At 32.4% G+C, this 57671-nt stretch carries 50 protein-coding genes and 1 other annotated feature (2 of these 51 running past the window's edge); of the genes, 7 read left to right on the forward strand and 43 right to left on the reverse strand.

Annotated features, from left to right (window positions below; genetic code table 11):
• On the forward strand, nucleotides 1-474 hold the final stretch of the coding sequence (locus tag LN736_RS02235; protein ID WP_179978136.1) for an MGDG synthase family glycosyltransferase. The gene continues 768 nt to the left of window position 1, outside the view; the window shows 474 of its 1242 coding nt (coding positions 769-1242); the start codon falls outside the window, past its left edge; its stop codon occupies nucleotides 472-474.
• A gap of 144 nt (nucleotides 475-618) precedes the next feature.
• Here the strand turns inward: LN736_RS02235 and spoIIR are convergent, their stop codons facing one another.
• The 11 genes from spoIIR to LN736_RS02285 form a co-directional block, all read right to left on the reverse strand.
• Nucleotides 619-1260: a stage II sporulation protein R gene (gene spoIIR / locus LN736_RS02240; RefSeq protein WP_179978137.1), complete on the reverse strand. Its 642-nt coding sequence runs from the start codon at nucleotides 1258-1260 to the stop codon at nucleotides 619-621.
• Nucleotides 1261-1349: 89 nt separating this feature from the next.
• Nucleotides 1350-3605, reverse strand: a complete 2256-nt coding sequence (locus LN736_RS02245) for a Ger(x)C family spore germination protein (protein ID WP_229980688.1) — start codon at nucleotides 3603-3605, stop codon at nucleotides 1350-1352.
• 34 nt (nucleotides 3606-3639) lie between these two features.
• Nucleotides 3640-5097, reverse strand: coding sequence for a spore germination protein (locus LN736_RS02250; RefSeq protein WP_229980689.1), 1458 nt, complete (start codon nucleotides 5095-5097; stop codon nucleotides 3640-3642).
• Nucleotides 5098-5112: 15 nt separating this feature from the next.
• Complete coding sequence (locus LN736_RS19085; RefSeq protein ID WP_150356167.1) at nucleotides 5113-5307, reverse strand: CLC_0170 family protein; 195 nt, start codon at nucleotides 5305-5307, stop codon at nucleotides 5113-5115.
• Between the two features lie 171 nt (nucleotides 5308-5478).
• Complete coding sequence (gene ispE / locus LN736_RS02255) at nucleotides 5479-6324, reverse strand: 4-(cytidine 5'-diphospho)-2-C-methyl-D-erythritol kinase (protein WP_229980691.1); 846 nt, start codon at nucleotides 6322-6324, stop codon at nucleotides 5479-5481.
• Nucleotides 6325-6476: 152 nt separating this feature from the next.
• Complete coding sequence (gene cphA / locus LN736_RS02260) at nucleotides 6477-9101, reverse strand: cyanophycin synthetase (protein WP_229980693.1); 2625 nt, start codon at nucleotides 9099-9101, stop codon at nucleotides 6477-6479.
• Nucleotides 9102-9376: 275 nt separating this feature from the next.
• Nucleotides 9377-10183, reverse strand: a complete 807-nt coding sequence (locus LN736_RS02265; protein WP_150356175.1) for a cyanophycinase — start codon at nucleotides 10181-10183, stop codon at nucleotides 9377-9379.
• Between the two features lie 191 nt (nucleotides 10184-10374).
• On the reverse strand, nucleotides 10375-11928 hold the full coding sequence (locus LN736_RS02270) for a DUF3794 and LysM peptidoglycan-binding domain-containing protein (RefSeq protein WP_150356164.1): 1554 nt from the start codon (nucleotides 11926-11928) through the stop codon (nucleotides 10375-10377).
• 365 nt (nucleotides 11929-12293) lie between these two features.
• Entirely contained in the window at nucleotides 12294-12530 is a 237-nt protein-coding gene (locus LN736_RS02275) for a Veg family protein (protein WP_150356163.1), read from the reverse strand.
• A 207-nt stretch (nucleotides 12531-12737) separates the two neighbouring features.
• Nucleotides 12738-13625 (reverse strand): sporulation peptidase YabG, encoded by an 888-nt coding sequence (gene yabG, locus LN736_RS02280; protein ID WP_150356162.1) that lies wholly within the window; start codon nucleotides 13623-13625, stop codon nucleotides 12738-12740.
• A 127-nt stretch (nucleotides 13626-13752) separates the two neighbouring features.
• On the reverse strand, nucleotides 13753-14754 hold the full coding sequence (locus LN736_RS02285) for a CotS family spore coat protein (RefSeq protein WP_150356161.1): 1002 nt from the start codon (nucleotides 14752-14754) through the stop codon (nucleotides 13753-13755).
• Nucleotides 14755-14867: 113 nt separating this feature from the next.
• Between LN736_RS02285 and LN736_RS02290 the strand changes: the two genes are divergently transcribed.
• Complete coding sequence (locus tag LN736_RS02290) at nucleotides 14868-16004, forward strand: glycosyltransferase family 4 protein (protein ID WP_150356160.1); 1137 nt, start codon at nucleotides 14868-14870, stop codon at nucleotides 16002-16004.
• An 82-nt stretch (nucleotides 16005-16086) separates the two neighbouring features.
• On the opposite strand, the gene LN736_RS02295 is transcribed toward LN736_RS02290, so the two are convergent.
• From LN736_RS02295 to LN736_RS02310, 4 genes are read right to left on the reverse strand one after another with little or no spacing between them, the layout of a single operon-like run.
• Nucleotides 16087-17112 (reverse strand): CotS family spore coat protein, encoded by a 1026-nt coding sequence (locus LN736_RS02295; RefSeq protein ID WP_268253722.1) that lies wholly within the window; start codon nucleotides 17110-17112, stop codon nucleotides 16087-16089.
• Nucleotides 17113-17142: 30 nt separating this feature from the next.
• Complete coding sequence (locus LN736_RS02300) at nucleotides 17143-17910, reverse strand: spore coat protein (RefSeq protein ID WP_150356158.1); 768 nt, start codon at nucleotides 17908-17910, stop codon at nucleotides 17143-17145.
• Between the two features lie 37 nt (nucleotides 17911-17947).
• The gene (locus LN736_RS02305) at nucleotides 17948-18145 is read right to left on the reverse strand and encodes a hypothetical protein (RefSeq protein ID WP_150356157.1); all 198 of its coding nucleotides are present in this window, start codon (nucleotides 18143-18145) and stop codon (nucleotides 17948-17950) included.
• A 23-nt stretch (nucleotides 18146-18168) separates the two neighbouring features.
• Nucleotides 18169-19173, reverse strand: a complete 1005-nt coding sequence (locus tag LN736_RS02310) for a CotS family spore coat protein (RefSeq protein WP_229980695.1) — start codon at nucleotides 19171-19173, stop codon at nucleotides 18169-18171.
• Nucleotides 19174-19357: 184 nt separating this feature from the next.
• Between LN736_RS02310 and LN736_RS02315 the strand changes: the two genes are divergently transcribed.
• Complete coding sequence (locus LN736_RS02315) at nucleotides 19358-20476, forward strand: glycosyltransferase family 4 protein (protein WP_150356155.1); 1119 nt, start codon at nucleotides 19358-19360, stop codon at nucleotides 20474-20476.
• A 173-nt stretch (nucleotides 20477-20649) separates the two neighbouring features.
• Here LN736_RS02315 and LN736_RS02320 read toward each other — a convergent pair whose 3' ends face one another.
• From LN736_RS02320 to larC, 3 genes are all read right to left on the reverse strand, one after another.
• Nucleotides 20650-21927, reverse strand: a complete 1278-nt coding sequence (locus tag LN736_RS02320) for an ABC transporter substrate-binding protein (protein WP_229980697.1) — start codon at nucleotides 21925-21927, stop codon at nucleotides 20650-20652.
• Nucleotides 21928-22086: 159 nt separating this feature from the next.
• The gene (locus tag LN736_RS02325) at nucleotides 22087-23469 is read right to left on the reverse strand and encodes a radical SAM protein (protein ID WP_229980699.1); all 1383 of its coding nucleotides are present in this window, start codon (nucleotides 23467-23469) and stop codon (nucleotides 22087-22089) included.
• Between the two features lie 241 nt (nucleotides 23470-23710).
• The gene (larC, locus tag LN736_RS02330; protein ID WP_268253723.1) at nucleotides 23711-24997 is read right to left on the reverse strand and encodes a nickel pincer cofactor biosynthesis protein LarC; all 1287 of its coding nucleotides are present in this window, start codon (nucleotides 24995-24997) and stop codon (nucleotides 23711-23713) included.
• A gap of 188 nt (nucleotides 24998-25185) precedes the next feature.
• On the opposite strand from larC, the gene LN736_RS02335 reads away from it, so the two are divergent.
• Together LN736_RS02335 and LN736_RS02340 are read left to right on the forward strand one after the other, a co-directional pair.
• Nucleotides 25186-25797 (forward strand): DNA-3-methyladenine glycosylase, encoded by a 612-nt coding sequence (locus LN736_RS02335; protein WP_229980701.1) that lies wholly within the window; start codon nucleotides 25186-25188, stop codon nucleotides 25795-25797.
• 24 nt (nucleotides 25798-25821) lie between these two features.
• Nucleotides 25822-26103, forward strand: a complete 282-nt coding sequence (locus LN736_RS02340) for a GIY-YIG nuclease family protein (protein ID WP_150356150.1) — start codon at nucleotides 25822-25824, stop codon at nucleotides 26101-26103.
• A 96-nt stretch (nucleotides 26104-26199) separates the two neighbouring features.
• On the opposite strand, the gene LN736_RS02345 is transcribed toward LN736_RS02340, so the two are convergent.
• The 17 genes from LN736_RS02345 to LN736_RS02420 all read right to left on the reverse strand — a co-directional run bounded on the left by LN736_RS02345 (nucleotide 26200) and on the right by LN736_RS02420 (nucleotide 49390).
• Entirely contained in the window at nucleotides 26200-27267 is a 1068-nt protein-coding gene (locus tag LN736_RS02345; protein WP_150356149.1) for a mannose-1-phosphate guanylyltransferase, read from the reverse strand.
• A gap of 83 nt (nucleotides 27268-27350) precedes the next feature.
• On the reverse strand, nucleotides 27351-28235 hold the full coding sequence (locus LN736_RS02350) for a sulfite exporter TauE/SafE family protein (RefSeq protein WP_150356148.1): 885 nt from the start codon (nucleotides 28233-28235) through the stop codon (nucleotides 27351-27353).
• Nucleotides 28236-28473: 238 nt separating this feature from the next.
• Entirely contained in the window at nucleotides 28474-29355 is an 882-nt protein-coding gene (locus tag LN736_RS02355; protein ID WP_150356147.1) for a sulfite exporter TauE/SafE family protein, read from the reverse strand.
• An 83-nt stretch (nucleotides 29356-29438) separates the two neighbouring features.
• Nucleotides 29439-30446, reverse strand: a complete 1008-nt coding sequence (locus tag LN736_RS02360; protein ID WP_229980703.1) for a proline racemase — start codon at nucleotides 30444-30446, stop codon at nucleotides 29439-29441.
• Between the two features lie 2 nt (nucleotides 30447-30448).
• Nucleotides 30449-30919 carry a glycine/sarcosine/betaine reductase component B subunit gene (locus LN736_RS18900; RefSeq protein ID WP_150356145.1) on the reverse strand — a complete coding sequence of 157 codons (471 nt, stop codon included), beginning with the start codon at nucleotides 30917-30919 and terminating at the stop codon, nucleotides 30449-30451.
• Between the two features lie 11 nt (nucleotides 30920-30930).
• A complete protein-coding gene (gene prdD, locus LN736_RS18905; RefSeq protein WP_150356144.1) occupies nucleotides 30931-31692 on the reverse strand; it encodes a proline reductase cluster protein PrdD in 762 nt (253 codons plus the stop codon).
• A 118-nt stretch (nucleotides 31693-31810) separates the two neighbouring features.
• Complete coding sequence (prdB, locus tag LN736_RS02370) at nucleotides 31811-32536, reverse strand: D-proline reductase (dithiol) protein PrdB (RefSeq protein ID WP_150356143.1); 726 nt, start codon at nucleotides 32534-32536, stop codon at nucleotides 31811-31813.
• The gene (locus LN736_RS02375) at nucleotides 32536-32796 is read right to left on the reverse strand and encodes a CBO2463/CBO2479 domain-containing protein (protein ID WP_150356142.1); all 261 of its coding nucleotides are present in this window, start codon (nucleotides 32794-32796) and stop codon (nucleotides 32536-32538) included. Before LN736_RS02375 ends, prdB begins: the two co-directional genes overlap by 1 nt.
• Nucleotides 32797-32814: 18 nt before the next feature.
• Entirely contained in the window at nucleotides 32815-34620 is a 1806-nt protein-coding gene (gene prdA, locus LN736_RS02380; RefSeq protein ID WP_229980705.1) for a D-proline reductase (dithiol) proprotein PrdA, read from the reverse strand.
• A gap of 101 nt (nucleotides 34621-34721) precedes the next feature.
• Nucleotides 34722-35159, reverse strand: coding sequence for a sugar transporter (locus tag LN736_RS02385; RefSeq protein ID WP_229980707.1), 438 nt, complete (start codon nucleotides 35157-35159; stop codon nucleotides 34722-34724).
• A gap of 29 nt (nucleotides 35160-35188) precedes the next feature.
• The gene (gene prdC / locus LN736_RS02390) at nucleotides 35189-36496 is read right to left on the reverse strand and encodes a proline reductase-associated electron transfer protein PrdC (protein WP_229980709.1); all 1308 of its coding nucleotides are present in this window, start codon (nucleotides 36494-36496) and stop codon (nucleotides 35189-35191) included.
• Between the two features lie 375 nt (nucleotides 36497-36871).
• Entirely contained in the window at nucleotides 36872-38620 is a 1749-nt protein-coding gene (prdR, locus tag LN736_RS02395) for a sigma-54 dependent transcriptional regulator PrdR (protein WP_229980711.1), read from the reverse strand.
• A 179-nt stretch (nucleotides 38621-38799) separates the two neighbouring features.
• Entirely contained in the window at nucleotides 38800-42882 is a 4083-nt protein-coding gene (locus LN736_RS02400; RefSeq protein ID WP_229980713.1) for an AAA domain-containing protein, read from the reverse strand.
• Nucleotides 42883-43053: 171 nt separating this feature from the next.
• Entirely contained in the window at nucleotides 43054-43653 is a 600-nt protein-coding gene (locus LN736_RS02405) for a DedA family protein (protein ID WP_150356137.1), read from the reverse strand.
• Nucleotides 43654-43726: 73 nt separating this feature from the next.
• The gene (locus LN736_RS02410; protein WP_229980715.1) at nucleotides 43727-44725 is read right to left on the reverse strand and encodes a LacI family DNA-binding transcriptional regulator; all 999 of its coding nucleotides are present in this window, start codon (nucleotides 44723-44725) and stop codon (nucleotides 43727-43729) included.
• A gap of 180 nt (nucleotides 44726-44905) precedes the next feature.
• On the reverse strand, nucleotides 44906-48010 hold the full coding sequence (gene ileS / locus LN736_RS02415; protein ID WP_229980717.1) for an isoleucine--tRNA ligase: 3105 nt from the start codon (nucleotides 48008-48010) through the stop codon (nucleotides 44906-44908).
• Between the two features lie 111 nt (nucleotides 48011-48121).
• Nucleotides 48122-48346 (reverse strand) — a binding site (T-box leader).
• A gap of 66 nt (nucleotides 48347-48412) precedes the next feature.
• Nucleotides 48413-49390, reverse strand: a complete 978-nt coding sequence (locus tag LN736_RS02420; RefSeq protein WP_229980719.1) for an N-acetylmuramoyl-L-alanine amidase — start codon at nucleotides 49388-49390, stop codon at nucleotides 48413-48415.
• A 178-nt stretch (nucleotides 49391-49568) separates the two neighbouring features.
• Here LN736_RS02420 and LN736_RS02425 point away from each other — a divergent pair, with 178 nt between their 5' ends.
• Nucleotides 49569-50201, forward strand: coding sequence for an MBL fold metallo-hydrolase (locus LN736_RS02425; RefSeq protein WP_150357493.1), 633 nt, complete (start codon nucleotides 49569-49571; stop codon nucleotides 50199-50201).
• Nucleotides 50202-50239: 38 nt separating this feature from the next.
• Here the strand turns inward: LN736_RS02425 and LN736_RS02430 are convergent, their stop codons facing one another.
• The 3 genes from LN736_RS02430 to LN736_RS02440 all read right to left on the reverse strand — a co-directional run bounded on the left by LN736_RS02430 (nucleotide 50240) and on the right by LN736_RS02440 (nucleotide 53326).
• Complete coding sequence (locus tag LN736_RS02430; protein ID WP_150357491.1) at nucleotides 50240-50605, reverse strand: ArsR/SmtB family transcription factor; 366 nt, start codon at nucleotides 50603-50605, stop codon at nucleotides 50240-50242.
• Between the two features lie 76 nt (nucleotides 50606-50681).
• Nucleotides 50682-51194, reverse strand: coding sequence for an anaerobic ribonucleoside-triphosphate reductase activating protein (nrdG, locus tag LN736_RS02435; protein ID WP_150357490.1), 513 nt, complete (start codon nucleotides 51192-51194; stop codon nucleotides 50682-50684).
• A gap of 26 nt (nucleotides 51195-51220) precedes the next feature.
• Entirely contained in the window at nucleotides 51221-53326 is a 2106-nt protein-coding gene (locus LN736_RS02440; protein ID WP_229980721.1) for an anaerobic ribonucleoside triphosphate reductase, read from the reverse strand.
• Nucleotides 53327-53474: 148 nt separating this feature from the next.
• Between LN736_RS02440 and LN736_RS02445 the strand changes: the two genes are divergently transcribed.
• Entirely contained in the window at nucleotides 53475-53666 is a 192-nt protein-coding gene (locus tag LN736_RS02445; protein WP_150357486.1) for a hypothetical protein, read from the forward strand.
• 105 nt (nucleotides 53667-53771) lie between these two features.
• Here LN736_RS02445 and LN736_RS02450 read toward each other — a convergent pair whose 3' ends face one another.
• The 5 genes from LN736_RS02450 to LN736_RS02470 form a co-directional block, all read right to left on the reverse strand.
• The gene (locus tag LN736_RS02450) at nucleotides 53772-53960 is read right to left on the reverse strand and encodes a ferredoxin (protein ID WP_150357484.1); all 189 of its coding nucleotides are present in this window, start codon (nucleotides 53958-53960) and stop codon (nucleotides 53772-53774) included.
• A gap of 125 nt (nucleotides 53961-54085) precedes the next feature.
• On the reverse strand, nucleotides 54086-54931 hold the full coding sequence (locus tag LN736_RS02455) for an Mrp/NBP35 family ATP-binding protein (RefSeq protein WP_150357482.1): 846 nt from the start codon (nucleotides 54929-54931) through the stop codon (nucleotides 54086-54088).
• Between the two features lie 17 nt (nucleotides 54932-54948).
• On the reverse strand, nucleotides 54949-55740 hold the full coding sequence (locus tag LN736_RS02460) for a hypothetical protein (protein WP_179978349.1): 792 nt from the start codon (nucleotides 55738-55740) through the stop codon (nucleotides 54949-54951).
• 221 nt (nucleotides 55741-55961) lie between these two features.
• On the reverse strand, nucleotides 55962-56546 hold the full coding sequence (locus LN736_RS02465; RefSeq protein ID WP_150357478.1) for a PsbP-related protein: 585 nt from the start codon (nucleotides 56544-56546) through the stop codon (nucleotides 55962-55964).
• 15 nt (nucleotides 56547-56561) lie between these two features.
• Nucleotides 56562-57671, reverse strand: partial view of a DUF7922 domain-containing protein gene (locus tag LN736_RS02470; RefSeq protein ID WP_150357476.1) — the 3' portion only. It continues 198 nt past the right edge of the window; 1110 of the gene's 1308 nt are visible here — the last part of the coding sequence; the start codon falls outside the window, past its right edge; its stop codon occupies nucleotides 56562-56564.

Consider the following 57671-nt stretch of genomic DNA (forward strand, 5'->3'; position numbering starts at 1 on the left):
AAGGAAACCCGAATAATAGGCTTTACCGACCAGGTAAACAAATACATGCAGGCCAGTGATCTTCTTCTGACCAAGCCCGGAGGGCTTACTATTTCTGAGGCATTAATATGCAAAATACCTCTGGGGTTATTTTCTCCTATACCCGGTCAGGAGGAAAAAAATGCTCAATTTTTATTGAGAAATAATTTAGCAGTAAATTTAACCGATATAAGCAGATGTAAAGAAAATATCGAAAAACTTCTCAACTCCAAAGAAAAATTGAAAATTATAAGTGAAAACTGTAATAAATTTGCCAGACCTTATGCTGTAAATGACATATTTAACTTAATCAATTGGCTTATAGAAAAAAATTTAGCTAAAAAAACCTTAACTGGGAACGAAAAAATAAACAATAGAGATACTCTTAAGACATTTTTTAAATGTGCTGAAGAACACTTTGTCAAGACTGCCCAAAAACTATTTGCAGGAAATTAACTAATATAAACTCAAATTCCAATATACAAGTGATGGCTAATCAGGACACGGATTCCTTACATATTTGTTGTTAACTAGAATTTAATATCTGTAAAGCCCACTTGTATGTATTTTCACAATACTGTCCATTGTATTTAATGGTCCTTATACTCCTATGCTTTTCAGTATTTCTAATATCTTAAATTTGAATTTTATGTTTCTTTTATTTAATCCCAATGATGCATTATCCACCATCTTATATTCTTCCGGTGTCAAAACTTTTTTCATCTCATTTTCCGTTTTCTCATAAGATACTTGTCCCTTTGTAATATCAACAAAGCATAATGGAGGGAACATAACACACCACCAGTTTTGCCCCTGCCCGCTGCCTATAATTATTCTATAAGCTTCATATTTCCCCTGGGGAAGAGTTATATTCCCATAAGTTTTTATAGGAAAATTTACTTTGGATAAAGTACTATCGACTTTATAATCATAACCTTCTTTTCTTATTTCACTGCTAGCTATTTTTAACATTTCTCCATTGTTTTCTCTTAAAATTTTTCTGGATTCTTCTATATTTTTTGAATTCTTCAATTTAGGAGCTATATATCCCAGTATTTTATCCCTCACTCTTAATTTAAGAGCTTGATCACTTTTTGAATCACTGTTTGCTATAACATGAAATCTTATTATCTTAGACGCCATGTCATGCTGCATGTTATTATTTCTCACTTCAGCCAAAAGAGAGTTTGCAGTAAATACACTTAAAATACCTATTATAAATATCAATAAAACCTTCTTCACGATTTCATCCCCACTTTTCTATGATTATTTATATATACCTCACTAGTAATTATTGACATATATTCAAGTTATATTCACTGCATACTATATTATCTTGTCACTCCAATTCTCCTTATCTTTGTATTTACATCTATGTTTACAACTGCATTTTTATAAACATCATCCCAGTCATTTCCTATTTGTTTCCATATAATTGGATGATATTTTTCTACATATTCTCCAAAACCTATGGGATCCACCTGAAGCTCTCTTTGAGTAGACCTTACCACACTTTCACATTCTTTTCTTATAGCTTCATTGAAATCCTGTTGAATTTGATCCAACTTATTCACAGATAATGCCTCATTTCCAGTATAATAATTTTTTATCTGGCCTTCTATATCCAGGTCTATATTAAATATCAATTTTCCGTCTTTCTGAGACATCCTCATCTTTCTATCAGCATTGTCAATTCTTATATCTACAGGATGGCCATCTAAATATATCATTTTCTTTCCGCCTCTCAAGATACCCTTTAGCAGTTCTATATTTGAGGTTTGAACTGAATTCAAAATTCCCTTTTGTGTAAAGTTTTTTATTACAAAAGTGCCCGAAATCTTTATGGTATTCCCGTTCTCATCAATAACAATTCTGGGAACTATGCTATTTCCATTTTCACTCATTTGAATTAAAAAATCATTTAAAGTTATTGGAACAACTGCACTATTTTTAAAATCACTTTCAACCATACCCAATATATAATTCTCTACACTCATTTCTATTGGATTGTTAAATGTCACATACTTCTCTGCATTTCCATCTGACATAACTATATACATATTTCTATTTAAAGAAGGCTCTCTTTGAAGGTAATCAATAGCTTCCTTTACTGCATCGGGATATTTCATTAAATTTTCTCCTAACACCAACACTTTAGCATGGCTAAATCTTATGGATCTGCTGCTCTTAGCTATTGCATTACTTACTGCATCCTGAATTGAATATCCATCTACATCTAAATATCTATCTCGAGATATTCCTCCTTTACCTGGTTCCAGTTTACTTAAATCCGGTATACCAAAAGTAACATGAAACTTTTTTAAATCTATAGACGTCAGTGGATCTGTCGGTTTTATATTCTTTGATTCTTTTCTCTTCCCTATATCTACTCCTGCATCTACTCCCATTATAGACACTAAGTCAGTTCTCTCTATTTCAACTTTGTCCCAGCACCCAGTCAGTATAATACAAATTAAAAGCAGAGATATAACTTTACCCCTATTACCTACATGTCTAGCCTTGCCAAACAAAAGTATCACGATGGGCAGTACAACTAGACTATATATAAAAAGCGGAGGTATAAATCTATTGCTCATATCATAAAGCTGTGCTATATTCTGAGGATACAAAGCTATTATATATATTACTGGTGCTATCAAAGCCGACGAAAGTTTTACATCATCTAATTTAAATACATCCTTTACTATATCAGATGACAAATAATATATATTTGAAAAAGTAGTAAAGTAAAACATAACCCATAGGGCCATAACTACTCCTTCCCATCTCTCTATAAAAGCTCCATTTATATTTATGGAGTTTATCATAGTTATAGTAGGCCACAATAAAATTTTAGTCTGTTCTTTGGAGAAAATAGCCAGTGAAAAAACAATTATCATTGCATAAAAAAGCGTTATAAATGCAATGCTCTTTATTGCTGTTTTTTTTATATTAAATTTATCTTTTATAAATGGTCCCATCAAATATATTATTTCTATTCCAGCAAAACTGTAGATTGCACTTTTAAGTGCCATTAAGTAGGTATAAGGTGTATTGGTAAACATAGGCAGTACATTGGTAAAATCCGTTTTATTTAAAGTAAACAGAAGTATCATATCCAGTGATATAAACATTATCCAGAAAGAAACTTCATTAAATTTTATTAAATTTTGTAATTTACTTCTTACAAGATAAATTCCTGAAAATATAGTTACGACTATCAGAAATTCCGTAGGTGTTTTTTCAAGAAGATACATTTTTATAACTTCTACAAATATTCTCATGCCAATTGATATGGTAAATATATTATATAGCACAAATCCAACAGCTAAAATTCCACCTAATATTTTTCCAAAATTATTTTCAAGTATTGTGCTGAATTTATTATATCCATTGGATTTAAAAGTTTTACAGGCCATATAAATTAAGAAATAAGTAATAAACCCTGCCATTATAACCACAGCCCATCCATCAGTGCCTGCAGCACTTACTAACTCTCTTGGCAAGGAAAATATTCCTACACCTATAACAGTCACTATTATAGTGGTAAATACTCCAAATCCAGTTATGAAACTTCTGCCTGTCATATAATCACCTTCTTGAAAAAACTAATTTACCCAATTATTTTTGTCTAACCTTATCCTTGGTATTCATATATTTGGGCCTTTTTTTGAAAAAATCAATAGGCGCTCTAAAGTACATATCTTTAAAATCACTGACATTTTCATTTACTGTAGGTGATAGATAAGATATTCCAAAACTCTTGAGCCTTACAAGATGTATCAGAGTAATTATAAGTCCAATCATGATACCATATAATCCTGCCACAGCCGCTGCACCTATAAGTAAAAATCTAATTAGCCTAAATGCAGAGGTCATCTCATAATTAGGAGTAGTAAAATTTGTTATGGCAGTAACGGATACTATTATTATCATTATAGGACTCACTATTCCAGCTTGAACTGCAGCTTGACCTATAATTAGACCTCCCACTATTCCAGTTGTAGCTCCTATGGACTTTGGGAGTCTAGCTACAGATTCTAAAAGAAGGGCAAAACTCAATTCCATGATTATAGCTTCCATAAAAGCTGGGAAAGGCACTCCTTCCCTTGAAGCGGCAATAAAATATGCCAGTCTGGTGGGTATTATTCCAGTGTGAAAAGAAGTAACTGCAACGTAAAGAGCAGGCATTATCAATGTAATCATTATGGATATAAACCTTATTATTCTTATTGTTGAACTATATATCCATCTTTGATAGTAATCATCCGGTGACTGAAATAGATTTGCCATAGTAGTAGGCACTATAATTGCAAAAGGAGAATTATCCACTACTATTGCAATTCTTCCTTCATACAATGCTGAGGCCACTACATCAGGCCTTTCAGTACTCTGAATCTGTGGGAAAAAGGACCATTTATTGTCTTCTATAAGCTGCTCTACATACCCACTGTCTAAAATGGCATCTATCTTTATGTTATCCAGTCTCTTCATAAGTTCTTTTAATGCTTTTTCATTTACTATATCATCTATGTACACCACTACTACATCGGTTTTAGATCTCACTCCCAAGGGCTTTGGCACAATTTTAAGCCTAGTATCCCTTATTCTTCTTCTTATCAAGGCCGTATTAAACCGTAAAGTTTCCGTAAATCCATCCCTAGATCCTCTTAAAACCGTTTCTCCTGAAGGTTCAGTTATCCCTCTTACAGGCCAGGCTCTAGTGGCAAGTACATAAAAACTTTTTAGCCCCTCCAGAAGCATTAACGTTTCACCAGATAAAATCAAGTCAACTCCTTTTCTCAAGTCAACAAGTTCTTTCATGTCAGATACAGTTATCAATCTTTCCTTTATGAGGCTTACATTTTTTATATATCTGTACCTAGTCATAAGACCTCTTAACAAATCATTTAAGAGCATCTTATCTCCCATTCCATCTATATACACTATTGCGGCTTTAACTTCTCCTATATAAAATTCTCTAAACACTACATCTGAATTATCTTCAAACAGTTCCTTTAAATATTTTACATTTTCATCGACTTTAGGGGATACAAAATCTCTTACTTCTTCTTTCATGTACTTCACCTCCTATCAGAAAGAGTAAATTGAAAGGGCATACAACAGGATTGAAAATATAAAAAAAAATATACCAATTATTTTAGATTTTAAAACAGTTTTTTTTAAATTGTCTTTTTTAAAGTTTTTAGGATCAATAAATGTTAAAAAAAATCCCTGGATTATCATAAGTATAAAAAAATATTTATTAAATAAGTGAATGATATCCACATGTTCTCCCTCTTTCTTTTTTCCACTCAATTCAAAATAACTCTAAATTATTTTCTACCTATTTCAAGCTATTTATTCATAAATTATAAGCCTGATTTCTTCAATCAAATAAAAAGGTTACCCCAAAGTTTATTTTGAGGCAGCCTTTTCAACTACATGTTAACTATTCTCTTATATAGTTCTCGTAATAAAAGTTTCTCTATATTTAATTTTCATCCTATCATAACACATTTGTGCCTCCAACATATCATCAAAAAAAGCAAATATACTTGGACCGCTTCCGCTCATCAATGTTCCTAAAGCTCCAGCTCTAATTAATTGTCCCTTTATTTGCCGCAGCATAAAATGTCTCTTTAAAGTCACATTTTCAAGAACATTTCTCATATTTCTGCTCAACATCTCCAGGTTACCTTCATGAATAGCATCTATAAGCAAATTAGTATCAGGATGTTTCATTATCTTATTTATGTCTAAATTTTTATATACCTCCTTAGTACTAACCCCAAAAGATGGCTTAATCAATATCAATATATGATCCTTAAAAGGAGTAAGAGGAGTAACTATTTCACCTATTCCCTCACATAATGCAGTACCCCCTATTATACAATAGGGAACATCTGCACCTATATTCAATCCCAATTTAATTAATTCACTGTCATATACTTCAGGTACGTACATATCTCTCATAGTTTTTAATACTACTGCAGCATCTGCACTTCCTCCCGCAAGTCCCGCTGCTGTAGGTATGTTTTTAACTATATTTATATTTATTCCATCTTTTATATTATATTTATGTATAAATAACTCCGCTGCTCTATAGACCAGATTTCTATTGTCACAAGGTATATAATTTTTATTACAGGTTATATGTATACCACTTTTAGCTTTATACATTTCTAAAACATCATATAAATCTATAGTTTGCATTATCATTTTTAAAAGATGATATCCATCTTCCCTTTTCCCAATCACATCCAATGAAAGATTTATTTTGGCATAGGCTTTTAATAATGGCATTTCAATTCTCACTACCTTTAAAAATATTGTAAAACTGATTATAACATAAATCAAAAGAAAAGGCGATTCATCACACCACCTATAGAAGTGGGCGACTTCTCGCCGATTGCGTTAAATTGATAATCCTACTTGCTTACCTTATAACTCTGTTCCTACACCATAGCTATATTCCCTATTCTCTTATTTCCATCTTTTAATTTTTCACTTATCAATTCTACTAATGGGTTCATCTTCTCAAAGAATATTATTATCAAATCCCCCTGTTTTCCTGCATCTATTGCTCTCTCAAGTGCAGCCTTTTCATCCAATATAGTTTCTATTTTCTTTAAGTCAAAATCAGTCTTCATTATACCCCTTCTAAGAATTGATGCTATTTCTCCAGGCTTCCTGCCTCTTCTGTCCTTATCTTCTTTAACATATATATAGTCAAAGTTCCTTCCTGCAATCCGCCCTATTTTTTCAACACTAGTGTCAGTTCTGTCTCCAGGTATACCAATAATTCCAACCAATCTCTTATAATTTAACTTTTTAGCGCCTTTTATAACCGCTTTATATCCTTCTATATTATGACCATAGTCCAACACCACATTTATTCCATTTAAATTATAAATATTGAACCGTCCTGGATTAAATGAAGCATCTCCATAAAAGCTTTTTAAACCATCCTTTATAACAGAATAGGCTATATTCAACCCAATTGCAGCCCCACAGGCAGCCATGGCATTTTCTATGTTATAAATAAGTTTCCCTTCCAGCGATATCCTTATATCCTGCATCTTTACTATTGGGACTACAACACCCTGCCTTTCAAAATACATAATCTGATCATCTATATATATTCCATATCCGCCTCTATCTATATTGTCCCTGAGAATTGTATTATTTTTATACTTTGAAAACATAATTATTGAGCCCTTTAACCTATTGATTATAGTTGAACTTACCAGATCATCCGCATTTAAAACCACATATCCATTTTTCTTAACAGCTTCTCCAACCAACGCCTTTACATAAGCTAGATCCTCCATTGTATTTATTCCATCTATGCCAAGATGATCTTCAGTTATATTCGTTATCACCGCCACATCTGCCAAATCATAGGCAAGACCTTTTTTTATTATTCCTCCTCTAGCAGTTTCCAACACCGCTGCATCTACATTTTTGTTGCTCAAAATGGTCTTAGCACTATAATATCCTGTAGTATCACCTTTACATATACATTTATTATCTATGTATATTCCTCCTGTAACAGTCATACCCACCTTATAGCCAGATTTGCCTAATATATGTGCAATGAGTCTAGTAGTTGTGGTTTTCCCATTTGTTCCAGTTACTGAAACTATAGGAATGGATCGGGATCTATAAAATAGCATATTTATTATGGCTCTTGCCACATTTCTTTTTTTGCCTACACAGGGATACTGGTGCATTCTAATACCCGGTGCTGCATTTATTTCTATTATAGCTCCACCGGTTTTAAGTATGGATTCACTTATATCTTTACAGCATATATCTATGCCACAGATATCCAGTCCAATCGTATCAGCTGCCCTTTCACAGATATTTATATTTTCTTTGCAAATTAAATCAGTGCAATCTACAGCTGTTCCTCCTGTAGATAAATTTCCATTTTCTCTTATGAGCAATTTTTTATTCTTAGGCAAGATACTATCCAATTTATAATCACTCTTAAGTATGCAGGCTTTCAATTCATCATCTATTTTTATTTTAGTTAGAGGCTTTTCGTGTCCCTCTCCTCTCATGCTGTCCCTGTTTACATCTTCTATCAATTGAATTATGCTTTTTATTCCATCTCCCACAACATAAGGCGGTATTCTTTCAGCAGCAGCTACTACTTTTCCATTCACCACACATACCCTAAAGTCTTTTCCAGTTATACATTTCTCTAAAATTATACTATCAAACTTCTGTGCTAATATCTTGTAAGCTTTTACTGCTTCTGTCTTATTTTTTATATTTACAAATACCCCTTTGCCCTGATTTCCAAAACAAGGTTTTAAAACTATGGGGTATCCTATCTCAGCAGTGAGATCTGATAATTCCTCCAGGCTTTTCACCTCACCACCCTCTGCCACAGGTAAACACTGATTTCTCAGCATCTCTTTAGTTAGCATTTTGTTACAAGCTATATCTACAGCCGCAGCCGATGTATTGCATGATATAGTGGCTTCTATAATCTTGCTGTATTTTCCGTATCCCAATTGAAATACACTGTTATTTCCAATCCTTGTTACAGGTATTCCTCTCCTCTTGGCCTCTGATATTATGGACAGCGTACTGGGGCCAACTTGCTCTGCTTTTAAAATATCCTTTAATTTTGTGACGTCCTCCTCAAGTTTATAATTTATTCCTTTTATCAAAGAGTTGATCATATTCACAGCTATTTTGCCAATTTCCAGCGCTGTATTTTTATAAAGATATTCATATACTATATAATATTTATCTTCCTTTATTTCCCTTGCCTTCCCATAACTAACATCAATGCCCAGATCATTTTGCATAGCAAGTATAATATGTTCACACACATGGGCAAGATAAGTTCCTTCTCTCAATCTCTTTTCAAAGCCATGTTCTTCATTTATTCCACATCTATGCTGCCTCAAATCAGGCATGATCGTCAGCAGTTTTTCATTAAATCCATTTATATCCTTAGTTGGTATTTCACTATACCCCTCTAAATCCACAGACATTTTTATACATTTTCTATGAGCAAATATATTTCTTCCTTCAAAAACTCTAAAATCATCTATCCTCATTTTTGTGTATACTGCCCGTTACATAAACACTTATTTACACTTAAGTAAAAGTTTGTTTATTTCCCCATTCATAGTATCTGATTTTGCTATTTGTGCTACTTTCATTCGGCCTGATACTCCAGGGGCTTGAAATCCCGTCTAACTAACGGTATATCAGCATATAATTCATATTTATTTGCTGATTTAACGGTTTTTACGACTCCTCCCTTACATCTATTTGACCCTTTCTCGGATTTTTAATCAATTTGATTTACAAATCATCAAATCAAATTTTCTCAATTATTATAAGGCTTTTTATTTATAAAATTAAATTTATTTCCATATTTAAGTACATGTAATTTCACTCCAAATATAGACAATATCTCCTCAGGATACTGTTCTGACACATTAGTATAGGTTATGCCAGAGCCATCTATCACATAAACTGCTCCTGAACCCATTACCGTGAATTCATCATTGTCTTTAACCATAATTGCTGTATCTTCATCTATTCCAATACCTAAGCTCTGTGGGTTTTCAGCTATTCCAACAAGTAGTCTTCCTATTCTACCCCTCTGTGCAAAATGCTGATCAATAATCACACCTTTTATGAGACCCAACCCAGGCGCCATTTTTAAAGTACACTTTTTAGGTGATTCTTCATCGGGTCCTGTTATTATCATGGTATCACTCATAACAGAAGCCCCTGCGGAAGTTCCCACAAAAGTACACCCTCCTTCATATAATTCTTGAATCTTCGAATACAGTGGAGTACCTCCTACAAGGCTTGTTATCCTAAGCTGATCTCCTCCTGTAAAAAACATCAATGCAATATTTTCTATGAGCTCTAGATTGTTCACGTCAAAGGCATCTTTTCTGCTTCTTATAGTCAGTATCCTTATATTCTTTATTCCCAATTCTTGAAATATCTTTTTATATTCATCTCCTAATTCCTCCGGTATCTCAGATGCAATAGTTGCAATAACAAGAATATCTTCTTGTTTATCCAATCTACTGCAGACTTCCTTTAATATTTTTTTTTCACCGGTCTTATCTTCCGCTCCTCCTATTATTATTAAATTTTTTTCTGATTTTTTTTTCAAAGTCATGCACCCTCTCCTGCGGATATTCTATATTTTTTCCATTTTCTCAATTATTATGCGTAAAACAAAAACTTCAGCAATTTATTGCCGAAGTTTAATCGAAGATTTGGGCTCCCTTTTATGAAACTCCACCTCCTTTCGGTCCGGCGGAGTAAGCGACTCGCACCAAATCGAAGATTTGGGCTCCCTGCTTATATTACAGCTCTTCCAGGTATAATGAGTTTTTCTCCCACTTTTATAACTTCCGGATCTTCTATATCATTTAATTTTACTAAATCCTCCACAGTAGTATAATACTTTTTAGCTATTTTCCACAGAGTATCATCTTGCTGGATCACATATATGGTTAAACTGGCCTTCTTAGCTGGGAATTCCCCTTCTGAAGAATCTATATTCACCAAAAACTCTTTATGAGTAATATAATTTACTCTTGCATAAACTTCAGCTACTGCCTTTATAGCTATGGTGTCTATTTCTACCTCTCCCTGTATACTCTCTAAAGCCACCTTTGCTATACACTGCATGTCAATTTTACTTTCAGGTATATCTACACTGCAACTAAAAGGTATCTCGTCACTAGCCTTATTTATTTCATCTTCTAAATCCTTATATAAAGCCTTAACACTTAAAACTCCATCTACAACTACCTTGTCTTCCACTATTTTTTTGTCTGTTATGCACACTTCTCCATAACACATAATTACCTCTTTAGGCCTGGAGTTACCTTCTAATTCTATATTTGATTTAATCATACTTTGGGTGGTATTCTGGCCATGCATTACATTCAATTCATAATCTTTTTTATCCATCTGCATAAGTGAGGAAGGAGAATAAGCATCTTCTATTATATCCATATCTTCTTTATACATCACTTTTGTATTGGATTTTACCAACACTTCCATATCAATTATTCTGCTCTCACCCAAATCATCTTCTCTTATACTCTTTTCAATCTCATCTACACAAAAGTCGGTATAGCTGTCCATAGATGAGTTCACTCCATCTACAGGAATTTCTTTACTTACATAAACATCATCCTCTATATATTCTATGTCCCTTGTGTCCTTTCCCCTATAAAGTACACCTATAAGCACATATGCCTCTATAGAGATATTCCCATCTAAAACCTTTATATTTTTCTTATGCACATTTACGTTACATTCTAATATATTCCCTATTTGAGGCCTATCCACAGGTATTTGAATCTCAGCTTTTGCCACTAAATCTCCTGAGACTGTTCCAACTATTTTATCTATAGTATCAGGATTTTTCAACATCTGTATATCTCCAGAACTTTCTACATCTTTTATAACTTCAAATTCATATTTTTTATATACTTCTGCTTTTAATTTTATAATTCCTTCAATAGATACCTTTCTTTCATTAGCTATATTGCAGTTCATATGTTCTACATAGCAATCTGCATCACAGAGCATATCATGTTGGGACCCCGGTATTTCAATATAATTTGAAAAATCGCCAGTATAATTTACGCTGTAGATGCCCATTGCTTCATCTTCTTTAGCTAAATAAAGTATAGTATATTCCACTTTTCCCTCAACAAATACCTTATCCTGCATTACTTCCTTACTAGTTATAATGGGCTTTGCATTGAGAATTAAAATATGGTTAACATCTGGATTTGTATCCGGTATTATATATTCTGCTTTTATTACAGTATCAGAAAAATTTTCAGCCATGAGCTGTTCACATTCTATATTTTCTTTAACAAAATCTATACTCATATTTATTACCCCCCATATAAAAACCTACTATTTATTTATATAAATTAAAGGTAAAAAATATGCTAACGTTTTTGATAATTTTCAATAATGTCTCTTAATATTGACATTTACAAAATTTTGACGTAATATTAAATTGGTTGTTAACCATATAACCTCTCATAAATTCTCAATACCCTTTTATACCATAGTTGAAAGATGGAAGCTTACCATCTTTCTTCTTACCCTGTAAATTGACAACAAAAAATAGCACATAAAATATAATTAGTATTTTATATACTATTTTAAAAATGTTACGTTTATATACTTTTATAAAATAGGTTAACAAACATATGAGATAATTGATAACTAAGTGAACTAAACACTGTTTAAACTGAAAAAACCAACTGAACTGTTTTTGTTAAAACATCCGAATAGCTATAAGTCACTTTCCTTTGGGTGTCATTTTCTAATCTAATCACAAATATGCTAGGATAAGCTTTTTCTATTATTCCTTTATTCACAAAAACTTTCCTTCTACCGCCATTTGCCTTTAAAGTTACTTTGTCTCCTACATGATCTTCAATGTTCTTTCTTATAGAAGCTAACACATTCATTCCTTCCATTCTCTAAACACCCTCTCTCTACATCTTATATTATACATCGTAAGGTTAATTATGTCAACTAAACCATTTAGTATATCAGTTAATAATTTATTTTGTCAATATTAAATTTTTGTAAACACGGCCCACATAGTTTTATTTATATTATAATATATTGCCATTTCTTCAAGTCACTCATATATACAATATTATTTACAACTTTTATAATCTTTATACATATGGTGATTTTGGAAAACCCTCCCTGTATTTTCCTCTAGTCTGCAGCCCTCCAATCCCATTAGTCCTAGTTATAGTGTTTCTTATGGCCTCTTGAATGGATACTACTTTTTCTATATTCGTATAAGCTATTTTTTCACATAAAAATACAGGATCTAAACAATGTATAAGTACTCTACTGGGTGAACTTGCAAAATTAGCTCCTGAATCCAAAATTTTTTCATAACAGGACTGACAGGCTCCTGCAAATATTACCAGATCATCATAATTTGATTCATAATTTCTAAGTTCTGACACAGCTTCCACAAAATATTTGGAATTTTTATAATTATCCAAATTCATGAAATCAGTAGTACCCTTTGCCACAGAATCATGCCCTGTAATTACAATTATATCTGGTTTTATTTCTTTTACTAACTCTACCACTTTTGACGGCTGATCCTTTTCAGCTATATTCCTGCCAACTACATCTAACAAAAGTTGTTTATACACTTTAATACATACATCTAGATATTCCGAATCACCATCTACATGCAGTATTTTACCAGGCCTTCCAAAAGCAAGTTCGTTCTTGGAATCATGTGATGCAAATTTTGTTATGTTATATTCTTGTGCAGTTCCTCCACTATACCTAAAGCCCCCTCTGCTAATTAGAATGTCCCGAATTGAACTGTTAATTTGTTTATTAAATATAATTTCCTTTTTTGTAAGAGATTCATTCTCTACGATCTCCAAATCCTCAATGGTGGAATCTGCAATCAGCCTCAAATCTATCCCTTTTAGAATATAAATATTCCCGCTTTTTTCTTCTTTTACATCTATTATTTTAAAAGTTATATCTTTACCATAGGATTTTCTCACTACTATATCACCTATTTTCATAATCTAACATCCCCATATAAAAAGTCATGATATATATTATGAGTTTATTCTTTTTTAAGTGCAAAAAATAAGGCCTATGCCGGGTTCATTTTAACATTATCCACATAGGCCTATTCCCAACTTAAATCTATTTTTGGTTATAGATACTTTTAAATTCTTCAATAAAACGAACATACTTTTCCTGTTCTGAAATCAATTCCTCCAGTTTATTATTAAAGGTATTTAACTGCCAATTAACCTCATTATAATAATATCTATTTGCCAATCTCCAGAAACGTTGAGGAAATAATAAGAAGGCAAATATTACCCTGTATTCCTCCTCCTCAAGCGGGCTTACCTCATTATAGGAGTCAAATATAAGCTTGGCATTTTCTATATTCCAATCTGATCTTTTTAAAACCTTAATCATAAAAGATGATATATCATAAGCTCTTATTTCTCTTTTACAGTAATCAAAATCTATTACATTTACATTGTTGTCATCATCTATCACTATATTATGATATGTAAAATCATGATGACAAAATCCTTTTTCCTCTTTTGTTATATTGCAAAGTTCATCATATTTGGAGTCTTTTAGTACTTCTATAGCTTTTCTGCCAAAATCTTTATAAAACTGAATAGCCTTCATATAATTTAAATCAAAACTTTCCTTATTGCTTTTTTTTCTGCCCATATCTTTCATTTTATCAAGAGCTCTAACCCTTTTTTCCATTAAATGATGCCACCTTCCAAGATCCGTCTTAAGTTTGCTGTTTTCAGGAGGCTCATATCCTTTAGAAGCTATGTGCATATTTGCCAAACATTTAGAAGCATTTATGACATCTTCTTTATTTTTAAAATCACATTCCCTACCATTAATCCATTCTGAAAGGGTATAAATATCTTCATTTACAAGAGCATAGGGATTCCCATCTATATTAACACAATATTTATCTACATATGGAAATCCATTATTTATTAAATGTTCTTTTGCACCATATACAAATAAAAGTTTTTGAGTTCCATAATTTATTCTCTTTAAACATTTCATTCCTTTATCCGTTTTTAAAAGATATACCCCTCTATTTGGTCTTATATTTTCAATTTTTACATTAAATTGTCTTTCTATTTCAAATTCTCGCATCATGTTAATCACCCCTATATATCTATATGAACGGCTAAGTTATTTTAGAAGAATATTAACATTTTTAACTGGATTTTAATATAATGAAATATACCAATTTAGAGAGGAATAATTCTATGAAAATAGGAATTGATGGTCGTGCTGCAAAATGGTATAGAGGTACCGGTATAGGCACTTATACTTATCAGCTCATAAGTTGCTTAAATAATATTGATAATATAAATAACTATTTACTTTTCATGCCGAAAAGTTTTAGAAATGATATATGCTTAAAAAAAAATTTTGCTCTAAATACTATTCCTCCACAGAATAAAACCAGTTTTTGGGAGGAAATAAATATACCTAATAAAATAAAACACAATAAAATAGAATTGTACCACGTTCCACAAAACGGTGTAGGGCTTCCTGTAGATAAAAATTGTAAATTTGCTATAACACTTCACGATGTAATTCCCTATAAAATGCCTGAAACTGTAAGTGACAGATATTTAAAAATTTTTTCCGACTATATCCCTGAAATAATACCTAAATGTGATGGAATTATTACAGTTTCAAATTTCTCCAAGAATGATATAATGAAGGCTTTTAATTTCCCCGAGAATAAAATATACGTTACTCATTTGGCCAGCGAGGATATATATAAACCTTTGGATAAAAATATAAGTAAATATATAGCTAAAAGATATTATTCCATAGATGAAGATTATATACTTTATGTGGGGGGATTCAGCCCTAGAAAAAATATATTGGGTTTAATTGAAAGTTTCAATAAATTTATATCGCTGTATAAAAAACCCATAAAGCTTGTAATAGCAGGTACAAAGGGGAAATCATACAGTACTTACAGAAAACGTACTGAAATATTAAATATATCTGACAAAGTTATATTTCCCGGTTTTATATCCATGGATCATCTTCCCTATATATATAATGCCGCTAAACTATTCGTATATCCCTCTTTTTATGAGGGATTTGGTTTGCCACCAATAGAGGCTATGGCCTGTGGAATTCCAGTAATAACCTCAAATACTACTTCTCTACCTGAAGTTGTTGGAGATGGAGCTCTTCTCGTAAATCCCAAAGATCAAGATGATTTATGTCAAGCTATGCTAAATATACTGTCCGATGATAATCTCAAAAAAAAACTTACCTCTCTGGGAATTCAGAGAGCTTCTCAACTAAATTGGAAAAAAACAGCTAGTGATACCATAACCATATACAATAAAATCATAGGTAAAAAAATTAATTATTAAAATACACACACCCTTTAAATAAATATACTGCTTATTTCAAGGGTGTGTGTATAATATGTCAAAACATTTTTTAAATACACCATTAGCTATTTAAAATTGTATCCTCAAACTCTGCTAAAAATTCCATTCTATCATCTTTATATCTTATCTTCCTCTTTAATCTATCCAAAAACACTTCTTCTTCCCAATCTTTTCGTTTAGTATAATAATCTTTTGATATAGTATAAAAATCATTTGGAAAATTCAGCATAGCAAATAATACCTCAAGCTCTCTATCGCTTAAACTATTTTCTGCACAGTAACCATTCATTATCAGTTTTGTTTTTTCCATATCAAAAGCAAAATTTTTTATAACCTTATTTATAAAATTACATAAATCATGTACTTTAAGATCTATAATGGCATAATCAAAATCTACAAAATAGGCTTTGTTATCATTTATCAGTATATTGTGGTAGGCTAAATCATGATGGCATACTGCTATTTTATCCTCTTCACTGCAGAGCTTATAATAACAGGATTTTTCCAGCAGTTTTTCACTTTTCTTTATTTCTTTTATATAATGCCTTGAATTATCTATAAATATTTCATCAAATTCTGTTTTTTTTTCATGTACATTTGCTATATTCCTAAAAAACTCCATTTCCTGGACTCTTCTTTTAAAAACATCAATGAGCCTTCCATTATTGTATTTGCTGTTCATATTGCTTTTGAATCCTTCAGAAGCAAGATGAAATTCTCCCAATCCTTTAGATGCAATATCTAAATCCACAGGATTACTAAAATTGCATTCTTTCCCCTGAACCATATCCATTATGCAGTACATATCACCTTCCCAAATTGTATATATATGACCTTTTTTATCTTTTACGAAATTAACCACTCTGGGAAATTTGTTTCTTATATAAGTTAAAACCTCATGGATAAACTTCAATTCATTTAAAGTATATTCTACTTTTTTTAATATCTTCTCTCCTTTATCTGTAGAAACCATATACACATTCCTTACAGGTACTATATCATCTATTTTTAGATCAAATCTATCAAAAAGCTCTATACATAAATCGTATTTAGCTAAATATTTTTTTTCCCCATATCTATCTATCAATTCAAAACCTCCTTTATTACCTGATATAATTTAAATCAGACTATCTCCATCTTCATCAATAGATTTATTTAACTTCATTAAATATTCCTCTTCACCCCAATCTTTAGTATGGTATTTATATCTGCTGTAGCATCTCATAAATTCACGTGGATAAGACACCATGGACAATATAAATTGCACGCTGTTGTCATTTAAAGTTTCATATTTACAAAACTTTGAAGTAATACGGTTAAAATCAATGTCTTTGTTTTTTCTTTTTAACTTACTCAAAAAATAAATAGCATCCATTTCTACCATATTGTAGCAGCATCCTTTTATATCTATTATTTCTATATTTTTATTTTCATTTTTTCTCAAATTATCAAAATAGGTATTTCTAAGGCACATTTCAACTCTATTCATACTTCTTATTATTAAATCCATATAGTGGCTTTGATATATATTATCCAAACATTTCTCCGCTCTTGTCAGATATTTTTCTCCTATTTCATTTATTTTTTTTTGAAAATCAGTCTTATCTTTTAATTTCTCTATTTCAACTATATCTTTTTTAAATCTCCTGGTATAGATCTTATACTGTTCTACAACTTTGCCTATGTTATTATCCAGTCGTCTGTTCATAACGCCTGTATACCCTAAAGTTTTCTCATGAAATTCACCCATTGTACATATTTGGCTTTTTATTTTATCTAGAGTTAAGTCCTCATATTTAATCTTGTTCTTAAATTCTTTTACCACAAATATTTTCTTTGATTCTAGATATTTTATAAAATATGACTCGATATTGTCACAATACACTTTTAAATCACCCCGTAATTTTACTTTTGTCTTGGTTCTATCTGTGAGCTTTTTTCATTTCTTTTAATATATGTCGTTTCTTTTTTTCAAGTTTCATAACTTCTTTTTTCTTCTTATGCATCTTTTCTAATTGTTTGACAGTTTTTTTCAAACTCTCTGCCTTGTTTTCATAATATCCTAAATCATTATTTTCAATTTCTTCCATCTTTCGAGAGTGTGATTTTTTATGTGACATAAACTTACTCCTCCTTGTATCAACTATATTTTTTTATTTTGAAACTCTTCTATAAACTCCAGTCTATCCTGCCTATCTCTAAATATCTTATTTAATTTCTTAATAAAATGCTCCTCTCCCCAAGGTTGTTCTTCCCAATAGTACTGTATTCCTATTTGCCAATAATTCTGTGGAAACTCCATAAAAGCAGCCATAATAGGTATATCTTCCTGTCTTACGTTATTTATTGCACTATATGCATCTATAATAAAAGTCGCATTGTCAAGTCTCCATTTCCCATTTTTCATCACCCTTATAATCAAACTAGCCAAATCATGAAGATAAGTATCCATCATACAGTAATCAAAATCTATAATATTTATCTCCCCTTGATCATCTATTAGGACATTATGGTTTGCATAGTCATGATGACAAAATCCACCGTCTTTTATCTGCCTTTTCATACTATTTATATAATCAGAAGCTTTCAAATGCTCTATCGAACTCTCTGCCATACGGATTTCTTCTTTCATAGCCTCCAAATACAATACATCAAACTCCTCTTTATGTGGTTTATTCATTATTCTTCTTTTAAAATCCAATATCTCATTTCTTCTAGTCATAAAATTCTCTATCCATTTAAACCATCCTATTCTTGGATTCATTTTATCCGTAACTTGAAAATTATGACTTTTTCTGTGAAGCTCCGCTAACTTCGAAGTAGCCACTAAAATATCTAACGGATTGTTATAATCACATTGTCTGGAATTAATCCATTTGCACAAATAAGCATAGGAATCACCTATTTTTATATAATTCTTTTTATTTTTGGTGTTAATTATTTCAGGTATGTTTCTAAACTTTTCATTTTGGAGATGCTTTATAGCGGAAATTATAAATAGAAAATGTCCGAAATCATAATTTATTACTTTCAAACAATATTGGTGGTATTTGGTATGGATTTTATATATGCTCTTTATCTTCTCTATAAATTCAATATGGAGATCATAGGCATCTTCAACATATTTTCGTACTTTCAATATATCCAAAAGCTTCTTCCTCCAAAAATTATTATATACGTAGTATATGTCTAATCTCACGTGTATGTGATAGATATAAATTCATTTAGCTTCAGATTTAAAAGTTGCTTTCACCTTTTTATATAGGTGTTAATAATATATATTAGAACGCTTCAATCAGTTTAGTGTTACTAGAGTGTGGAGGTAGAGAACAATGAAAATTGCCGTTGATGCAAGAGGAATCAATTGGTATAGGGGAACCGGCATAGGCACTTATACAGAAAAAATACTAAAATATATGATCAAAAATCACGAGGAAAATTTTTACAATATATATTGGTCAGGTAATAAATATGAAAGTTTTAGGCAAAAGAATACTAAAATAATAATGTCTTCTAAAAGACAACATAGATTTTTTGAACAATATTTTTTTCCCGAAAATTTAAAAAGGGAAGCTGTAGATATATATCATATTCCTCAAAACGGTATCGGCATATCTGAAAATATAAACTGCAAAAAAGTTGTCACTATACATGATTTAATACCTTATGTACTTCCTGAAACTGTTGGAAAGGGATACTTAGAAAAATTTTTAAAGCAAATGCCAAATGTTATCGACTTAGCTGATGGAATAATAACCGTATCCAATCATTCCAAAAATGATATCTTAAAGTTCTTTCCAATGGATAAAAATAAAATATTTGTAACTCCTTTGGCCGCAGATGAAAAATATAAGCCCTTAGAAAAAGACAAATGTAAATATAGTATAAAAATCAACTACAATATAAATAATCCTTTTATTCTCTATATAGGAGGCTTTAGTCCCAGGAAAAACGTATCCTCATTAATAACCTCCTTTTCTAAAATTCACAAAAATTTAGATAAGAATTATGACTTAATTATAATAGGCTCAAATAAGGACGACTTAGATATACTAAAAAATTTAAGTATAGATTTAAATATAAAAGATAATGTTAAATTTACGGGATTTGTGGAGGAAAAAATGCTACCTATTTTTTACAATGCTTGTGATGCTTTCATATATCCATCCTCATATGAAGGATTTGGCCTTCCGCCATTAGAAGCCATGAGCTGCGGTACTCCTGTAATAACTTCAGATACATCATCCATTCCAGAAGTGGTGGGAGATGGTGGTATCCTTATAAATCCATCTGATATAAAAAGCCTTATGTATTCTATAGAGGCCTTACTCAACGATGAAAGTATAAGGAAGGAACTGAGCTTAAAAGCTTTAAATCAGGCGTCTAAATTCTCCTGGGAGAAAACTTCGGAAAATACTATCAGAGCCTATAAAAAAATTTTAGATATGTAAAATTGCTATAAAAAAAAGCAAAAACCTTTTAGCTGCTCTCGCTCCCAGTTAAAAGGTCTTGCTTATATGTTAAAAGATCCCTAAGATTAATTCCCCATATTTTTATTATACACTAATTTAAAAATTTAGTAAACGTTTTTATAACTCAAATTAAAATTTTAAGGAATAGCATTTTATTTTTTTAAATTACTTTTAAGAGACATTTCTATATTTTCCATTATAGTCTTAAAATCTTTATTTTCTACATTGGTTGCAGTTAAAATTTTCTTTACCTTTTCTCTTACTCGTGGAAAATCTTTAGTATAGTTTATATTAAAACTTCCCTGTTCTACTTCAGCAAATAAATTCCATATCCTATTGTCAAAATAAGAAACTTGTTTATTAAAATCTACAAGATTATATATATTTATATTTGCCGGAAATCTTCCATATTTATTCAATAAATCCATCTGCAGTTTGTCGTCCGTAAGGGCAAAGTTTATAAAAGTCTGTGCCAGTTTAGCTTGCTTAGTATTTTTATTTATAATTAAATTGGTACCTCCAACGGAGACATCTCTATTTCCACCTGCTTCAAAAGAGGGAAATTTCATTATGCCCCATTTATAACTATCTTTAGAATAAGTATTCATCAATGATTTAGCATAAGTTGGATCCCCAATAAATGACACTATTTTATCTCCCTTTAATCCATTTATCAAATTACTTTTAGAACTAAAATCTTTTATCAAATTTTCTCTATAAAGAATTTTAGCTATATCCATAACTTTAGACCACTTCTGAGACTGAAATCCCAATTTGCCACTTTCATTAAAGTAACTTGTTCCCAGTTGATTTGCAAGCAATAAAAAAATATCACTATTATAATTAGAAACATCTGCCATAAACACTTTCCCAGTATCTTTTTTTATCTTTTTTCCCGCTTCTATATAATCATTCCAGGTTTTTATATTATTTTCATCAATACCCTCTTTGGCAAATATATCTTTTCTATATATTAAAGTTTCAGGACATGTATCCCAAGGTAATGCATAAATTGATCCCTTTATAGTATCATTGTTTACCTTATTGCTTAATAAAATATTCTTATATAAACTCACCGAATCTGTTATTTTTAAAATTTTGTCTGAATACGCAGATAGAATATGCTTCACATAGCTGTCATTCACTGTCAATATATCTGCTTGATACTTAGAATTATCCAATATGGACTTAATATTATCATCCGTACCTTTTACTGTTATGACATCTACAGTAACTTTTTTATATGTCTCACTAAATCTATTTGCCGCAAACTTTAACTGTGGCCCATGTTCCATATCAGTCACAATTTTAATATTTCCCTGAAGCAATTCTTTACTGTCTTTTTTACCTTGAGGTCCATTACAAGAAACAGTAGAAATTAAAATTATCACTAGTACTAAAAATAATACCCTCTTTACACATCTGTTCATAAAAACTCCCCTACATTTTTATTAATTATAACTTAGCATACACATTTTATACTAATCTTAACAAATAAAAATACATCTTTCAACTTTATACTGCATCTAAGAAATCTTAAAAAATTAAAACATCCGGAGAAGTCATTCTTCTTCGGATGTTTTAAAGATTTAACCTTTAGACATTTTATAATTTCCATTACAGCTAAAATCTTCTTTCCATGCACTTTCTGCATAAGGTTTAAAATCTGCTGACAATTTATCCAATTTTTTCTGAAATTCAGGATCTTCCAGCATCCTCCTAGCACCTTCATCTGTAGGTTTCGCTCCAGTTTTCCTTGCAATTTCTCTAATCTGCTCTGTATTGTCAATCATCATACAAGGCAGCAATAAGTTATCATTATAAGGTTGTCTGTGCCTCAGTTCATTGAAAAAATCTGACTTGAATACATCCACAAGTTTTTTGCCCTTCAAATTGTCCACTGCAAAATGGGCAAATATACAAGGCTCTACCTGCTCTTCTGAATTTATATGACAGTAAAATTTACCTGCTATGCATCCTCCAACATAAGGAGCATCGTTAAAAAAGTCAATGGCAAAATACGGTTTTGTAGTTCTTATCTTTCTAACCCTTTCTCCAAGATGTATTCTTTGTTCGGGGGTAAGCATCAGATCCACATCAGGTTCTTTACCCACAGGCATATATATAAAATACCAGCTCATTTTAGCGCCTTTTTCCACCAGCATATCTATGAATTCATCTGATGTAACTGTATCTATATTATACCTGCTAACTGCTGTAGAAACTCCAAATAAAACTCCCCTCTCCCTCAGAAGCTCCATTGCATGCATAACTTTCTTAAATATCCCCTTGCCTCTTCTTTCATCTGTTTCCTTTTCAAATCCCTCCAATGAAAACATGGGAAGTACATTGCCAAGTTTTTGTATTCTATCTGCCAGTTTTTCATCGAATAAAGTTCCGTTAGAAAATGGAGTAAACATACAATCATTATATTTTTCATATATATCAAGCATATAGCTATTTATAAAAGGCTCCCCGCCAAGAATTACAAAATAGTAAATTCCAAGATCTCTGGCCTCACCAATTATTCTATCTACCTCTTCTTTAGGAATATCATCTTCCTTGCTGTAGCTTGAAGCGTAGCATCCAGTGCACCTTAAATTACATCTCATAGATGGACTCATCAAAATAGTAAAAGGAGTTTTTGTTCCTGTTTCTCGAAAAAATTTTTCTCTCTTTGGTATCCCATACCAAGCTGAATTTGCAAAAAAATTAGTAAAAAATTTATCTATGCATTTTTTATTGGAATCTTTAACAATGCTTATAGCTAGTTTGTGAATTGCAGGATTTGTTTTATACAATTCCTCAACTCTAAGCACTTTAGCTAAATTGTCCTCATCATTTTTTACCGTCCTTTTTATTAGTGCAAATATTTTATCAAGATTTTGTTCCGGATCCCTGTCAAGTAACTCTACACCAGCTTTAACCAATGCATCCTTAGCTGTCTTTTCCAATATTGCAGTTACCTTCATACGGCATTCCTCCTAAATAATAATAATATAAGAAACGAATGCTTCAAAACATCCATTTCTCTTTTAAATACATAGGATATAAAAACAATAAAAACATTATCATATAATATATGTTATTTATATACCAATATAATATAGCTTTTAACATATATTTGTCAATATTCAATTCAAACAACTACAGTCTATGATTTATAATTTTCATATAAACCACTCTAATATACTAAAATTGGTCCTTAAACCTTCATTGTTTTAACAACTTAGCCATAGTTTCTCTATATACTTCCTGTATACCCACTTTATTTTTCAGCGCAAGTTTTTTACAATCCTCATACTCAATTTTACTCTTTATCTTCTTTCCTTTATAATAGGCATTTTTTACATTGACCTCTCCATATTTGGTAATTACTTTTGTAAAATCCCTATTCAAAATATTTCTTTGCATTTTATACTTTCTAAAACCTATAGTTGTGGTTTGTGTCAGAATAATTTCTCTCATTTTTTCCTCTATTTCAGATTTATATAACACAGTAAGCTTTACTGCAGGTCTCTCTTTTTTCATGATTATAGGCGTCAAATATACATCTGACGCCCCATTTTCCAGTAAAGCATCCATTGTACATTGATACATTTCGGGGTTCATATCATCTATATTGCACTCTATAACCTGTATATCCTCTACCTTATAATCTTTATTATTAAAATCATGTTCACCTAGTTTTTCCCTATTAATTGATATATATTCAATTTTATGATTTTTATTCTCACTAAAATTTTTCCGTTTACCATCGTTTTCTGCAGGAATAGTTTCTCCTAAAAAGACCCTCAGTACATCTGGAATGCCATCATTATCTCTATTGCCTATGCCATAGCCTATTTTAGCTATTTTAAAATTTTTATTCTCTGTATATTTTGAAGAAAAATAAGATAATATTGCTGCACCTGTCGGAGTAGTAGCCTCAAATGGTACTTCAGATTTAATGGGAATATCCTTTAATATTTCCGCTGTGGCAGGTGCCGGTACCGGAAATACACCATGGGCGCATTTTACAAATCCCCTGCCAACTTCCACTTTAGAGGCTTCCACTTTATCCACTTTTAAATAATCAAAACATACGGCAGCCCCTACAATATCAACTATAGAGTCCACCGCCCCTACTTCATGAAAATGTATTTCATTTAAGGGTTTATTGTGTACTTTGGCTTCAGCCTCTGCTACCTTTTTAAAAATTTCCACACTTATATTTTTAACCCTTACGTTTAAATCACTGTAATTTATTATATCTTCTATATCATTTAAATTTCTATGGTGATGGGAAGCATGGTCATGTTCTTTTTTCAGAATTACATCCACCTTAGTTCCTGATATGCCATTTTTTATATCCCTATGTGTATTAATTTCGTATCCTTCAACTTTTAATTTGGATAACTCTGTTGTTAAATATTCCACATCCACTCCTAGATCTATTAGTGCTCCCAAATTCATATCTCCACTTATTCCAGAAAAACAGTCATAATAAAGTATCTTCATAATTTTTAATCTCCTATAATCATTTGTCTAATAATGTGATAATATAATTTTACCATAAATATGAATATTTTGCATAGTTGAAACGCTCTTATCAAAAATGTGAAATTTTCACATTTAATTTGACAAAACAATCACCTAGTATATAATTTATTATATATCTCTCGTATAACATAAAAGGGGTTGTATTATTGAAAAAATTACAGCGTAATTTCTATAATAAAGACACTCTGTCTGTGGCAAAAAATCTTCTTGGCAAAATATTGGTTCACACTATCAATGGCAAAAGGCTATCCGGAAGAATAGTTGAGACAGAAGCTTACAAAGGTATTACAGATAAAGCCGCTCATTCCTACGGTGGAAGGCGGACCAAAAGAACTGAAGTCATGTACGGTCCCTGCGGTTTTTCATACGTGTACATGATATATGGAATGTATTATTGTTTCAATATAGTAACTGAAAAAAAAGACATACCTGAGGCAGTATTAATACGAGCCGTTGAACCTCTGGAAAATTTAAATGAAATATCTCTAAACAGATATAATAGATTATTTTCTTCTTTAAATAAGACCCAAATAAAAAATTTGACCAACGGCCCCGGCAAATTATGTAAGGGACTAGCCATAGGTAAAACTGAAAATAAGCTGGATCTTTACGGCAATACTTTATATATTGCAGAAGATAATTTCAGCAATTTTAATATAAAAAATGCTAAACGTATAGGTATCAGTTATGCTCAGGAAGCAGCAGATTATCCCTGGAGATTTTATATAGAGAATAATATCTATGTATCTGTCAAATAAATTTATGAAAGCGATTTTTATAACATGAATTACGTCTATATTTTAAAGTGTAGGGATGGCACTTTTTATACAGGATATACTAATAATTTAAAAAAAAGACTAAAAGCTCATAACAGTAAAAAAGGGGCCAAGTATACTAAGGGCAGGACTCCTGTAAAGTTAGTTTATTTTGAAGAATTTATCCTAAAAAAAGAAGCCTTACATAGAGAATATTCAATAAAAAAAATGAAACGTGAGGAAAAATTAAAATTGATCAAATCATTGAACTTAGAAGATAGATTTACGCAAAATATTTCCACCTTTTAATAATAAAATAAAGGATTTAGTATTAGAAAATCAGTCGATTTTAATACTAAACCCCTTTTGTCAATAAAGATCTACAATTAACTTTACGTTTAATATTTACAGATATTTCTGGAAATTGCTTTTATTTTTCAAAATGTCCACTAAATATTTTAATTCCTGATCTTTATTTTTATCCATAATTAAAAGTACATCTTTGCAATTTATCACAATTAAATCCTTTACTCCAAACATTACTATAAGTTTGTCATTTCCAAATACGGTACAGTTTTCGCTGGACTGCAGTACCGCATTTCCCTTTACATTATTTCCATCAAAATTTTTAAAAAGCCTTCCCAAAGCAGTAAAAGTTCCTATATCATCCCAAAAGAACTCACATTTAATTACATATGCCTTTCTGGTTTTTTGCATTATTCCAAAATCAACAGATATTCCATCTATAATTTCATATTGCTCCTTTACAGTTTCCTCCTCCCATTTCGTATTCAAACTTTGATACATAGATAACATACATTTATACATCTTAGGAAGATACTTCTGCATTTCTCTTAAAAAAACATCTGCCCTCCACACAAATATTCCACTATTCCAAAGATATGTGCCTTTTAATATCAAATCTTTAGTTACTTCTATATTGGGTTTTTCCAAAAATCTCTCAACTTTAAAAGTGGCAGTTCCTAAATTAACCTTTTCCCCCATTTCTATATAACCATATCCAGTCTCAGGTCTGGTAGGTTTAATTCCCATGGTAACAAGGCCCCTTTTCTTTTCCGCAATCTGTACAGCCTGAGAAACAGTATCTAAAAACAACTTTTTATTTTCTATATAATGATCCGAAGGTAAAATTATCATAGTAGCGTCAGGATCTCTTTTTAATAGTTTCACCGCCGAAAAGCCAATACAAGTGGCAGTTTCCTTATTTTCAGGTTCTGCAAATATATTTTCTTTGTCTATATCTAAAAGCTCTTCTTGGACCTTATCTATATATTCTTCATTTGTAACTACATATATATTTTTTTTATCCACCAGAGGTATAATTCTATCTATGGTATTTTGTAAAAAACTCTTATCATTTACAATTTTTAAAAATTGTTTTGGATTTTTAGCCCTAGATAATGGAAATAGCCTTGTTCCTTTGCCTCCTGCAAGAATTAGCGCATATAACAATAACTTCACTCCAAATATAATGCTTACTATGTTTTATAATATGTGTAAGTCATTCTAAGTGTGAAACAGAATAATTTCACATTTTAAACTGGCTGAATTTTGCTTCTATTCTTACCTTTTGCTGATTTAAACATAATTACAGAAGTATATACTATAATCCCTATAACTACCCATTTTAATATGGAAAGCGGAAGTGATTTAACTACATAAGCAGCTATCAATACACCAATTGATCCAAATATCATAACAGGAAGAGGCGTTCTGGCATCATAAGCTCCCTCTTTTACAAATTTTACAGAGGCTGCCGCTTCTAAAAAAGCACAGGAACCCATCATTACTGGAAATGCTACTTTAGGGCTCATACCAAGAGTAAATACTAGAGCCATGCAGGGTGCGTAAATTCCTATACCAAGAGTCATAAATGCTCCAAATATAAAATTTCCAATTAAGCCTATGATCAACCTTACACCTGTTAAGCCAGTTGAAGCTCCTCCCGATGGCATTAAATTTATTTGTCCAGCAAACATTATAAAAGCCACTACTAAAAGCGCAGAACCCATACCTATTTCTATTTTTCTCTCATCCAATTTAGCTACAAATCCAGCTCCAAGTACGGCTCCAAGAGTAGCCGCTACAATCATAGATATCAGAGTAAAAGGTTCCACTTTGATCACATTTATAAATACCATAGCTTCCACTATTACAGGTATTGCACAGGAAACATTTAACGTACCGGGTATAGTTCTATCCTCAGTTAATTTAAAATTTTTTAATATGGCTGTGAAGATGGCAAAGCTGCCTATTCCCAAAGTGTCAAAAAAATTAACTATAAAGCCACTCACAGCAAAAGTCAAAAATTTTCTATTATCAATAGATTTGTTTTTTATCCTATCTATATAGTCTTTAATAAACACTGCTAAAAAATATAATGCTGAAATAATAAGTAATATCATTAAAATTTTAATCACTCACATCATTCCTTCCTATAATTGATTATTCGTTTACATAGTTAATAACTTAACATTGTTTTGCATAAATTTATTATTTAACTTGCAGTGTATTGAAAGGCCTCGTATCCCACTCACATGGGAACGAGGTCTTATATAATATCAATTCCAATTTTTACACATATGAGAATATTCTATAAATATCAGTGTGAGATTTCATGATAGCTCTATTATTTTATTAATTCTATAGCTATAAATTTTATGCTTCTACAGTCTTTTGCTTGTGCTTTGATGCGGATCTAAACATAGCTACAGATGTATAAACTAAAACAGCAATTACAACCCATTTCAAAATATTCAAAGGTAGTGACTTAACTATATATGCCGCTATCAGTACACCTATAATGCCAAATATAGTTATAGCCATAGAGGCCTTTCGGTCATAAGAATCTTCTTTTATAAATTTAGCTGAAGCAGCCGGCATCAAAAATGCACAGGAGCCCATCATTATAGGGAAAGCTACCTTAGGGCTCATTCCAAGTGCAAACACCAATGCCATACAAGGTGCATAAAGTCCTATGCCAAGTGTCATAAGAGCTCCCAATATGAAATTAGCTATTACAGCAACTACAAGTTTTGCCCCTGTAAGTCCTATTTCAGTTCCACCTACGGGCATAAGATTTAACTGACCTGCCAGCATTACAAATGCCACTACAATCAATGCAGCACCCATCCCCAATTCTACCTTTCTCTCGTCCAGTTTGGAAACTATTCCTGCACCTATTACCGCACCCACAGTTGCCGAAATCAACATGGCAAACAGTGTTACAGGCTCTACTTTTATAACTGTTATAAATATAAGTGCTTCAACAATTACAGGAATAGTACAAGATACATTCAAAGTACCGGGTAAAGTTCTATCTTTCGTAAGGTTGAAAAACTTTAACAATGCTGTGCTGGTTGCAAAACTGCCTATTCCAAGAGTATCAAAAAAATTTGCTATAAATCCAACTCCACCTAGTGCAAAGAAATTTGCTTTTTCCAATTTTTTTTCTTTAACGGCTTTTGCATAATCTTTAAAGAATAAAAATGCAAAGTACAATACCAAAATAAGCAGGATACCAAAAATTATTTTTACCACTAAAAGACCCCCTTTATTTTTTTCTTATAATTATAAATATTTTGCAAAAATCAATACAGTACTAAATTTATATATTTTTTAATTTATTTAAGGATGAACCCATATTTAACTGGATCATCAGGATCTATAAAGAACTGATTATGTCCTGTTATATAAGCAGAACCAGTTATCTGAGGAATAACTGCATCATAGTCTCCAACTTTAGTTGTCCCAAGTATTTTTCCTTTAAATTTTGTATTTATTATACTTTCATATACAAAGTCTTCATTTACATTAAGCTCTCCTCTTGCATAGAGAGTAGCCATTTTAGCACTAGTACCTGTCCCACAAGGTGATCTATCTAATTGTCCCTGTCCAAATATAACTGCATTTTGATAAGTAGCATCCTCACTTTTTGCGGGTCCCCATATTTCACATAAATCCACAGTTTTTATATGGGAAAGGGTAGGGTGTTGTATCTCTACTTGCTGATTTACTGACTTTATTATTTTCATTCCTACTTCTATTAATTTTTGTGCATTTTTAGGTTCTATTTCTATTCCCAAATTTTTAGCTTTAACTATGGCAAAGAAACTTCCTCCAAAAGATATATCCATCACAACTTTTCCCACGTCAGGCACTTCTACTTCTACATCCTTTTTATATAAAAATGCTGGTACATTGGTTATAGAAACTTCCTTTGCACTTCCGTTCTTCACTTTTACAGATGCTTGTATAAGCCCTGCAGGAGCCTCTAAAGTAAGTTTTGTAACCGGCTCGACAGCTTTTACAATACCAGTCTCCACTGCTACTGTAGATGCACCTATGGAGCCATGCCCACACATGTTCAAGTATCCGCCGCCATCCATAAATATTATTCCTATATCAGCCTTGTCTGTAGTTGGCTGTGTCAATATGGAGCCAAACATATCATTGTGCCCTCTCGGTTCAAGCATTATAGCTGTCCTCAAATAGTCCATATGCTCTTCAAGATAAGCTTTTTTTTCTGGCATTGTATTGCCAGGAATATTCGGAACTCCCCCTACAACTACCCTTGTAGGCTCTCCCATTGTGTGTGAGTCAATTGCAAATATAGTCCTTTCAATGTTCATGATTAATCCTCCTTATTTCTCATTTTTAATTTTAAAAAAGCTAATGCCTTTTTAGCATCCAGTTCCGTCACATTGTTTTCTCCAACCACTTCAGTTTCGATACCCTCTTGCGACTTATTAAAATCTACTATGGTGTCCATATACTCATTAGTAACTACAAACTGCGCTTGAGTTCCCACAAAGCTCATCCCCACTATGGGTATATTTCTTTTGCCTATTTCTTCTATAGCTGTGGCAAAATCTATGTTGCTGTTTCCCCATCCATCTATAGATACTATGGCCCCATCAGCCCTCATGGCTTCCACCCAGGCTGCTATTCTCTGGGCTACAAAAACCTTATCCTGGTTTTCCTGAGGCGTTCCTGCAACAATGACTCCCAGAAGATCTACATCATCGTCATTTGATACCACATCTAAAAGCGGATCTCTAAAATGATGTAACGTAGTCTCTTTTGTAGATGGTCCAATTCCCACTTTTATCACCTCTAATTCATAGCTCTCAATGCGCCATCCCTATACTCATTAGGGCTTAGTATTATAGGTATATTTCCCATATCTATTACAGATCTACATCCTATGAATCCACCTGGGCTTTTAGCAAAAACCCCTGTATCATACATGGCTCCTTGTCCCGCCACCTGCTTTATTATAACAACTTTCTTTTTACCATATCTTATTCTATCAAAATACTCATATTTTTCACTGCATTTTTCACCATGTACTTTTTTTAAATGTTCTCTTATTTCCTGAATTATCTTATCACAAACTTCATGAGCTGCCATAGGTCCCGGTCGGCTGCTTCCTTTCCCAGACTTTAATGTGACATTTACATTGATAATAGTATCATTCTTATCAGGTGTTCCAGCTTTTCCAAATACTACCTGTTCCTCAAGTATTCCTTCAGAAGAACCAAATTCAGCAACTTGGACTCCATCTTCATCTACGCCTGTCAGCATAACGTATACACCTGTTAAAACATGTGTTATTCCTTCACCAATTCTACCCAGCACCTTAACAGCTATAGGTGAAAAATCCATTATGGAATTTACAAAAATATCATGTCTATTAGGTTCAATTATATTTAGATCTACTTTCTCAATAAGATCTTCATTTATATCTATATTATCCGCTATATCCTTTTTGATATATAAATTTTTACCCTCTATGGATGTATTATCTGCAAATTCCACCTTATCTATAGAAAAAGTTTTTATAACAAGTCTTCTCATTTTTCTCTCTTTATCCATATATCTCACCCTATTTTAAATTATCTTATAGCAATTACAAACTTTTCAGTCTGTAATTGCCATAAATAAAACATTTCATTTAGCAAGAATTCTTAAATCGAGCACCATTTTATAAGCATCAAACTTTTGCTACATATTCATAAGGAAGTGGTACTATTGTGCCTGGAGTAGTTATCTTAGTAAGCTGTGTAAGTGCGTCCTTTACTATTCCAGTCTGCATCTCTATATTATGGGGTTCACCTGCGTTGGCACCCATAGGAACTCTTGGAGCAACTGCTCTTGGAGTACCTGTCTGCTTAACTACAGGAGGTAATGCTGCTATAATTATAGTAGGAATACCTATCTGTTCTATTGCTCTCTGCACCAATACTGCAGAGCGGTGGCAGGTTCCTCATCCAGCAGTCATTATAACTGCATCTACATCTTCATCTTTCAATATTTTAGCTATAGTTGGGCCAGTTTCCTCCCTGAATTTCTGTTGGTTTCCACCGCCGCCCATGAATCCTATATGAGTTGGTGCTACTGAACCAATGAAACCTGCTTTTGCCAATTCTCTCAATCTATCCAATGGAAACATACAGTTCACATCTTTGTTTACATCTCCATTATCATATCCTCCATGAGAAACCATAAGATCATCAGTATTAGTATCACCAGGGACTCTCCTAAATGTAAAATCTCCTGCCAAATTAAATCTTTTGTCTGTCTTTAAATGTACTCCTGCTGCAGAAGCAATGGCAATTTTCATATCTTTAAGTTCTTTTGTCACCGGAGCCCATACTGGAGGAGGAGTTATGGGCACATATATTTCTGATTGCAACCCTTTAACAACCGTTAAATCCATTATAGATTACCTTCCTTTCCGTTCTTTTTATCAATATTACTTATATATTTCTCATTAGCCTTTAATGAAAGTACTTCTGGGAAACTCATTTTAAATCCAACTTCCTGCCCTAATTTTAATGGGTAGTCCGTTATCAACATCCTGAGAGGTATTTTCAAATATCCTAGTCTTCCCTTCAAATCTATTCCAACGGCACCATCTTCGACCTGAACAATTATTCCCTGCATTTCAATGATCTTGTCACCGTATTTTAATTTCATCTAATTTACCCTCTTATATTAAGAATATTTCTCTTTCCTCTTCTTACTCATTGGAAGTGACTGTTCATTTTTAGCTCTTTCTATTTTTTCACCAGCAGTTTCTTCTACAAGATCCAGGTTATTTTCAAGCACGTTTCTATTGTATTTTCTTTCTGCCTTCTTAACATCTTCTCCTGCCATAGCTGCCTTAAGCATAGCAACACCTCTTACAGCATCTTCCGGACAAAGTGTATTACAGCCAAGTACTTCATTTTCTATTCCTGCTTCAGACTTATTATTGTCTATCATATACTTCATATACTTGTTCCCAACGACCAAAGCTCCCTGAACTGCACAGAATGAGAAAGCTACACAAGGTATTCCTCTCATACCTATCTGTTCCACATGGCTGGCAAAGTCAATGTGATTGTTTCCAAATCCTTCTGTCGTGACAAAAGCTCCATCTACGTCAAGTGCCTCTACAATCATTCCCATTCTCTCTGATACATAGAATTTCTCAGTATTTATCTGAGGGCTTCCCACAAATAATACTCCACAGAGATCCAGCTCTTCATCATTTAAAACTTGATGTACTAAAGGCTCTCTCCAATAATGCCTGGAGCACTCCTTAGATGCAGGTCCTATGCAGGTCAGTGCATGAATTCCTCCATCAGCTACCTCAAGAGGTGATAACATTACAGGAACATTTCCCAAATCTACATTTGGTTTTCCTCCAAGGAATCCAACGGGCTCTACAGGTAATATTAAATTATCATGCATTGCACCCTGGCCCATTATCTCTTTTACTATTATAACCTTTTTCTTACCAGGTCTTCTGACATGCTTAAACTCTTCTACATTTACCACCAAAGATTCATCATCGACCTTTTTAAGTGCCTCTCTTATTTCTTGCGTCAATACATCTGTAGCTTTATGAGCAGCTAAAGGTCCTCTTCTCTCCATGTTTGTCTTGGCTTGAATAGTCATCTGAGTTTTGATAAATATTTCTCCTTTGTCTGGACAGCTTGGTCTTCCCCATTGAATGTTTTCATCCAAATATCCTTCTGAAGAACCAAATTCTCCAATCTGAACTCCATTCTCATCAGTACCTGTGAGCATCATCACAACGCCATCCAATACTCTAGTTACCCCAGTGCCCAGCTTTGAGTCTCCCTCTTTTGTGGCAATTGGCTGTACATCCATTATGGTCTCACTGTAAGTGTGATATTTGTCGGGTGTTATTATGTCAATCTTCATATCCTTAACCAGTTGGCTCTCATCTACAGCATCCTTGCAAACAGCTTCTCTTATATAAAGAGTTGTTCCCTCTATTTTTGTCTCTGGTCCAAATTCTACTTTGTCGATCTTATAATGTTTTCTCGTAAGTGTTCTCATTACTTTTTCTTCTTCTGGAGCTTCTTTTCCACTCTTGCTTTCCACTACACCATTAACACCAGATATAGATTTTACTGCCGGTACTGTAACCCCATTTGCAGAAGATACTGCACCTAATCCTCCCAGTGGCAGCTCTATATTAATTCCCTTGCCTTCGGCAATTTTAATTTTAAGAACTCCGCTAGAAACACTGCTCGATTTACCAGCCCTTTCTTTTTTAACATAGCCTTCTAGAATATCTCCAGTTACAACCGTTAGAGCTGGTGCATCAACTTTAAGTTTTTTTCCAATGACTTCTTCTCTTGAAAGCACATTTTCATCCAATTTAATTAATAGTGAATCTTCAAGTTTTTCAAAATTCATTGGATTTTCCAGATCAGCAGCTTCTATAGTATCTCCTGCTTTTTTGTTGTACTTTAGAACTGCCTTCTTCTCTCCTTCAGCATTCATTCATAATACCTCCTTATTCGTTTTTCAAGGTTCTTTGATCCTAAATTTTCTATTGAACTTTTTAAAACTTAATTTATATTTAAATCCTCTTTATACGGCTATTACCCTATATAAAAAGGAAGTTCAATATCTATTCCCCTGCCTTCTTCTATCTGTATTTTCAAAGTTCCACCAACTATTGAAACAGATGCATTTCCCTCATTTACCATGTTGTCTATTTGAGGGACTTTATCTTCTGTTGAATCCTCTTTAACTTCTTCTTTATCTTCCTTCTTACTTTCTGCAGTCTTAATTCCCTCCAAAATATCTGGAGTAAGTGGAGTTAGGGAATCTATGGTTTTAGTAAGCTTTGCCCCTATTACTTCCTTTACCTTAAGACAATTATCAGGTATAGTCAGCAATCCTGAGTCCACCATATCTGGAAATATATCTGGATCTTCCAGATTTTCAGCTGCGATAATGGTACCTTCTTCTGTTCTGCAGCATACAACAGCTACTTCATCCTTTACTTCTTCTGCATGTTCAGCACTCATTGACATATTAAATCATCCTCCTTGATTTTTATATTTTAAGATTCATGTTCCATTGGAAGCCTTCTTGTTAATGGATAGTTTACTGTTCTAAATACATGATCTGTATGATGATATACAGGCAACCCCATCTTAGGTGCACAGCACATTACCGTATTTGAACAATCGCTGCAGTTGGATATAAGAACCCTTTTCGCACCTTGTTTCTTTAAGTACATAATTGCCTGTGCCTGACCCGGACAATGCCCTGGAGTTTTACATTTGTTCGCACCTTTAATTTCCTCTACATTTTTACATTTAGTCACACCAACTACCTGGGAATTCATTTTGGAAGCCACATCTCTAAGTCTTGCTTCATTAGCTCCACAAGCACATACCAAAAGTCCTATAGGGCCCTTGTACTCAGGAAAAGGTATGGTTACAATAGCTCCCCCTGAAGTCTTCGTCACTATTGCAGCGTCAATATCCTGTGAAGTCCCTGTATAGGGTCCTCCTATTATCAATTCACCGTATTCACCATCTATGCCGCCGCATTTTTCAACGAGACTTTTTATGCTTGTTCCTACAGGTACCTGAAAAAATACATTAGGTTCTATTCCTGATTTCAATTTTCCTATAACTGTTATATCTTTATCTATTACCGGCTTCCCATATTCTACCGCCATAGTTATGTTAAAAAGGGTCTCTGCATTCAGAACTACACAATCTGCATCTGCTGGAAGTTGAGTAGGTTCAAGCCATCTATCAAATATTGCATGAATAATAGCTCTTTCCTCTCCCATAGGATACATGTCAGGCAATTCCTTAATTTGTATGGAATTGTCATTTTTCAAATAATTTTTTAATACTCTTATAGCTTCTAAATGTTTAGACTTAATTGCTATATAGGCTTTCTGAGCGCCAGTAGAACTCATAGCATATCTTATCCCTTTTATTATTTCCTCGGGTTTCTTTTCTATTCTCCCTATATTGTGGTGAAGTACTGGCTCACACTCCACACAGTTGGCTATTATATATCCATTGGAAAGTTTAGTCTTTAATTTTATATGAGTTGGAAATCCTGCTCCTCCAGCACCTACAACTCCTGCTTCATAAACCGTATCGGCAATACTGTCACATTTTTTAATTTTTACATATTCTTCTGACTGTTTGTCATCTGGTTTAATTACGATTGCCGAATCAGTTATTTTTACTACATTTCCTGAAACGCTGCTGTGTATTTTAGCTCCAAGACCTTTTGGTTCTGCTATACATTCTCCCCTTTTTATTCTCTGGCCTTCCTTTACAATAGGTGTATCAGGGCCTCCTACGTGCATTTTAAGGGGAAAACTATAAAACTGTTCCATATTATCCCTCCTAAGTATTTAGGCTAATTCAACTGCCTACTAAATTTTAAAAGCATATTTTATGCCAATACGCTTTATTTTATACATACATGCTATAATGCTTACTAATGCTATATCCAGAAGCTATAAGTTTTTTTTATAGCTTCTATAAATATGAGCGAATGTATTATTTTCTGACACTTTTTGCAGTCGTAAATTCATTAATCTTTTATAAACCTTTACATGCCCCAATTATACTTTATTTTTTTAGTGTCAATAATTTAACACACTTGTTAAATTATTGACACTTCGATTGCCTACAAAAAAACACTCCAAATATTAGATTTCATCTAACATTTGGAGTGTACTTTAAAAACGATAGATATTCACTTAAATTTACTTAAATTTACTTAATTTATAATAAAGAGTGCTTCTTTTTATATTCAATATCTTTGCTGCCTTATTTTTATTCCCATGTACCATTTTCATCACTTTTTCTATGGTTTTTCTTTCTATATTCTCTGTTATTTTTTGTAGATCATATTTATTTTCATCATTATATTCATAATTTCTTATATTTTCATTTCTTATATATTCAGGTATAGATTTCACAGTTATTTTCCCATCGTTCGATAATACAACCATTCTCTGGATAACATTTTTTAGTTCTCTAATATTGCCATCCCATTTATAATCAGCTAAAATTTTATATATCTTCTCATCAATATAATTTATCTCTATACCTTCATCTTTCGATACCTGCCTAAAAAATAAATTAGATAAATCCCTTATATCCTCCCTTCTATCTTTCAAATCTGGTAATTTTATCTGCACCACAGCCAATCTATAAAACAAGTCCTCTCTAAATTTACCTTCCGATATCAATTCATTTAAGTTTTTATTTGTAGCGGATATTATTCTGGTATTGGTAATGATAGATTTTTCACTTCCCAGCCTGTATATAACTCCGTCTTGCAGTACCCTCAGCAGCTTTGCCTGCATTTCCATAGGCATATCACCAATTTCATCCAAAAATAGGGTGCCTTTATTGGCAAGTTCAAATTTGCCTATTTTACCCTTTTTTATAGCTCCCGTAAAAGCTCCCTCCACATATCCAAATAATTCACTTTCAAATAAATTTACAGGTATGGCACTGCAATTTATGGCTACAAAACTTCCAGTTCTCTCACTGGCCTTATGTATTGCTTTTGCAAATACCTCTTTCCCTGTACCGCTATTCCCTGTAATCAAAACACTGGTGGATGTAGGAGCCACTTTCTGGGCAATGGAAATTGCATCTATTATCTTTTTGTTTTTGCCTATTATAAATGAAAAATTATACTTGGAAGACAGCTCATTTTTATAGGCATCCTTAAAGAATTCTACCTTCTTTTTTTCATCTTCCAGCTGTTTCGTTAAATTCACTTCATCTGTCATATCTCTGTCTGTTGATACCACGGCTACCAACTTTTTATCCGAATTATATATTGGAAAAGCACTCAGTACTACAAACTTGCCCTTAACTGGCTCGTGAAACACATTATCAATTCTCTTTTCCGTATTCAATACTTTCAAAAGCATAGCATTTGGGAAAAAATCTCCTATATATCTATTCAATATATTATTCAGTTTAACACCATATACTCTCTCAGAAGCTTTATTCCAGTACTTTACTATTCCCTTTTCATCGCACATGCACACGCCTTCATGTAAATTATCAAATACATAATTTTGGAGTTTAAAAAGCTCATCCATTTTTATATAAAATATGTCTCTAAAATTATTATTTGTAATAATCCCAATAATGTGATTGTTTTCTACGACAGGTAATCTTCCTATATTTTTTTTAATCATCAAATCCCTTGCATATCTAGCAGATGAATTACAATCTATAGTTGACACATCCTTAGAGGCATATTTAATTACAAAATCTTTAAATGATATTCCCATATTTCTGATCCTTATTGCGTCTTTCATAGTAAATATACCAATTAGTTTTTCATCATCATCCATTATTAAAACTTCATTCCTATAAGACTGCATCATTTTATTAAGAGCATTCTCTATAGTCTCATTACTACATACCTTTACAAACCCGTCCGTCATTATATCCCTAACTTTATAAACTAATTCAAAAATACTCATTAACTCACCTACCTATATTTTTAAATATACATATATAAAATACACCTGTATACTTATTTTATCATTAGTTGAGCATACATTTAAACTATTTCTTAAAATCAATTAGTCATAAATAAAAAATAGTCCTTTAAAAAATTTCTCAAGAACTATTTTTTCTACTAAACAGATTCTGCTTATAATTATACTACTTTTAGGACTTTTGTATCTGTTGTCTGTAAACTATATCTTTCAATTCCCATATTATTTAATTTACTCCACAACTTTTCCATGGTTTTTTCAGGTTCATAATAGAATTCACCCCCCATTATCCTATAAACCACCCATCCTGCTCTTTCTAAATCCAGCTGCCTTTCTACTGCCTCCTTCCAATTATATTCTTCAGATGGAACATCGCCGTCACATACCACAGCAACCCTATTTCGCATACCTTCTACAATAAAATCCATCTTGTATTTACCTATTTCTACTTTAGGAGTGACTTTATACCCTCTACTTTTTATAAGATTATAAACATCTTTTTGAAATTCAGTTTGAAATATATATTCTACATTCCCACTATTTTTATCATGCTTGTTATAGTTCAGACAGTAATTGAGAAGAGAATACCGTACACACTCCTCATTTAAATCTTTCAGATCTACAGAATGAAACAGCCACATTTGATTTCTAGCCCTACTTGCTGCCACATTAAACCTCTTAATATCATTTTCTTTTGTGAGAGGTGCAAATTTTATATTTTTAGAAATCACCATAGACAAGAACATTATGTCCCGTTCATCACCTTGAAAAGAATAAGCATCTCCACATATAAGTTTTCTCCTTATAATTTCTTTTACACCTATTTTATCCTTTAACATATTTTCAATAAGTCGTCCTTGTGCCTCACCAAGCAGTGATATAACACCCATAGACATATTTGAATATTTACTATCCCTGCAGCAGGCTGCAACTTTATCTACCAAACATTCAGCTTCTTTAATATTTACCGGTTTACTGGAATCCCTAACTCCCTCCTCTACCTTAATTGTATTTATAACAGGATAAAATCTCTCATTGATTCTAGGATATCTTAAAGTCAACATTTCTCCGGAATAAACCAAATTATTGCTGAAGTTTATTATTTCAGGTACACATCTAAAATGTTCTTTCAGCATAAGTCTAGCTGGGAATACTCTCAGTGCCGTATCATAAAGACTTGTCTGTAAATCAAACCACTGTCTTTGAGGTATTTCTTTTAAATATTTATTTATTAAATTGTACATACTCCTCTGATCAACACCCACAACTTCTGGACTTATCTGATTATCATCTCCTACTATAACTGCCCTTTTGGCTCTCATCAGCGCACACAATGAAAACAAATCACTTTGGCTGCTTTCATCAAATATTATTACATCAAACATATTTTTTGAAAGCTTTACATTTTCTATAACCCTGTTTAATGGCATAATCCATACTGGGATGATCTTTTTGCACTTCTCCATTTCCCTCTGGGCTATTTTTCTGTACTCAGGTACCATCTTACCTCTGCCCTTTCCAATCCTCTTCACTGCCTGCATCCATGAAAACAAACTTCTCTTTTCATTTTCCGTAGTTCTAAGTATTTGATTATACCATGTATTTTTTGAAACTATATCTTTTATGATTTCTTTCTCCCTATTCTTTTCTATTCCTATGGCCTCTTCTATTTTTTCTAGATTTAGGCTATACATGTGATTTAACAAACTATTCCACTGTGCCCATTTCCACGCCCTTGTCCAATCATTAAATTTCTCTTTTCCGCAGTCCCAGTCGTCTATTATATTTTTAGCAGTTTTAGGACATATTCTATTTAATTTACCTATTAACTCATCTACCTTAAGACATTTATTCTTTACCCCTTTAATTTCTCTTAATTCCTGTAATGTCGCTTTAACTTGGTTTACATTCAAATTGTCCACAGCTTCATAGAGTTTTTTTAATTCTCCTGTATTATTTATTGTCTTTTTAAATACTTCTATGTAGGCCTTATCATTATTGTATATATCAATGCCTTTTATAGCTGATACACATTTGACTAGATAATCATAGGATTCTTTCTTGTGCCAGTCCATGTCCCGCGGAACTGATATCCTCCCCAGTCCTTCTTCTATTGGCCTTTTATATTTTACATCCCAATTTACAATTTCGTACAAATAGCTTAGATTCTTTTCCATCAAAATTATATCAGAAGGTTTTATGGAAGCAGCCATTACCTTTAGCCCATAATCTCGCATAGTATTATTCCACATATTTCTCAACTCATTAATAACCTGTTTCTGTCGAACATGTAGTCTAATTATTATTGCTTGTTCCATATTCTTCAAAGGCATTCCGTCTATCTTACAATTTTTTAATACATAATTACATTCAGGATGTATAAGTGTAAATAACTTTCCTATTTTGCCATTCCTGTCAAAGGAATTATATAATATATCAAAACTCTCTGAAAATTTATCAGTATCAATATCATCGGAAATTTCTATTTTGTGATCTCTAATCTGATCTCTAACTTTACTGAGTATCAACATGCAATTATTACTCTTATACAGAAGATCTTTGAGAGTCTGCCTTACCAATTTACTGCTATAATAACTATTAAATATATCACCCCACACGCCTTCTCCTAACACTGCAATTTTATTCCTACACTCATCTAGCAGCTCTAATAATTTATCATAGTTGCACCTATTGTTACAAGGTATATGCCACCCTTCTAAAATTTCAATATATTTATGATATTCCAATCTCACTTTTTTATACTCTGATATCCTATTGCAAATTTCATCATCATCAGGCAATTTCTCTATTATTCCCTTAACATTATCAAATTTACGTTTTTGATTTTTATTCAATATTTTTCTCAAATATATTAATAAATTGAATTCTTTCTCCGATAATGGCATAATGTCATCCATATGGATCTCATCTTCCAGCCAACAATACTTTCCCCTATTATTTCTAACCCATTTAGCAATATCCATGGAGCTGTATTCTCTGCCATTATAACTGATGCCCCTATTTTCTAGCTCCTGTATATCCCTAAATTTTCCATATAATTCCCCCTGTCTTTTTTTACAAAAATCCAACTTCTTTTTTAATAATTCAACTTCTTTACATATACCCTCAGCATCCACAGATAAAGTATCCGTTATTTTCCGTACTGATTCATTGAGTCTGTTTAAGGAATTGGGATCATTACCCAATACACTGACACATAATGGTCTTATTTCTTCAGGTATCTTCTCTGTCAGTACTTTAAGTGCCCTTCCCGTTTGACTTGTCACCAATACCCTTTTACCATGGGCAAGAAGGTGGCATATTAAATTAACTATAGTATGACTTTTACCTGTTCCTGGAGGTCCTTGAACAACTACCCCATAATTTTGGGCCATCTTTTTTATTATCTCCTTCTGTTCTAAATTTGCAGGTAATGGGAAAAGTACATTTTCCCCGACTTTCTCCCACTCACGTCTTTCTTTCTCATCACAATCTATAGTCTTTTCATTTACCAATGCCTTTACAGTTTCAGGTATTTCACATCCATTGTCTATGGCTTTAATTATATTATTTATCTCAACTTGCCATAATCTAGCATTATTTTTTCTTACAAAAATGACGGATGTGTTATAGATATTTGGACGTTGCTGAAAATCAACTCTTTTTTTAGAAAAACTACTTTTTTTAAATTCCCCAGGAGCATCTATATGAGAAAGAAGTTTTAAAAATATGCCCTCGATCTGTCTCAAGTTTCTTGGATCCAAATTAATTCTATTCACTTTATCGGCCAGTGCAAAAATGCCCTGCATATTACACTCCTCAAACCCTTCAAACAAAGAAATTTCCAGTACAGTCCTATTTGAAGGTGTTAAGACAAATACTTCCCTCCTTTTATTAAATTCTATTTTCATCCTGGTATTTAGTATAGGATGAATAATCTTTTCATTTTCTCTCTTCCATATGAGTAACCCTTGTCCAAAAACTATTTCAAAACCTTCCTCGTTTTTCTCATTCTCCTGATATATATGGAAAAACTCTTCATATAGTCTGCCGCATTTCGCATTTATCTCAATCCAAGGTTCATTTACCGCCAATTTGTTTACACTACATCCCTGTACATGAAAAAATTCCTCTTCCCAATATAATTTTTCATAATCATAAACACTTTTTATAACCTTCTGATTTAACTTCTTTAAGCTCAATAAATAAGAAAATATATTTTTTACTCTATCCCTATAATCCATGATTTCCCCTCCTAATAATGGCCAACTAAATATTATATTTACTTTTATGTTAAATTATACCATCAAATAAATAAAATTTCAAAGTTTTCGTTAAACAAAATTCAAACATTCATGACGGTATTTTTCTACAATTATTTAAAAATTAAAGGAAGTAAGTTTTAATGTAAAAACTTACTTCCTCAATTTTCTCCTTATTATTTTATAGAACACAAACCCTATTATTATAACCACCAGAGCTATATCGGCAAAATGAAACCATTCCCGTATAATTGTCCATTTTTCTCCCATTTTATATCCTGCATATCCTAAAAATATACTCCATAACAGGGAACCCAATAGAGTATAAACAACAAATTTCTTAATCTCCATTTTACTTATGCCTGCAGGAAGGGAGATAAAGGTCCTGATTATAGGTAATAGTCTGGAAAAAAACACAATTTTTTCTCCATACTTATTAAAATAATAATCACTCTTTTCAAGGTGAGATCTAGACAGCCTAAGCTTATCCGCATATTTTTCCACTAAAGGCCTTCCTCCTATTTTCCCAATATAATAGGCTCCTATAGATCCCATCGTTCCACCTAATGTTCCAAAAATTATAACAAGTACTGGATTCAGTCTTCCCGTAAAGCTCAAATATCCTCCAAAAGGCAATATAGCTTCACTTGGAATAGGTATACAGGCACTTTCCAAAGCCATCGCCATAAATATGCCTGTATATCCAGTTTTATCCAAAACAAAAATAACTACATTTATTATTTTTTCTACCATTACTATTTCCTCTCTTGCCGGGATGCATATATATTACTAACGATCTATGGAAAAATAGTACTTTTAGACATAACTATTTTTTACAGGAATCTCTTTCAATCAATTCATGTGGCAATACATAATTTCTCTCTTTTAATTCTTCTTTGTTTATCATCTTTATAAGCATTCTCATACCCACAGATCCCATATCATAAATAGGTTGTGATACAGTAGTTAATTTAGGATAAAATATGGATGCCAAATATATATTGTTAAAGCCCATAACATCTATATCATCAGGTACGCTAATTCCATTATCTCTAAGTGCATTTATAACCCCTATGGCTATTTCATCACTAGTACAAAATATTGAATCTATTTTGGTTTTATTCAATATTTCATTTATCCCCTTATATCCATTTTTCGCTTTGGAACTGGTAAAATAAATTTTATCTCTGTCAAGTTTTAAATTATTTTCCTCAAGAGCCCTTTTATATCCCTTATACCTCACGGCACTGGCATTGACCGTATCTTCTCCAGCACCTATGTATGCTATCTTTTTGTTGCCTTTTTTTATCAAATATGCAACTCCATCATAGGCTGCCTTTTCATTGTCAATGGTTACACTGGGGATATTTTCTTTTTTATTTGTACTTTCAACTAAAACCATAGGAAATTCAAGTTGTTTTATGAGTTCCAGAATATTTGGTTCAAGAGAATTACTCATATATAAAACTCCATCTACCATTTTTTCTTTTAGAACTTTTAAATACTCCATTTCTTTTTCTATATTTAAATCAGTATTACACAGCATTATATTATAATCATATATATTTGCCACATCCTCGGCTCCCCTTACAATTTCAGGGTAGAATTGATTGGATATATCTGGAATTATTATCCCTATAGTTCTAGTCCTCTGTGTCTTAAGACTTCTTGCCACTATGTTGGGTCTGTATCCCAATTTTTTAATAGCTGCCAATACCCTTTTCTTAGTCTCTTCATTTACAACGTCTACATCATTAAGTACTCTAGATACTGTAGCTATCGAAACTCCAGCTTCTCTCGCCACGTCTTTAATTGATGCCGCCACTTTATACCACCTACCAATTTGCGTTTTTTATAATTATACTTATAAAATTACATTATTACAAGATAATTTACATATTTTTATCAATTATCATTATTTTAAGCCATAAAATTAATTTTGATACCCCAGATTTCGGATAAAACAAATAATTTTTCTGAAATCTGGGAATCTGAACAATATAATTTATTTCACTAATTCAACAGCTATATCAAGCTCCTTCCCGTTAATATTACATTTATTGTATTTTCTATCGGCATTATAAATAATATTTAATGAAAGAGTCTCTTTTTTAATTCGGTTTTCAAATTTCTTTACTACAGTTTCAAGTTTATCATTTCCGGAAATATACAAGTTTATCTTATCTGCAACTTCAAAACCGCTTTCTTTTCTCATATTTTGTATTTTGCTTAAAATTTCTCTTAAATTTCCCTCTTCTTTAAGTTGTTCTGTAACTTTAGTCTCCAGAACAATTCCTATGCTTCCTTCGCTTGCAAATGCAAAACCTTCAAGACCTTCCATAGTAATAAGAAGATTATCTGAATTCAATTCTATTTCAGAACCTCCTACGTTTATTTTTACAGCTTCGTTGTTATTTACCTTTTGTGCAAGCTCTACCTGATCCATAGAAGATATCTCTTTCGTTATTTGAGGTATCAATCTTCCATATTCTTTGCCCAATACAGGCAAATTGGGCTTTATGTTAAAGTTGACATATTTTGATAGATCCGCATTGAATTCAATATTTTTAATGTTCAACTCCTCTTTTATTATATCTCCGTAATATTGAGGTAAAGTTTTTATACTTACAAGCATTTCTAAAAGAGGCTGCCTATTTTTGATATTGGCGGTGTTTCTAGCACTTCTTCCCAGCTTAACTATCTTATAAGCTTCTGCCATATCCTTTTCCAAATCCTCATTAACAGCACTGGCATCATATTTGGGCCACTTACATAAGTGTATACTTTCCGGAGCATCTTTATCAAGGTTTACCACAAGATTTTGATAAATCTCCTCTGTCATAAATGGTACGAAGGGTGCAGCCACCAAAATCAGCGTATTCAATACTTTATACAGAGTTACATAAGCACCTATTTTATCTTCTGTTAAATGGTCACTCCAGAATCTTGTTCTATTTCTCCTCACATACCAGTTAGAAAGCTGATCCACAAAATCTCCAATATTTTGGGCTGCCTGAGTAATTCTATAATGATCCAGATGATCTTCAGTTTCCATTATAAGTGAATTTAATCTTGAAACTATCCATTTATCCATTATATTTTTGCTTGTAAACCCTTTATAGTCCAGTGGATTGAAATTATCTAAATCCGCATAGAGCACATAAAATGAATATACATTCCACAGAGTACCCAAAAACTTTCTCTGACTATCCTGAACTGCTTCCTCGTAAAATCGTGATGGAAGCCAAGGTGCACTTTCAGTATAAAAATACCATCTAGTTGCATCCGCCCCCTCATTTTCCAGTGCCACCTCTGGGCTCAATACATTTCCCTTATGTTTTGACATTTTTAATCCATGCTTATCCAGTACATGCCCTAGTACCAGACAATTTTCAAAAGGACTTCTGTCAAACAGAACCGTGGATATAGCCATAAGAGTATAAAACCATCCCCTGGTCTGGTCTACAGCTTCAGATATAAATTGAGCGGGAAAATTTTCTTTAAAAAGTTCTTTGTTTTCAAATGGATAATGATGCTGCGCAAAGGGCATGGATCCTGAATCAAACCAGCAGTCAATTACATCTGAGGATCTATTCATCTCTCCACCACATTTTGGACATTTCAATTTAACTCTATCAATATACGGTTTGTGAAGTTCTATACTTTCAGGTACATTTATCCCCTTTTCTTTTAATTCTTCAATGCTTCCTATGCACTCTTTGTGACCACATTCGCATTCCCATATTGGAAGTGGAGTACCCCAATATCTTTCTCTGCTGAGCCCCCAGTCTATCACTCCTTCTACGAATTTTCCAAACCTACCTGTTCTTATATTATCAGGATACCAATTTGTATTATTGGTATTCCTAACCAGCTTATCTCTAACTGATGACATTTTAATAAACCAGGTATCTCTTGGATAATACAGGAGAGGAGTATCACATCTCCAGCAAAATGGATAGGAATGGGTGAATTTTTCCGTTTTATAGAGTATTCCATTTTCCTTTAAATATTCTATTATTTTAGGTTCTGCATCTTTCACAAAGAGTCCTTTCCATGGTATAACTTCTTCCTTAAATTTCCCCTGTGTATCTACAGAATTGGTCATAGGTATACCATACTTTTTACAGCTGTTACTGTCATCCTCACCAAAAGCAGGAGCTGTATGAACTATTCCCGTTCCATCTGTCAATGTCACATAATCTGCATGAAGTACATAATGTGCTCTTCCTTGAAAAGATGCAAAATTAAACATTGGTTCATAATCTAATCCTACCAGTTCTTTCCCCTTAAATCTTCTTAAAACCTTATATTCGTCTTCTAATTTCTCTAAAAGGGCCTCTGCCAATATTAAATGTTCTCCTCTATTTAGCACTTCCACATAATCATAATTTTCATTTACCGCCAGTGCCATGTTGTTGGGAAGTGTCCATGGAGTTGTGGTCCAGGCAAGCATATATTTATTTTCACCCTTGAGTTTAAATTTAACATATATTGATGTCTCTTTTACATCCTTATATCCCTGCGAAACCTCATGAGAGGAAAGTGCAGTACCACACCTCGGACAATAAGGTACAACTTTATGACCTTTATACAAAAGACCCTTTTCCCAAATTTTCTTTAATGCCCACCACTCTGATTCTATATAATCATTGTGATAAGTTACATAGGGATTATCCATATCAACCCAGAAACCTATTCTGTCAGACATTTTTCTCCACTGGCTCACATATGTAAATACACTGTCTTTGCATTTTTTTATGAAATTTTCCACTCCATAATCTTCTATCTGTGGTTTTCCTGATATTCCAAGGCTTTTTTCAACTTCAAGTTCTACTGGAAGTCCATGTGTATCCCATCCTGCTTTTCTTAAGACTCTATACCCTTTCATGGCTTTATATCTTGGTATAAGATCTTTTACAACTCTAGTCAAAACATGGCCTATATGAGGCATTCCATTGGCAGTTGGAGGTCCATCATAAAAAGTAAAATATTCTCCGTCTTCATTCTCTTTAAAGCTCTTCTCCTCTATTTTTTTGTCTTCCCATAATTTCAGAACATCCTTCTCCCTCTCTACAAAACTTTTATCATTGTCAATTTTTTTATACATGATTTGACCCCTTTCTATTCTTATTGTTAAGTTTTTACTACTATGTTTATTTTATACACAGTACGAAATGCAATATATAACTTTAATTATTTACAATAAAAAACTTCATCCAAATAGGACGAAGTTTTATTCGTTATACCACCTATGGTAATACTTTTTACTATTATATTCTTTTCTTTAACGCAGAATTACGTGAAAGCTTACTCAAAATAATAAAACATCTTTCAACTTCCAAACTCCAAGGTGATTTTCTCCAAATTATTCTATGAGTTCTCAACACCCTCACTCTCTGTAAGTAATATAAACTTGGATACTCTCCTTCTTCAACGTTTTTAAAACAATCATGATATAATTTCCTTTTATTATATTATATGAGCTTTTTATTGTCAATTTATTTTTCTATCAATAACCGAGAGTTTGTAATATACCATCAGCTATAGCTTGTGCAAATTTTTGCCTGTATGCATCACTATTTAGTTTTGCCGCATCACCTGGGTTAGTTACAAATCCCAATTCTACAAGAACTGCCGGGGCAGTGGTGTTTTTGAGTACGTAAAGCCCTCTTTCGTCCTCCTTTATCTTCCTGTCATACATTCCAACTTCTCTTATTATGCTGTTTTGTATATTTGAGGCCAGTCTTTGACCTTCAGAGCTTCCTGGGTAATAATAAGTTTCAGTACCATTGGCACCAGGTTCATCAAAATAGTTGGCATGGATACATACAAAATACTTGGAATTTGCATTATTTGATATGTCACAGCGCTTTTGAAGGCTCTCTATAACACTCATTGGAGTAGAACGCATATCCGTAGTTCTGGTATACACCACATTTATTCCCTTGCTTTCAAGTATCTTTCCAGTTTTTAATCCTACTGCTAAAGTGATATCATCCTCCTGAAGACCATTTATTCCCGTAGCACCTACATCTTGTCCCATACCATGTCCTGGATCAATAGTAACAGTATACTTTCCATTGGAAGCTGGCTTGGCTTTTATTATAAACTGCATTTTAATATCATCTTTTTTTAAGCTCCTACCATTTATTGATTTTAAACCGCTCTTTATAATCAAATTATAAGTTTTACCATATGTATATGGAGTTTCAGGACTAACTATCACACTACTTCCATCACTTCCAACCTGTAAAGAAACTGGAACTATATTCCCTTCGCTGTCCGTTACAACCACGTTAGAATTATTTACCGTACTTGTATCCACCTTCATGCTAAACTTTACATTCCATGATTTATTGGGCTCAACATTTTTCCCTATGATCGCTCCATCATAGTCAGCTGCTTGTACAATATTAATTCCTGCAAGTGCTGCAAACATTAATACAAAGCTTACTAGCAGTACCATATAAGTTTTTATATTTTTCAATCAATCACCTCCATATAAACCTTACATTATTTTATTATAATATAAAAAGTATTAATTTTATACATAAATATAGTTATATTTTTATACTAATCTAAAATAATCATATTTTAATAGAATGATCATAATAATGATATAATATTATAAATATAAAAAATTTTTTCATTGAGGAGATGTTTTTATGAAAATAAAATGGTTAGGTCATTCTAGTTTTTTATTGGAAGATTCAATGGGTCACAAGCTTCTAACAGATCCTTTTGATGAAACTGTAGGGTATAAGGTATTTCGTGGTAAGGTGGATTTAATCACAATAAGTCACAGTCATTTTGATCATAATTATACGAAAAATATAGAATACAGCCATATTATAAACAAGCCGGGTTCTTTTAACCTATGCGGCATACCAATTATTGGTATACCTTCTTATCACGATAAGGTCAATGGAGCAAAACGTGGAAAAAACATAATATTTATAATAGAAATGGACGGCTATCGAATATGCCATTTAGGAGATATTGGATACGTATTGTCTAGGGATAAAGTAGAAGAATTAGGAAGCATAGATGTATTATTTATTCCGGTAGGCGGCAATTTTACTATAGATGGTAAAGAAGCTGCAGCACTTGCTAAATCCATTAACAGCCACATAGTAATTCCAATGCATTATAAGACTTCCCCTTTAACTTTCGAATTAGATGGTCTAGAAAAATTCCTTAAATACGCAAGAAATGCAGAAAGAGTTAAGAACAACACTTTAATTATAGAAAATAATTTACAAGAATACAATTCAGTTAAAATACTTGATTTTAAATAATTGCCAAACAAGCACCAACATTGATATCCATCAAAATATTAATTGTGCTCTACGTGCTCTAATCCTGCATTAAACAGCCTATTTATATGTTCATCATCCAATGAATAATATACAGATTTACCATCTCTCCTAAATTTAACTAGTCGAGCTGTCTTTAAAATTCTAAGTTGATGTGATATAGCGGATTGGCTCATTTGAAGTATCTCTGCTATATCACATACACACAGTTCTTTCTTAAACAGTGCATATATTATTTTAATTCTTGTGAAATCACCTAACACTTTAAAGAGACCGGAGAGATCCCTAAAGACTTTTTCATCCAGCATACTCTCTTTAACGCACTTTATACAGTCTTCATGAAGTTCAGTACAGGAGCACACTTCAATTCCCAAATTATCTTTCACATTATCAACTCCCTACTAGAAGTATTATAATATATTTAATTGGATCCTTTCAACTAAAATCACAATAGTACTACTTTTAATTATAAAATATCTCTACAACCTTGTGAGTTTTTAGACTTTTTTTTACATCAATAATTCTCTGATTGCTTGAACCTTTGAATTTTAATCTGCAGTCCTTCTTATTTTCTTCAAATTTTCCATCAACCAATACGTCTATGTCATTTATCAGACTTTGCCAATATTCATTTTGAGTGTTATACAGGATATACTCAAAAGTATATCCTGTATAACACCATATATTCAAACCCAATGCTTTAATTTTATCTGCCATATAGGAAAATTCTTCTGCCTGTTCAAAGGGATCGCCTCCTGAAAATGTAATTCCAGTTATCAGCGGATTACCCTTTATCTGTTCAATCAATTCATCTGTATCTCTAAGCTCTCCCCCATTAAAATCATGTGTGGAAGGATTAAAACATCCTCTGCAATTATGTCTGCATCCTTGAGCAAAAAACACCCTTCTCATCCCGGGGCCATTGACCAAACTTTCATATACAATACCTGCCAATCTAATTTTTTTTCTTACCATTAAAATTCACCCCCATAGATGATGATTTAAGAATATATAAGTTCATTATTCCTATGAGATACTCTATCTGCTCTTTCTGCGGCCTTTCCTTCTCCAAATCTCTCGTCCAGTGATAAATATCCCGTTACTCTGGATATTCCCTGTATATTACTACTGCCGCATTTAGGACATACTTCTTCGCCTTGCAAATAAGTACCACATTCTTTACAATATCTTATATGAAAATTTATCCCTATGTAGCTCATATTCGTGTTATCGTAGGCATAATTAATTATATTTTTTACCACTTTTTCTGATGGATAATCGTCTATTTCCACATAACTTATATGTCCGCCATTACACAATTTATGGTAAGGAGCTTCAATATCAATTTTATCCTTTATAGATATTGGAAATCCCACAGGAATGTGATAAGAATTAGTATAGTAATTCTTATCTGTAACTCCCGGTATTTCACCAAATATTTTCTTATCGTGAATTATAAATTTCCCGCTTAGACCTTCTGCAGGGGTGGCATAACAACTCCAATTTAAATGAGTTTCTTCTGTAAGCCTATCAGTATAATTTCTGATATGAGAAATTATTCTTATCCCGAGTTCTCTTGAATTTTCATCCTGACCATGGTGCTTCCCGGTCAATGCCACCAACGTTTCTGCAAGACCAATGAAACCTATTGCCCAGGTGCCCTGTTTCAATATCGGCTCTATGGAATCATCGCTTTCTAAATTCTCAGCACCCCTCATAAGTTTTTGTCCGGCTACAAAAGGTAAATCTCTGACCTTCAATCTTTTTAATATGCTGTACCTATGCATGAGAGACTGCATGGAAAGCTCAAGTCTTTTATTCAACAGTTCAAAAAATTTATTTATATTACCTTTAGAAATAATGCCAATGCGGGGCAAATTAATAGTAACTGGAGCTATATTTCCTCTTCCCTCCGGGCCTGGTTCTCCATTTACATTAGAGCAAACGTAAGTCCGGCATCCCATAGTAGCAGGTATAATTCCCTTGTCATAATAAGTCTTGTTAAAATCCGCATCTAAATTCATGAAAGTTGGATTCATTCTTTTTGAGGCCACTCTACAAGCTATGCTAAATAAATAGTAGTATGGATCTTCCTCATTTTTATTTACACCCTTTTTGACTCTGAATATTATATTCGGAAATATGGGCTGCTCGCCTTTCCCAAGTCCCTTCTCATATTCAAGTAAAAATATTTCACAGACTAAGGCCGCATCTTCTGATCTTGGTATACCTATATTTATAGAACTAAAAGGCACCTGTGAACCAGCTCTTGAATGCATTGTATTTAAATTATAAATTATTCCCTGCATGGCCTGTTCTATACTTCGCCTTAATTTCTTATTCAAAATTTTAGCTATCTTATTCTCTTCCACTCCCACTGCCCTTAGATCTTCAATTATCTCTTTTCTAGTGGGTTCAACAAAAACAGCCATGTCATTGTCAAAATCCGGATGAGACTGTCCCCCAAACATATCATTTTGTGATGACTGCAAGAGTATGCAGGAAAGTTCTGCAGCAGATTCTATTCTCTTAGGCGATCTTATATTCCCATATCCTGTATTAAAGCCTTCTAAAAGCATTTTTTTAGTCGGTATATGAAGACAATTTACAGTCAGATTATAAGAATCCAAATCATGATAATATATATCTCCATTTTCATGTAATTTAGCCAGATACTTTGGCATAGTAGCTAAATTGTGCCACTTATTGGACTCACTTGCTATTCTCAAAAGCTTGGCACTAAAATTATTTCCTACGTTAGCATTATCCCTATCTGTCTGAATTCCTATTTTGTCAATGGCTTTCATAAGATCGGATTTTATCTCTCTTATATTATTTCTCTCTTTTCTATAATTTGAGTAGGATAATCCTATCTTCAAATATCCCCTTTTTAAAAGCACTTCTTCAACTATATTTTGTATATCCTCTACATTTATTTCTTTCAAATTTAACTTTTCCAAACACTGTATAACTTTCTGAGTTAAATCAATAAATTCGCTCTCTTTCAACTCATACCCTATCTCTTCAGAAGCACCTTTTATTGCATTGGTGATTTTGACAGAGTCAAAGTCAACTTTCCTTCCATCTCTTTTCACAACATGTAGCATATATTGTTCCTCCTGACCACTATATCTTGTATATCTACCTGGTTTATTATACTATACCACATATAAAAAATCAATTTTTAAATTTTAGGAATAAGAATCAAAATAATGATAAAACTAATAAAAACTCAATTTTATAGGAGGAATCTATATGATTGGTAAAATAATAGATTTAAATGTTACAGAAGCACTTATAAGTTTTCAAGATGGATCAACTGCCGATATAGGTATCTCTCATTTACCTGCCAGCATAAAAATAGGAGATACTGTAAATATAAATCCAAATTTTACATCTAAGTTAAATGATAAGTTTGGAAATACTTCACTCATGAATATATTTTAATTTTTCCTAAAAAAATATTATACAAAAATGCGTTCTGACTAAACCCATTAAGCTTTTTCAGAACGCACTTCCCTATTTGATTCAAAATCAATTCAATATACTTTTTTATTCTACAGTAATGGCAGAAACAGGGCAATTTTCCTCAGCTTCTTTTGCCGAGCCTTGAGACTCTTCCGGTACTTCGCCTGTAATTGCAACTGCTTTACCATCTTCATCCATTTCAAATACTTCAGGACATGTACTTGGACATAGTCCACAACTTATACAGACATCTTTATCAACTACCGCTTTCATAATATCTCCTGTTGGACAACAGGACTTTCACCTCTCTTTTTATAAATTTAATACATAATGTAATAATAAAATAATTTTCATCTGTATTATTGCCATAAAACTAATTTATTATATCCACGTTTGAATTATTTTGATAGAGCTATAAGATTATCCAACAAATCATTGTAATCATGAGAATTGCCTATGTAGCTTTCCACTTTCCCATTTTCCATGCTCTCTACTAACTCAGAATTTACAGGCATTTCCTCTAATAGTTTCAAGCCAAGATATTGAGCCTGTTCTTCTGCGGATTTTTTACTAAATAGTTTTATTTTTTCTCCACAGTTACTGCACTTAACATAAGACATATTCTCCACTACTCCTATAACATTTACATCCATTTCCTCTGCCATTATGACTACTTTTTTTACTATCATGGATACCATATCCTGAGGAGTAGACACTATAACTACTCCTTCTAGTGGGAATTCCTGCATTATAGTAAGTGCTACATCTCCTGTCCCAGGCGGCATATCTATGAGAAGATAATCTAATTCTCCCCATTCTGTATCAGAATACATTTGTTTTAAAACTCCTGCTATCATAGGTCCTCTCCAGATAACGGGCTGTTCCTCCTTCTCTGTTAAAAGATTTAAAGAAATTACCTTTATTCCAAAAGAGGTTTCTACGGGTAGAAATTTTACCTGCTGTTCTTCATCAATTTGAATTATATCTGCTCTTTTATCATTTATTCCAAAAAACCTGGGCATAGATGGTCCTGTTATATCACCATCAAGTACTCCTACTTTGTAGCCTGCAGCCTTTAATTTTACAGCTAGTATTCCTGTGACTGTAGACTTTCCAACTCCACCCTTTCCACTCATAATACCTATTATATGCTTTATACCGCCATATTTTGGCAATATAAAATTACACTCATCTTGATTTTTACCGCATGCTGCTCTACTTGAACAGTTATCACAATTACTCATTTTTTTCCTCCTACAATTTAAAAATTCTCAGGTTCATTTTTATACACTTTTATGTCCCATCCGGCACCGCTGTAGGTGTCATATATATAATAAATTTTTTCACTCTTATTTTTCTTATCCCAAAATGTAATAGTCGCCTTGTACAGTGTAGATTTATATCCTTCAGTCTTTATTGTAACCCATATATCGTATTTATCCTTATTGTTATTACCAATACCGGCATTTTTAAATTTATCATTGAGATCCGACTTAAATTCTTCTACCTCTGTAGATAGTATAAACCTGGATCCATCTATGTCATCTCTAAAATTTATTCCTATCTTTTTATTTTTATCTTTGTCTCTAAAATATTCATTTAAAGTGTTCATTATTGATCCATAATAAACCTGTTTAAAATTATTTGGAGGCATTCTTATATTCCAAAAATTGTTGATCATATCATTATCTATCCTTTTTGATACAATATATATTTGATTGTTACTATAAAGATTTCCAAAATCTTTTTTATCAAGACCCGCTATATAATTAAATTTATGAATTTTATTATTCCCTTCATATATCTCAAATATATAATCTGGCTGCAATGAAGATTTCCTTGATACCTTTTTACCCGAAGACAATATATCATATAGATCTTTAATTGCATTCTGATCAGTAACCACAAATTTAAATCCCTGATCCCTTATATTCTGAATAACTATTTTATCAACTTTTCCCTCTCTTATGTACTCAAAATCCGAATTTTTTAAGCCAGCCTTAACTTCTAGCTCATCTATTTTATCGCAGCCACTCAATAAAATAGATGTCATCAAAGTAATCAATACTAAAAATACACTCAATCCCTTTTTAATTTTCTGCTGCAATTTACTCACCTGCTATTAAATGTTATCAATTTTTATGGTCAAATTTCGTTTATTGACCTAATTAATTATGCTATTTCATGCTGAAAATCTATGAATATTATAGCATATTTGTAACAAAAAAATCCCCTTTCACGCAATTAAACCTGAAAGGGATAATATATATTTTTTCATTTATACTCTAGAGTTTTCACAATGGTTTCAAATATAGTGGGCATGTTTTCTTTAAAATCCATATCTTTTACAAAAAAAGAAAATCTGCAAAATTGTTTTCCCTCTTCTATAAAATATTCTATACCCCTGTAACTATCTCCAATTTCTTTTGTAATAATATACTCAACTAAATAACCATTTCTGCCATTTATATTAATCCTACTCATATTATAACTTTTATATAAATTCTGTTTTTCAGATATGCTTCTACTATTTTGCAGGAATATTTTTAAATTTCCCTTTAAATTCCAAACCTGGACAAAACCATTTATCTTGCCATCAGCACTTTTAAAATTACTGTGGTATACTATCTCATCTCCAAATATATCCTGAACTCTACAATCCCAATTAGAAGGTAATTTATATTTTAATCTATTTTTCAACCCGCTGTACTGAGTTAATGATTTTATGTCATTTTGCATTAAAGCTGTAAATTTTAATTTCACATCAAAATTTTTCTCAAGCCCAAAGAGAATTGTCATAAGCCCTATTATAATTATTGTAACTCCAAGTTTTCTTTTATTTATGAATAGCACTTTCATAAATAATACCCAGTACTATTTTCTTACAGGTATTACTACTGTATTTGTTTTAAAGTCATAAAACATTAGCCAATATCCCACTTTATTTTTATCCTTTAAAGACACCCATGTAACAAACCCGGATTTACCTCCATAAGGCTGATCTCTTTTATCCTTAGTACCTAAAATTCCATACACCAGATATTTCACTCTACCTTTTTTATCACATTTATATCCTGATAAATAATGGCAGTGCTTTTTTACATAGGGATAATAACTTATCATAGGATAATATATTAGGGCATATTTATTATAATCGTTCATATTATACATATCTTCCATAGAACTCACAGGTACTTTATACCACTTGCATCTTTTTAATTCTTTACTTATATTTTTAATTTCCTTAAATCCATTCATAAGGTTATTAAAAAAGTCCCCTTCTGGTCCCTGAGGATAATTACCAGGTTGACTTATTCCTTTTATTTTTTTGCATTTATGCCTATTTATCTCTGCTTTTTTATAGGACTCAGTCACAGAATCATCTACGTATATAGAATTATCTTCTTCTACAGACTCATTTTTCATTTCTAGATCTTTTTTAATTCTTGATTCAAAAGTATCCTCAACAACTTTCTCTTTATCATCTTCTGATTTATTTTCCTCATTCTTTATTTCCGATTTCGTGGATGGTTTTTCTTCTACTTGATTTTCGACCTTTACTGATGCCTTCTCTTCCTTTTTATCTGCATGTTCTTCTTTTGCATCCTCTTTGATTTTATTTTCTCTATCTGTCTTAGCTTTTTCTATACTCTCTTCATACTTATCAAATACACTCTTTTTTTCAATTTTTTCTGTATCAATAGTCTCCAATTCTTCAACTTTTTCGCTTTCTTCTTTTGAGCTCTTACTCCTATCTTCTAACATTGTAAAGTTCTTCCATTGAGGTATTTCTGTGCTTGCAAATCCGCTCATTACAGATATTATGTTATTATCTAGTATTCTGACTATAGCAGCTCCTGATACTTTATCCATAGATATGCCGCTGCCAGCCACATCATCCATAGGATATTCATAACATATATCCGCTCTTCCATAATCATCTATGTTCATTTCACCTATTTTAATTATATTTTTTATATCTTT

The organism is Clostridium aromativorans (assembly GCF_020908015.1).
Lineage (GTDB): Bacteria > Bacillota > Clostridia > Clostridiales > Clostridiaceae > Clostridium_B > Clostridium_B aromativorans.

What these genes read in the sequence shown, in the direction of transcription:
- LN736_RS02245 (WP_229980688.1), bottom strand. Translation starts at nt 3,605, where the DNA reads ATGACAGGCAGAAGTTTCATAACTGGATTTGGAGTATTTACCACTATA.
- LN736_RS02250 (WP_229980689.1), bottom strand. Translation starts at nt 5,097, where the DNA reads ATGAAAGAAGAAGTAAGAGATTTTGTATCCCCTAAAGTCGATGAAAAT.
- ispE (WP_229980691.1), bottom strand. Translation starts at nt 6,324, where the DNA reads ATGCCATTATTAAAAGCCTATGCCAAAATAAATCTTTCATTGGATGTG.
- cphA (WP_229980693.1), bottom strand. Translation starts at nt 9,101, where the DNA reads ATGAGGATAGATGATTTTAGAGTTTTTGAAGGAAGAAATATATTTGCT.
- LN736_RS02270 (WP_150356164.1), bottom strand. Translation starts at nt 11,928, where the DNA reads ATGAGTATAGATTTTGTTAAAGAAAATATAGAATGTGAACAGCTCATG.
- LN736_RS02275 (WP_150356163.1), bottom strand. Translation starts at nt 12,530, where the DNA reads ATGGAAGGAATGAATGTGTTAGCTTCTATAAGAAAGAACATTGAAGAT.
- yabG (WP_150356162.1), bottom strand. Translation starts at nt 13,625, where the DNA reads ATGAAAATAGGTGATATAGTAGTGAGAAAATCCTATGGTAAAGATATA.
- LN736_RS02285 (WP_150356161.1), bottom strand. Translation starts at nt 14,754, where the DNA reads ATGATGCGAGAATTTGAAATAGAAAGACAATTTAATGTAAAAATTGAA.
- LN736_RS02290 (WP_150356160.1), top strand. Translation starts at nt 14,868, where the DNA reads ATGAAAATAGGAATTGATGGTCGTGCTGCAAAATGGTATAGAGGTACC.
- LN736_RS02305 (WP_150356157.1), bottom strand. Translation starts at nt 18,145, where the DNA reads ATGTCACATAAAAAATCACACTCTCGAAAGATGGAAGAAATTGAAAAT.
- LN736_RS02315 (WP_150356155.1), top strand. Translation starts at nt 19,358, where the DNA reads ATGAAAATTGCCGTTGATGCAAGAGGAATCAATTGGTATAGGGGAACC.
- LN736_RS02320 (WP_229980697.1), bottom strand. Translation starts at nt 21,927, where the DNA reads ATGAACAGATGTGTAAAGAGGGTATTATTTTTAGTACTAGTGATAATT.
- LN736_RS02325 (WP_229980699.1), bottom strand. Translation starts at nt 23,469, where the DNA reads ATGAAGGTAACTGCAATATTGGAAAAGACAGCTAAGGATGCATTGGTT.
- larC (WP_268253723.1), bottom strand. Translation starts at nt 24,997, where the DNA reads ATGAAGATACTTTATTATGACTGTTTTTCTGGAATAAGTGGAGATATG.
- LN736_RS02340 (WP_150356150.1), top strand. Translation starts at nt 25,822, where the DNA reads ATGAATTACGTCTATATTTTAAAGTGTAGGGATGGCACTTTTTATACA.
- LN736_RS02360 (WP_229980703.1), bottom strand. Translation starts at nt 30,446, where the DNA reads ATGAACATTGAAAGGACTATATTTGCAATTGACTCACACACAATGGGA.
- prdD (WP_150356144.1), bottom strand. Translation starts at nt 31,692, where the DNA reads ATGGATAAAGAGAGAAAAATGAGAAGACTTGTTATAAAAACTTTTTCT.
- LN736_RS02375 (WP_150356142.1), bottom strand. Translation starts at nt 32,796, where the DNA reads ATGAAATTAAAATACGGTGACAAGATCATTGAAATGCAGGGAATAATT.
- prdA (WP_229980705.1), bottom strand. Translation starts at nt 34,620, where the DNA reads ATGAATGCTGAAGGAGAGAAGAAGGCAGTTCTAAAGTACAACAAAAAA.
- LN736_RS02385 (WP_229980707.1), bottom strand. Translation starts at nt 35,159, where the DNA reads ATGTCAATGAGTGCTGAACATGCAGAAGAAGTAAAGGATGAAGTAGCT.
- prdC (WP_229980709.1), bottom strand. Translation starts at nt 36,496, where the DNA reads ATGGAACAGTTTTATAGTTTTCCCCTTAAAATGCACGTAGGAGGCCCT.
- prdR (WP_229980711.1), bottom strand. Translation starts at nt 38,620, where the DNA reads ATGAGTATTTTTGAATTAGTTTATAAAGTTAGGGATATAATGACGGAC.
- LN736_RS02400 (WP_229980713.1), bottom strand. Translation starts at nt 42,882, where the DNA reads ATGGATTATAGGGATAGAGTAAAAAATATATTTTCTTATTTATTGAGC.
- LN736_RS02405 (WP_150356137.1), bottom strand. Translation starts at nt 43,653, where the DNA reads ATGGTAGAAAAAATAATAAATGTAGTTATTTTTGTTTTGGATAAAACT.
- ileS (WP_229980717.1), bottom strand. Translation starts at nt 48,010, where the DNA reads ATGTATAAAAAAATTGACAATGATAAAAGTTTTGTAGAGAGGGAGAAG.
- LN736_RS02425 (WP_150357493.1), top strand. Translation starts at nt 49,569, where the DNA reads ATGAAAATAAAATGGTTAGGTCATTCTAGTTTTTTATTGGAAGATTCA.
- nrdG (WP_150357490.1), bottom strand. Translation starts at nt 51,194, where the DNA reads ATGGTAAGAAAAAAAATTAGATTGGCAGGTATTGTATATGAAAGTTTG.
- LN736_RS02440 (WP_229980721.1), bottom strand. Translation starts at nt 53,326, where the DNA reads ATGCTACATGTTGTGAAAAGAGATGGAAGGAAAGTTGACTTTGACTCT.
- LN736_RS02445 (WP_150357486.1), top strand. Translation starts at nt 53,475, where the DNA reads ATGATTGGTAAAATAATAGATTTAAATGTTACAGAAGCACTTATAAGT.
- LN736_RS02450 (WP_150357484.1), bottom strand. Translation starts at nt 53,960, where the DNA reads ATGAAAGCGGTAGTTGATAAAGATGTCTGTATAAGTTGTGGACTATGT.
- LN736_RS02455 (WP_150357482.1), bottom strand. Translation starts at nt 54,931, where the DNA reads ATGAGTAATTGTGATAACTGTTCAAGTAGAGCAGCATGCGGTAAAAAT.
- LN736_RS02460 (WP_179978349.1), bottom strand. Translation starts at nt 55,740, where the DNA reads ATGACATCTATTTTATTGAGTGGCTGCGATAAAATAGATGAGCTAGAA.
- LN736_RS02465 (WP_150357478.1), bottom strand. Translation starts at nt 56,546, where the DNA reads ATGAAAGTGCTATTCATAAATAAAAGAAAACTTGGAGTTACAATAATT.